Annotated in this window: 51 protein-coding genes and 1 tRNA gene (2 of these 52 only partly in view); 24 read left to right on the forward strand and 28 right to left on the reverse strand. The window is 63.2% G+C overall.

Features of this window, described 5'->3' with window-relative positions; genetic code table 11:
- From J2S32_RS07480 to J2S32_RS07495, 4 genes are all read left to right on the forward strand, one after another.
- Window positions 1-770, forward strand: partial view of a CsgG/HfaB family protein gene (locus J2S32_RS07480; RefSeq protein ID WP_253519732.1) — the 3' portion only. It extends 112 nt beyond the left edge of the window; 770 of the gene's 882 nt are visible here — the last part of the coding sequence; the start codon falls outside the window, past its left edge; it ends in the stop codon at window positions 768-770.
- A gap of 2 nt (window positions 771-772) precedes the next feature.
- Complete coding sequence (locus J2S32_RS07485) at window positions 773-1,801, forward strand: hypothetical protein (protein ID WP_253519735.1); 1,029 nt, start codon at window positions 773-775, stop codon at window positions 1,799-1,801.
- Between the two features lie 330 nt (window positions 1,802-2,131).
- Window positions 2,132-2,665, forward strand: coding sequence for a heme NO-binding domain-containing protein (locus J2S32_RS07490; RefSeq protein WP_253519738.1), 534 nt, complete (start codon window positions 2,132-2,134; stop codon window positions 2,663-2,665).
- Between the two features lie 2 nt (window positions 2,666-2,667).
- Window positions 2,668-4,083: a sigma-54-dependent transcriptional regulator gene (locus J2S32_RS07495; protein ID WP_253519741.1), complete on the forward strand. Its 1,416-nt coding sequence runs from the start codon at window positions 2,668-2,670 to the stop codon at window positions 4,081-4,083.
- A gap of 21 nt (window positions 4,084-4,104) precedes the next feature.
- On the opposite strand, the gene J2S32_RS07500 is transcribed toward J2S32_RS07495, so the two are convergent.
- A complete protein-coding gene (locus J2S32_RS07500; protein WP_253519744.1) occupies window positions 4,105-4,365 on the reverse strand; it encodes a hypothetical protein in 261 nt (86 codons plus the stop codon).
- A 91-nt stretch (window positions 4,366-4,456) separates the two neighbouring features.
- Between J2S32_RS07500 and J2S32_RS07505 the strand changes: the two genes are divergently transcribed.
- Entirely contained in the window at window positions 4,457-6,310 is a 1,854-nt protein-coding gene (locus J2S32_RS07505; protein WP_253519748.1) for an ABC-F family ATP-binding cassette domain-containing protein, read from the forward strand.
- A gap of 50 nt (window positions 6,311-6,360) precedes the next feature.
- Here J2S32_RS07505 and J2S32_RS07510 read toward each other — a convergent pair whose 3' ends face one another.
- The 3 genes from J2S32_RS07510 to J2S32_RS07520 all read right to left on the reverse strand — a co-directional run bounded on the left by J2S32_RS07510 (window position 6,361) and on the right by J2S32_RS07520 (window position 10,288).
- Window positions 6,361-7,686, reverse strand: coding sequence for an alkaline phosphatase PhoX (locus J2S32_RS07510; protein WP_367398974.1), 1,326 nt, complete (start codon window positions 7,684-7,686; stop codon window positions 6,361-6,363).
- Between the two features lie 154 nt (window positions 7,687-7,840).
- Complete coding sequence (locus tag J2S32_RS15820) at window positions 7,841-9,292, reverse strand: hypothetical protein (protein ID WP_253519751.1); 1,452 nt, start codon at window positions 9,290-9,292, stop codon at window positions 7,841-7,843.
- A 24-nt stretch (window positions 9,293-9,316) separates the two neighbouring features.
- Window positions 9,317-10,288 (reverse strand): YadA family autotransporter adhesin, encoded by a 972-nt coding sequence (locus J2S32_RS07520; protein ID WP_253519755.1) that lies wholly within the window; start codon window positions 10,286-10,288, stop codon window positions 9,317-9,319.
- 433 nt (window positions 10,289-10,721) lie between these two features.
- On the opposite strand from J2S32_RS07520, the gene J2S32_RS07525 reads away from it, so the two are divergent.
- Window positions 10,722-11,624: a GAF domain-containing protein gene (locus J2S32_RS07525; protein ID WP_253519773.1), complete on the forward strand. Its 903-nt coding sequence runs from the start codon at window positions 10,722-10,724 to the stop codon at window positions 11,622-11,624.
- A 39-nt stretch (window positions 11,625-11,663) separates the two neighbouring features.
- Here J2S32_RS07525 and J2S32_RS07530 read toward each other — a convergent pair whose 3' ends face one another.
- Window positions 11,664-13,052 (reverse strand): DcaP family trimeric outer membrane transporter, encoded by a 1,389-nt coding sequence (locus tag J2S32_RS07530; protein ID WP_253519776.1) that lies wholly within the window; start codon window positions 13,050-13,052, stop codon window positions 11,664-11,666.
- Window positions 13,053-13,196: 144 nt separating this feature from the next.
- On the opposite strand from J2S32_RS07530, the gene acs (J2S32_RS07535) reads away from it, so the two are divergent.
- Together acs (J2S32_RS07535) and J2S32_RS07540 are read left to right on the forward strand one after the other, a co-directional pair.
- Window positions 13,197-15,128 (forward strand): acetate--CoA ligase, encoded by a 1,932-nt coding sequence (acs, locus tag J2S32_RS07535; RefSeq protein ID WP_253519780.1) that lies wholly within the window; start codon window positions 13,197-13,199, stop codon window positions 15,126-15,128.
- A gap of 5 nt (window positions 15,129-15,133) precedes the next feature.
- Window positions 15,134-15,769: a response regulator transcription factor gene (locus J2S32_RS07540; protein WP_253519783.1), complete on the forward strand. Its 636-nt coding sequence runs from the start codon at window positions 15,134-15,136 to the stop codon at window positions 15,767-15,769.
- Here the strand turns inward: J2S32_RS07540 and J2S32_RS07545 are convergent.
- The 5 genes from J2S32_RS07545 to J2S32_RS07565 form a co-directional block, all read right to left on the reverse strand.
- Window positions 15,739-19,104: a PAS-domain containing protein gene (locus tag J2S32_RS07545; protein ID WP_253519788.1), complete on the reverse strand. Its 3,366-nt coding sequence runs from the start codon at window positions 19,102-19,104 to the stop codon at window positions 15,739-15,741. The genes J2S32_RS07540 and J2S32_RS07545 overlap by 31 nt on opposite strands.
- 101 nt (window positions 19,105-19,205) lie before the next feature.
- Window positions 19,206-20,981: a sodium:solute symporter family protein gene (locus J2S32_RS07550; RefSeq protein WP_253519792.1), complete on the reverse strand. Its 1,776-nt coding sequence runs from the start codon at window positions 20,979-20,981 to the stop codon at window positions 19,206-19,208.
- Between the two features lie 10 nt (window positions 20,982-20,991).
- Window positions 20,992-21,270 (reverse strand): DUF4212 domain-containing protein, encoded by a 279-nt coding sequence (locus tag J2S32_RS07555; protein WP_253519796.1) that lies wholly within the window; start codon window positions 21,268-21,270, stop codon window positions 20,992-20,994.
- 116 nt (window positions 21,271-21,386) lie between these two features.
- Window positions 21,387-22,061 (reverse strand): exonuclease domain-containing protein, encoded by a 675-nt coding sequence (locus J2S32_RS07560; RefSeq protein WP_253519800.1) that lies wholly within the window; start codon window positions 22,059-22,061, stop codon window positions 21,387-21,389.
- Window positions 22,054-23,916, reverse strand: coding sequence for a DUF294 nucleotidyltransferase-like domain-containing protein (locus J2S32_RS07565; RefSeq protein WP_253519803.1), 1,863 nt, complete (start codon window positions 23,914-23,916; stop codon window positions 22,054-22,056). Before J2S32_RS07565 ends, J2S32_RS07560 begins: the two co-directional genes overlap by 8 nt.
- 1,307 nt (window positions 23,917-25,223) lie before the next feature.
- Here J2S32_RS07565 and J2S32_RS07570 point away from each other — a divergent pair.
- The 4 genes from J2S32_RS07570 (at window position 25,224) to acs (J2S32_RS07585) (ending at window position 31,308) form a co-directional block, all read left to right on the forward strand.
- Window positions 25,224-26,270 carry a helix-turn-helix domain-containing protein gene (locus tag J2S32_RS07570; RefSeq protein WP_228135327.1) on the forward strand — a complete coding sequence of 349 codons (1,047 nt, stop codon included), beginning with the start codon at window positions 25,224-25,226 and terminating at the stop codon, window positions 26,268-26,270.
- 139 nt (window positions 26,271-26,409) lie between these two features.
- Complete coding sequence (gene adh / locus J2S32_RS07575) at window positions 26,410-27,930, forward strand: aldehyde dehydrogenase (RefSeq protein WP_050601788.1); 1,521 nt, start codon at window positions 26,410-26,412, stop codon at window positions 27,928-27,930.
- A gap of 70 nt (window positions 27,931-28,000) precedes the next feature.
- The gene (gene adhP / locus J2S32_RS07580) at window positions 28,001-29,032 is read left to right on the forward strand and encodes an alcohol dehydrogenase AdhP (RefSeq protein ID WP_050601789.1); all 1,032 of its coding nucleotides are present in this window, start codon (window positions 28,001-28,003) and stop codon (window positions 29,030-29,032) included.
- On the forward strand, window positions 29,029-31,308 hold the full coding sequence (gene acs, locus J2S32_RS07585; RefSeq protein ID WP_050601790.1) for an acetate--CoA ligase: 2,280 nt from the start codon (window positions 29,029-29,031) through the stop codon (window positions 31,306-31,308). Before adhP ends, acs (J2S32_RS07585) begins: the two co-directional genes overlap by 4 nt.
- Window positions 31,309-31,448: 140 nt before the next feature.
- Here the strand turns inward: acs (J2S32_RS07585) and arsH are convergent, their stop codons facing one another.
- The 7 genes from arsH to J2S32_RS07620 all read right to left on the reverse strand — a co-directional run bounded on the left by arsH (window position 31,449) and on the right by J2S32_RS07620 (window position 36,561).
- Window positions 31,449-32,195, reverse strand: coding sequence for an arsenical resistance protein ArsH (gene arsH, locus J2S32_RS07590; RefSeq protein WP_063512060.1), 747 nt, complete (start codon window positions 32,193-32,195; stop codon window positions 31,449-31,451).
- Between the two features lie 23 nt (window positions 32,196-32,218).
- Entirely contained in the window at window positions 32,219-32,542 is a 324-nt protein-coding gene (locus tag J2S32_RS07595; RefSeq protein WP_063512059.1) for a YnfA family protein, read from the reverse strand.
- Window positions 32,539-33,825: an arsenic transporter gene (locus J2S32_RS07600; protein WP_063512058.1), complete on the reverse strand. Its 1,287-nt coding sequence runs from the start codon at window positions 33,823-33,825 to the stop codon at window positions 32,539-32,541. The genes J2S32_RS07595 and J2S32_RS07600 overlap by 4 nt, the downstream gene beginning before the upstream one ends.
- A complete protein-coding gene (gene arsC, locus J2S32_RS07605; protein WP_063512057.1) occupies window positions 33,825-34,253 on the reverse strand; it encodes an arsenate reductase (glutaredoxin) in 429 nt (142 codons plus the stop codon). Before arsC ends, J2S32_RS07600 begins: the two co-directional genes overlap by 1 nt.
- A complete protein-coding gene (locus tag J2S32_RS07610; RefSeq protein WP_063512062.1) occupies window positions 34,254-34,772 on the reverse strand; it encodes an arsenate reductase ArsC in 519 nt (172 codons plus the stop codon).
- 11 nt (window positions 34,773-34,783) lie between these two features.
- A complete protein-coding gene (locus J2S32_RS07615; protein WP_063512056.1) occupies window positions 34,784-35,116 on the reverse strand; it encodes an ArsR/SmtB family transcription factor in 333 nt (110 codons plus the stop codon).
- A 287-nt stretch (window positions 35,117-35,403) separates the two neighbouring features.
- Window positions 35,404-36,561, reverse strand: coding sequence for an FAD-dependent monooxygenase (locus J2S32_RS07620; RefSeq protein ID WP_063512055.1), 1,158 nt, complete (start codon window positions 36,559-36,561; stop codon window positions 35,404-35,406).
- A gap of 129 nt (window positions 36,562-36,690) precedes the next feature.
- Here J2S32_RS07620 and J2S32_RS07625 point away from each other — a divergent pair, with 129 nt between their 5' ends.
- Both J2S32_RS07625 and J2S32_RS07630 read left to right on the forward strand, forming a co-directional pair.
- Window positions 36,691-37,305 (forward strand): TetR/AcrR family transcriptional regulator, encoded by a 615-nt coding sequence (locus tag J2S32_RS07625; RefSeq protein WP_063512054.1) that lies wholly within the window; start codon window positions 36,691-36,693, stop codon window positions 37,303-37,305.
- A 242-nt stretch (window positions 37,306-37,547) separates the two neighbouring features.
- The gene (locus tag J2S32_RS07630; protein ID WP_063512053.1) at window positions 37,548-39,110 is read left to right on the forward strand and encodes a mechanosensitive ion channel family protein; all 1,563 of its coding nucleotides are present in this window, start codon (window positions 37,548-37,550) and stop codon (window positions 39,108-39,110) included.
- A 26-nt stretch (window positions 39,111-39,136) separates the two neighbouring features.
- Here J2S32_RS07630 and J2S32_RS07635 read toward each other — a convergent pair whose 3' ends face one another.
- Window positions 39,137-39,754, reverse strand: coding sequence for a TetR/AcrR family transcriptional regulator (locus tag J2S32_RS07635; RefSeq protein WP_063512052.1), 618 nt, complete (start codon window positions 39,752-39,754; stop codon window positions 39,137-39,139).
- Window positions 39,751-40,032: a hypothetical protein gene (locus J2S32_RS07640; protein ID WP_234004007.1), complete on the reverse strand. Its 282-nt coding sequence runs from the start codon at window positions 40,030-40,032 to the stop codon at window positions 39,751-39,753. Before J2S32_RS07640 ends, J2S32_RS07635 begins: the two co-directional genes overlap by 4 nt.
- Window positions 40,033-40,062: 30 nt before the next feature.
- On the opposite strand from J2S32_RS07640, the gene J2S32_RS07645 reads away from it, so the two are divergent.
- The 5 genes from J2S32_RS07645 to J2S32_RS07665 all read left to right on the forward strand — a co-directional run bounded on the left by J2S32_RS07645 (window position 40,063) and on the right by J2S32_RS07665 (window position 44,729).
- Entirely contained in the window at window positions 40,063-40,977 is a 915-nt protein-coding gene (locus J2S32_RS07645; protein WP_253519808.1) for a catalase family protein, read from the forward strand.
- A 25-nt stretch (window positions 40,978-41,002) separates the two neighbouring features.
- Window positions 41,003-41,698, forward strand: coding sequence for a hypothetical protein (locus J2S32_RS07650; RefSeq protein WP_253519811.1), 696 nt, complete (start codon window positions 41,003-41,005; stop codon window positions 41,696-41,698).
- A 1-nt stretch (window position 41,699) separates the two neighbouring features.
- A complete protein-coding gene (locus tag J2S32_RS07655; protein ID WP_253519834.1) occupies window positions 41,700-43,088 on the forward strand; it encodes a Dyp-type peroxidase in 1,389 nt (462 codons plus the stop codon).
- Window positions 43,085-43,504, forward strand: coding sequence for an acyl-CoA thioesterase (locus J2S32_RS07660; RefSeq protein ID WP_063511171.1), 420 nt, complete (start codon window positions 43,085-43,087; stop codon window positions 43,502-43,504). The genes J2S32_RS07655 and J2S32_RS07660 overlap by 4 nt, the downstream gene beginning before the upstream one ends.
- Before the next feature lie 697 nt (window positions 43,505-44,201).
- A complete protein-coding gene (locus tag J2S32_RS07665; RefSeq protein WP_156493926.1) occupies window positions 44,202-44,729 on the forward strand; it encodes a hypothetical protein in 528 nt (175 codons plus the stop codon).
- Window positions 44,730-45,153: 424 nt separating this feature from the next.
- Here J2S32_RS07665 and J2S32_RS07670 read toward each other — a convergent pair whose 3' ends face one another.
- From J2S32_RS07670 to J2S32_RS07680, 3 genes are all read right to left on the reverse strand, one after another.
- Entirely contained in the window at window positions 45,154-45,321 is a 168-nt protein-coding gene (locus J2S32_RS07670; RefSeq protein WP_156493925.1) for a hypothetical protein, read from the reverse strand.
- The gene (locus tag J2S32_RS07675; RefSeq protein WP_063511172.1) at window positions 45,318-45,569 is read right to left on the reverse strand and encodes a helix-turn-helix domain-containing protein; all 252 of its coding nucleotides are present in this window, start codon (window positions 45,567-45,569) and stop codon (window positions 45,318-45,320) included. Before J2S32_RS07675 ends, J2S32_RS07670 begins: the two co-directional genes overlap by 4 nt.
- Window positions 45,570-45,848: 279 nt before the next feature.
- On the reverse strand, window positions 45,849-46,046 hold the full coding sequence (locus J2S32_RS07680; protein ID WP_156493924.1) for a hypothetical protein: 198 nt from the start codon (window positions 46,044-46,046) through the stop codon (window positions 45,849-45,851).
- 499 nt (window positions 46,047-46,545) lie between these two features.
- On the opposite strand from J2S32_RS07680, the gene J2S32_RS07685 reads away from it, so the two are divergent.
- Together J2S32_RS07685 and J2S32_RS07690 are read left to right on the forward strand one after the other, a co-directional pair.
- Window positions 46,546-47,859 carry a S1 family peptidase gene (locus tag J2S32_RS07685; RefSeq protein WP_156493923.1) on the forward strand — a complete coding sequence of 438 codons (1,314 nt, stop codon included), beginning with the start codon at window positions 46,546-46,548 and terminating at the stop codon, window positions 47,857-47,859.
- 101 nt (window positions 47,860-47,960) lie between these two features.
- Window positions 47,961-48,290, forward strand: coding sequence for a hypothetical protein (locus J2S32_RS07690; RefSeq protein WP_063511174.1), 330 nt, complete (start codon window positions 47,961-47,963; stop codon window positions 48,288-48,290).
- 234 nt (window positions 48,291-48,524) lie between these two features.
- Here the strand turns inward: J2S32_RS07690 and J2S32_RS07695 are convergent, their stop codons facing one another.
- The 3 genes from J2S32_RS07695 to J2S32_RS07705 form a co-directional block, all read right to left on the reverse strand.
- Window positions 48,525-49,463 (reverse strand): HEPN domain-containing protein, encoded by a 939-nt coding sequence (locus tag J2S32_RS07695; RefSeq protein ID WP_253519838.1) that lies wholly within the window; start codon window positions 49,461-49,463, stop codon window positions 48,525-48,527.
- Window positions 49,464-49,792: 329 nt separating this feature from the next.
- The gene (locus J2S32_RS07700) at window positions 49,793-50,986 is read right to left on the reverse strand and encodes a tyrosine-type recombinase/integrase (protein ID WP_367398975.1); all 1,194 of its coding nucleotides are present in this window, start codon (window positions 50,984-50,986) and stop codon (window positions 49,793-49,795) included.
- 100 nt (window positions 50,987-51,086) lie between these two features.
- Window positions 51,087-51,177, reverse strand: a tRNA-Ser gene (locus J2S32_RS07705).
- 310 nt (window positions 51,178-51,487) lie between these two features.
- Between J2S32_RS07705 and J2S32_RS07710 the strand changes: the two genes are divergently transcribed.
- Together J2S32_RS07710 and J2S32_RS07715 are read left to right on the forward strand one after the other, a co-directional pair.
- Complete coding sequence (locus tag J2S32_RS07710) at window positions 51,488-52,540, forward strand: peptidylprolyl isomerase (RefSeq protein WP_253519842.1); 1,053 nt, start codon at window positions 51,488-51,490, stop codon at window positions 52,538-52,540.
- Window positions 52,537-52,854: a DUF1905 domain-containing protein gene (locus J2S32_RS07715; RefSeq protein WP_253519846.1), complete on the forward strand. Its 318-nt coding sequence runs from the start codon at window positions 52,537-52,539 to the stop codon at window positions 52,852-52,854. Before J2S32_RS07710 ends, J2S32_RS07715 begins: the two co-directional genes overlap by 4 nt.
- On the opposite strand, the gene J2S32_RS07720 is transcribed toward J2S32_RS07715, so the two are convergent.
- Both J2S32_RS07720 and J2S32_RS07725 read right to left on the reverse strand, forming a co-directional pair.
- The gene (locus tag J2S32_RS07720) at window positions 52,851-53,216 is read right to left on the reverse strand and encodes a VOC family protein (RefSeq protein ID WP_253519852.1); all 366 of its coding nucleotides are present in this window, start codon (window positions 53,214-53,216) and stop codon (window positions 52,851-52,853) included. The genes J2S32_RS07715 and J2S32_RS07720 overlap by 4 nt on opposite strands.
- A complete protein-coding gene (locus tag J2S32_RS07725) occupies window positions 53,213-55,303 on the reverse strand; it encodes a RelA/SpoT family protein (protein ID WP_253523014.1) in 2,091 nt (696 codons plus the stop codon). Before J2S32_RS07725 ends, J2S32_RS07720 begins: the two co-directional genes overlap by 4 nt.
- A gap of 124 nt (window positions 55,304-55,427) precedes the next feature.
- On the opposite strand from J2S32_RS07725, the gene fumC reads away from it, so the two are divergent.
- Window positions 55,428-56,813: a class II fumarate hydratase gene (gene fumC / locus J2S32_RS07730; RefSeq protein ID WP_253519855.1), complete on the forward strand. Its 1,386-nt coding sequence runs from the start codon at window positions 55,428-55,430 to the stop codon at window positions 56,811-56,813.
- A gap of 1 nt (window position 56,814) precedes the next feature.
- Here fumC and J2S32_RS07735 read toward each other — a convergent pair whose 3' ends face one another.
- Window positions 56,815-57,671, reverse strand: the end of a protein-coding gene (locus J2S32_RS07735) for a M1 family metallopeptidase (protein WP_253519858.1). The gene runs 1,048 nt beyond the window's last position; only the last 857 of its 1,905 coding nucleotides appear in the window; the start codon falls outside the window, past its right edge; it ends in the stop codon at window positions 56,815-56,817.

The raw sequence follows: 57,671 nt of genomic DNA on the forward strand, positions 1-57,671 counted from the left end.
TCAGCGGCGCGCGCGTTACCGATGGTGACACCGCCTATTCGGGCATTCTGCGCTGCATGGCTTCGCACACGAGCGGTATCGCACAGCCGCGGATCGCAGTGGGGGAAGTTGCCGATTACACCGGTCGGCTTGACGGGCTGAACGGCTCGGTCGCTCCCCAGGGGGCAGCGCTCATGGTGATTTCCGCTCTGGCCAAGGCAGGCTTCCCGCTTGCCGAGAGACTGGACCTGCGGATTGCCTTGCAGGAACTCGATTATGCCAACAGCAAGCTGCTCGGCCCTGACGGCCAGCCGACCGATGACTATCGGCGGATCTATTCGGGGTCGATTGCGGAAGCCGATCTGATCGTCCTGGGCGGCATCACCGAACTGGATTTCAACATCCGCAGCGATGTGGCCGAGGCCTCGATCGGGCCGGTGGGCGGCGGAGCCCGTTCCTATGTCATGTCGGTCGGTGTGGACCTGCGCCTGATCGATGCGCGCAGTCTGCGTGTCGTCAACGTAGCCAGCCTGCAGAAACAGATCCGCGGCCGCGAAATCCGCGCCGGAATCTTCGAATTCATCGGCAACACCACCCTGGATCTCGGCGTCGGACGCCGCCGCCAGGAGCCGGTGCATGGAGCGATCAGGGCGATCATCGAAAAGGCGGTGATTGACCTGATGCGCGAACAAAGGGGCGCCGACGCGCCCCGCTGTCCAACCAACGTTCAATCGGTGAGCTACGCCGTAGAACAAGCGGCGAGCCCGCAAACTCAATTTGAAGGAGACTGAAAATGACGAAGTTTTACCTGATGACTACGGCGGGCCTGCTCGCCATGGCCGCAGCCCCTGCAACCGCACAGGTCGCGCTGCCGACCGAACCCGACCCGCTGGTTGCAGTCGATGTCGATCTTTCGACGGGCGCGCTCCTCGGTGACCAGTCGGTTCTCGATGCCGTCGTCGAAGTTGGCGGCGGCGAGCTGCTCGACGTCTATCTCGGCCTGCTCGAAGGCTCGACCGGCGGGACCAACTTCCAGCTGCTCGACGGATCCATCCTGACTGCCCTCGAGACGCTTGGCGGCCCGGAACTGGTCAGCGCGTTCGAAAGTCTCGTCGGCACCACGGCCCGGACCGCCGATTATGTCACGGACCAGTCCAATTCCGCCACTCAGGATTCAATCCTCAGCGCTACGGCAAACTCGGTTGCCAGCGTGAATGCAACCGCGGCGAGCATCGGCAACAGCTATGCGCTCGATGCGGCTGCGAATGTCGTGGCGGATCTGGCCCAGATCAATCAAGGCTACGGCACCAGTTCGGTTGCGACCGTCTATAACGCCGTCAGCGAAGTGACCGAAACCGCCGCTTCGATCGGGAACACCGGATCGTTCAACGCCGACGGCGCGCTCCTCGACCTGTCGATCGATCAGAACAATCTTGGCGGTCAGACTTCGAATCTGGTTACCATCCAGAACATGGTCGCCGAGGCCACGAGCACGGCAGCATCGATCGGCAATTCCCTGGCCGTGGAAATGCCCGGCGGCAGCAAGCTGACCGCAACCCAGAGCAATTCCGGTACGATGATCGCCGATCTGACGGGCATGATCGCATCTACCGTCGATTACACCGCGACCGCGGCGTCGATCGGCAACAGCTACGCCCTGACCAGCCTCGACAGCGGTATTGCCGGCAATGTTTCCAGCTCGCTGAACCAGTGGAACGGCGCCGGTCAGATCGCCAAGGTCACTGCCAACATTGCGGCCAGCACGAACGCCGCCGCGACCGCGGCCGCTATCGGCAACAGTGTCAGCATCAACGTCGAATAGCTTCCCCCCGGGTGGCCCGCACTGCAAGCGCAGTGCGGGCCACCAAACTTCATGGATTACCCAGTCAGCCAAGAGGCTGTCATGAACTCGGCACCCGCCACAGCGCAAAGCGCCGCGAGCATCAAGCGATGCGCTGCATTGCGAACCCTCCAAAACAGCCAGATCGCCAAAGCATCGTTGCAATATGCGAGAGTGACTTTTGCAAATTGCAAGGAAATGCTGCATATTACGGAAATCATGACGCCGTTATCGCCCGATACGCCTGTCCTCATTCCGGCACAGCCTTTGCATCGATGCACTCACATCGCAGCACAGCATTCGGAGATTACGGTGAAAGGCATTATCTTTTCGGAACTGGTCGGTTTTCTCGACCGCGCCGGCGGGCCCGAACTCGCCGAGAAAGTGTTGGCCGATGCCGACCTGCCGCATGGCGGCGCCTATACGCGTGTCGGCCAGTATCCATGGCAGGAAGCCGTGCGCGTCGTCGAAGCCGCCTCGCGCGCGACGGGGGCCGAATTCGCCGATCTGTGCCACCAGTTCGGCGCGTATCTCTTCGAGCGCTTCACCGTGCTCTATGGCGATATCGTCGGCCGCTATGCCAGCGCAGAGGAACTGCTGTCGCATGTCGGCGATCACATCCACGAAGAGGTCAGGATCCTCTATCCCGATGCGCAGCCGCCGCAGGTTACCGTCCATGACGAAGGCGACGTATTGCGCGTGGAATATGCCTCGCACCGCCCCTTTGCGCATATCGCCCATGGGCTGGTGGCCGGCGCGATGACCCATTTCGGCGACCACCGCGCGCTCAACTGGGTCGGCGCAAATGACGAAGGCTCGCGCGCCGAATTCGCACTTACGGGATAAATATGTCGAAACCCGCCATTCTGATCATCGAGGACAGCGCCTCGCTCGCCCTCGGCTTTGCCGCCCAATTGGAAGAGGCAGGGTACGAAGTGGCGCTTGCCGCCACGCTTGCCGAAGCGCGCGATGCGCTGGCGAACACGCGGTATTCGGCTGCGCTGCTCGACCTGCAGCTGCCCGACGGGGATGGTCTCTCGCTGCTCGAGCAACGCGACGAGACGTCACCCGCCTTTGTCGTCATCACTGCCGATGGTTCGCTGTCGCGCGCGATCGCCGCTATGCGGCTCGGGGCCTTCGATTTCCTCGTCAAGCCGGTTGCGGGGACCCGCCTGCTGGCGACGATCCGGGCCGCGGTCGAACAATCGAAAACCGCGCCGGCCAAGGCCGTCATCAAGCCGGTCGAGGACGGCACACGCTTCCATGGCTTTATCGGCCAGTCGCCCGTCATGCGCGCAGTGTTCCGCACGATCGAACAGGTCGCCGATTCGCGCGCGAGCGTCTTCGTCACCGGCGAGAGTGGGACGGGCAAGGAAGTGACTGCCGAGGCGCTGCACGCGGAATCGCGCCGCCGGAACAAGGCTTTCGTCGCGATCAATTGCGGTGCGATTCCGGAAAATCTGCTCGAGAGCGAACTGTTCGGCCATGTCAAAGGCGCCTTCACCGGAGCGATCGAGAACCGGATCGGCGCTGCCAAGGCCGCCGATGGCGGAACGCTGTTCCTCGACGAGATTTGCGAGATGGAGCTCAAGCTCCAGGTCAAATTGCTGCGGTTCATCCAGACCGGGATGATCCAGCGGGTCGGATCGGCCCAGGCCGAACCGGTCGATGTCCGCATCGTCTGCGCCACCAATCGCGATCCCTTGCGCGAAGTCGCCGAGGGGCGCTTTCGCGAAGACCTGCTCTATCGCCTCAATGTCATCCCGATCCACCTACCGCCGTTACGGGAGCGCGGCGACGACATCGTTCTGCTGGCGGACCGGCTGACCGAATCGATCGCCCAGGAAGAACGCCGCCCCGGACTCCAACTCAGCGCGGCGAGCCGGGCGAAAATTCGCGCCCACTCCTGGCCTGGCAATGTGCGCGAGCTGCAGAACGCCCTGCGGCGGTCGGTGGTGATCGGCGAAGGCGACGAGATCGACATCTCGGTGCCGACGGGTCATTCTGCAATCCCGGAGGCCTTGCCTCCTGCCTCGTTTGAGCCGGCCTCTTCCGAGTTTGCGAGCACGCCCGCGCAGCCATCGGTCTCCCCGTCGACCGAGCTGGCCTTCGATGGCATGACTTTGGCCCAGATCGAGCACCTCGCGATCGAGGCGGCACTGAAGCGACACGGCGGCAATGTAACCCGCGCCGCCAAGGAATTGGCGGTCAATCCCTCAACCATCTACCGGAAACTGGAAAAGCAGCGCACCCAAACCGGTTAGGCGCATCGCCTGATCCCCGCGTCAGGGCGGTGAGGCGCTGGCGATCATATCCATGATGTTGCGTGCCGCCTCGCGCTCGGCCGGGTCCTCGAACGCGACATCCAGATCGGGAGCGGCGTCGAGCATGTAGAGTAGCGTCCACAGCGCAAAGCGTCGCCCGCTGTCGCGCTCGAGCCCGAAATCGACGCGCATGCGATCGATCCCGGCGGGCAGTGCGACCGGATCGACTTGGGCCAGATCGGGTGTGCCGAAATAGCGCTGCAACAGATCCTGCATCTCCATTTCCCCGCGCTAGCGCACCGGGCGCGGGCTGCATACTCCCTGCCCCCTAATTCCTTTGGGCACAGCGCAATTGGCTGTTAAGGGGCCGCGCATGCTTACCATCGACGGTGTCACAGTGCGGCTTGGCGGCCGGACCATTCTCGAACGCGCCAGTGCGACGGTGCCGGTGGGCGCGCGCGTCGGGCTGATCGGCCGCAATGGCGCGGGCAAATCGACGCTGATGAAGGCGCTGATCGGCGAGATCGAACCCGATGACGGGGACATTACCAAGCCGTCGCGCGCGCGGATCGGCTATATCGCGCAGGAAGCGCCCAGCGGCACGATGACGCCCGAGGAGGTCGTGCTGGCGTCGGCCACCGAACGCGCCGAACTGCTGGCCGAGCTGGAAACCTGCACCGACATGGACCGGATGGGCGATGTGCATGACCGCCTGCTGGCAATCGATGCCTACAGCGCGCCTGCCCGTGCGGCCAAGATCCTCAACGGTCTGGGCTTCGACGAAGAGATGCAGCAGCGCCCGGTCGAAAGCTTTTCCGGCGGGTGGAAAATGCGCATCGCGCTGGGCGCGCTGCTGTTCTCCGAACCCGAGATCCTGCTGCTGGACGAACCGTCCAACCACCTCGATCTGGAAGCGACGCTGTGGCTCGAGAATTTCCTCCGCTCCTATCCCGCGACTTTGGTGGTCATCAGCCATGAGCGCGACCTGCTCAACAAGGTGGTCGATCACATCCTGCACCTGCAGGGCGGCCAGCTGACGCTGTACTCGGGCGGCTACGATGCATTCGAGAAGCAGCGCGCCGAACGCGCCGCGCAACTGGCGGCGGCAAAGGCCTCGCAGGATGCGCAGCGCGCGCGGCTGCAGGATTACGTCGCGCGCAACAGCGCGCGTGCCTCCACCGCCAAGCAGGCGCAATCGCGCGCCAAGATGCTGGCGCGGATGCAGCCGATTGCGGCGCTGATGGAAGACCCCACGCTGAGCTTCGACTTTCCCGATCCCGAAGAGCTGCGTTCACCGATGATCACGCTCGAGCAGGCGGCAGTGGGCTACGGCGAAGCGCCGCCCATCCTGCGGCGACTCAATTTCCGCATCGAGGCGGACGACCGCATCGCGCTGCTTGGCCGCAACGGCAATGGCAAGACCACGCTGGCGCGGCTCCTCGCATCGCAACTTGCGCCCGCAGAGGGCGAGGTCAACGCGCCCGGGCGGCTGAAAGTGGGCTATTTCACGCAGTATCAGGTCGAGGAACTGGCCGGCGAAGACACGCCGCTCGACCTCATGAACCGGGCGATGGAAGGCGCGGCGCAGGGCGCAGTACGCGCGCAGTTGGGCCGTTTCGGCTTTTCGGGTTCGCGCGCGCAGACGCGGGTGGACAAATTGTCCGGCGGGGAACGGGCGCGGCTGGCACTAGCGCTGATCACGCGCGATGCGCCGCACCTCCTGATCCTCGACGAACCGACCAACCATCTCGATGTCGATGCGCGCGAGGCGCTGATCCAGGCGCTCAACGACTATTCGGGCGCGGTCATCCTGATCAGCCATGACCGCCATATGGTCGAACTGACCGCCGACCGCCTGGTGCTGGTCGATGAAGGCACGGCGCGCGAATATGCCGGCAGCATGCAGGATTACATCGACTTCGTCTTGGGCCGCAAACCGAAGGAAAATCGCCGCGGCGGGGCAGGCAAGAAACGCGGGTCCAATGGCGCGGACACGGCGGCGCAGGCGCGCTCGGCGAAGGCGGAGCTGACCAAGGCGGAAGAGGCGATGGCGCGGCTCACCGCCGAGCTGGAAAAGCTCGACCGGCTGATCCTCGACCACACGCAGGATGGCGCGAAGATGCAGGACCTGCTCACCGCGCGCGCCGAGGCCGCAGACACGCTGGCCGCGACCGAGGAGAAATGGCTGGCCGCCGGTGCCGCGCTAGAGGCTGCGGAACACGGCTAGGTTGCCGTTTCCGGTGCCGAAAACAGTCTCTCAGCTCTCTTCGCTACCGTTCAAACGGCCCAGGGCCCCGTGATCGCCAGCGTGCGGGTGGGCGAATAGGCGTTGACGAAGAACCATTTGCCGTCGGGCGAGAAACACCCGCCAGCCAGTTCGGTCTGCATCCGCAGGCGGCCAAACGTATAGGCCCGGCCATCGGGCGTGATGCCGCGCAAATGGTTGTCCACGACATCGGTATACTGGTCTTCGCAGACGATCAGGTGGCCGTTGGGGCCGACGGTGAGGTTGTCGCCGTAATTGAGCTGGTCCTCGCGCTCGCTCTCGAAGAACAGTTCGATCGTGTCATTGCTTCCGCCCCGCCCCGGGACGAGCTTGAAGATCTGGCCGAGCTTGCGCTGTCCGCCATTGGTGGAGCAGATGAACAGTTCATCCATGCCCATGTGGATACCTTCGCCCCGGGCGATCAGCGCGGCGCCGCGCGCGGCCGAGCGGTGGCGCAAATCATCCGCGGGCGCTTCGACATCGTCGCAATCGATCCAGCGGACCGGATAGCTCGCGCCGACAGGCATATCGGGCGCCGACCAATTGCGCGTATCCGCAAGGCCATCGACGACCATGGCCTGCAGCTGGCCGCCGTCGTGCAGACGTCCGGGCGTCTTGGGAATAAACCGGTAAAGCACGCTGTCGCCGCGATCCTCGGTCAGGTAGACGACACCTGTCGCCGGATCGACGCAGGCGGCTTCGTGGTTGAACCGGCCCATCGCCTTCAGCGGCACCGCGTCGACCAGCCCCGTCGCCGTGGCGGGTACTTCGAACACCCAGCCATGGTCGAGCGCGAGCCCGTCGCCATAGCGCTGTCCCGGGCCGGTCGGCGCTTCTTCGCAGGTCAGCCAGCTGCCCCATGGGGTAATGCCCCCCGAACAATTGCGGATCGTGCCCGCCAGCGTGCGGAATTCGCGTTTCACTTCGAGCGTGCGCGCATCGAGCACCAGATTGGTCGTGCCGCCGGGGACGATCGATCCGTTGTGTGTGCCATAGCCATGGGCGAGCGGGCCGCCCGCACCATCGCCCGGGACGAGTTCATGATTGCGGATAAGGACGATCTCATCGCCGCCAAGCGACAGGCAGCCCATGCCATCCGCCTTGTCGGGTACCGCCCCGCCATCGGCCATGGCATCGCCCAGGCTCGACAGCAGCCGGTAGGTAAACCCGCGGGTCAGGTCGAGCATTCCCGCCGGATCGGATACCAGCGGCCCGTAATCCGCAAAAGCGGCGGGCGCCGTCATCGCCGAACCGGTCCGGCCCGCGCACCCGTTCAGCAGCAATCCGCTGAAGGCCGCGCCGGTCGCGCCCATGAATCCTCGACGATTGATCTGCACTTCGCTTCTCCTCGCAAGCCCCGGGCACCACGCTGCACTGGTGCCAAGCCCGTGCCCGGCCCCTATGCTGGATTAGCGACAGTTCGGTGGCAAGCGTCTTGAGACCGGCGCATCGCCAGCCCCAAGACGCCCGCCCCTCCCCGAGGTCAAACGATCAGAACTCGCCCGCCACGCCGACCCGCGCGGCGGTATTCTTGCCGCCGCTGTAGGAAACGCCCATCGTGACCGCGAGCGGCGTGTCCGAATTGACCCGCGCCGCCACCGATGCGCCCAGGCCCAGCTCTCCGCGATAGACCGAGGCGTTGGCCGCATAGCTGACCCGGCCCACTTCGGAGGGCATCGGCGCCGGGGTCAGCGCCACCGCTGCGGCGATCCCGCGGTTGGTCTCGCGCCGCTCGACGGCGGCCAGGTCGAACAGCGTATCGACCCGCCCTTCGAGCGAACCGATCCGCCCGGCCGTGCTTTGCAGCAAGCCGATATCGAGCGTGCTGACGCCCAAATTGCCCGCGGCATCGGTGGTCACCAGCGACACCGGCCCGGACTGGCGGGCAGCGCTTTCGGCCGAATTCAGCCCGGCGAAAGTATAGGTGCTGTCGCTGCCGCCCAAGGCCACCTGTCCGTCCATCGTCGCAACCGCGCCATTGCCGATCGCGACCGCGCCCGCGCCATTGGCGGAGGCTGCGTTGCCCAGCGCGATCGCGCCATTGCCCACCGCGCTGTTCAGATTGCCGATGGCAACCGCGCCGGTGCCGGTCGCGGTGTTGTCCGCGCCCAGCGCCACCGCGCCGGTCCCCGTCGCCACATTGGGATCACCGATGGCCACGGCGCCATTGCCCGACGCGATATTGCCCGCCCCGATCGAGACCGCCTGGCCGTCGATGGCCTGGGCATTCGACCCGATCGCCACCGACCGGTCGCCGCTGGCGAGGCTGCCGGGACCCATGGCAAGCGCATCGGTGCCGGTGGCGGACGCCGCCGGGCCGGTGCTGTTGCTGTCGAAGAACGCCAGCTCGGCACTGTTCGCCTCGGCGCGGGCCAGGGCGGTATTGGCATCGGATTGCGCCTGCTGCGCCTCGGTGCGCGCCAGATTGGCGGTTGCCTGCGCATCGACCGCATTCTCGAAGGCGGCATCGGCCCGCGCCTGGGCCGCTGTCGCACCCGAACCCGCTTCGTCGGCAGCCCGCTGGGCCGCGCGGGCTTCGGCGCGCGCCGTGTCGGCAATGCTCTGCGCGGTGGCCGCATTGTCGAAAGCGGCATCGGCGCGATCCTGCGCGGTTGCCGCTTCGGCGCGGGCGGTGTCGGCCGTGGTCTGCGCCGTCGCGGCATTGGCCAGGGCGGTGTTTGCAGTTCCCTGCGCGGCAGCGGCGTTGGTAAGCGCGGTATCGGCAGTCGCCTGCGCGGTCGCCGCATTGGCCAGCGCTGTATCCGCCGTCCCTTGCGCGGTAGCGGCATTGGTGAGCGCCGTATCGGCAGTCGTCTGCGCCGTCGCGGCACTCGTCACCGCGCTATCGGCAGTCGCCTGTGCCGTGTCAGCAGTCGTTTGGGCGGTCGCGGCATCGGCAAGTGCCGTATTCCCCGTGGCCTGGGCCGAAGCGGCAGCGGCCACCGCGCTGTCGGCGGTTGCTTGCGCCTAAGCAGCAGCGGTCACCGCGCTGTCGGCGGTCGCCTGCGCCGCTTCCGCCGCAGTCTGCGCGGTCGCGGCATCCGCGAGCGCGGCATCCCCGGTAGCCTGGGCAGCCGCCGCATTGGTCACTGCGGTATTCGCCGTCGTCTGTGCTGCGGCGGCCGCTGTCGCCACGCTGTCGAGCTGGCCCTTGTTGACCGCATCGGTCGCCTGCGTTCCGGCGGCAAGGTTGACGATCTGCCGCTCGCTGCCGGTGCTTCCGACAGAGACCGTATCGGCCCGGTTGGCGACCGAGCCCCTGCCCAGCGCAACCGCATTGGCCGCACTGGCCTGCGCGCGCGCGCCCACGGCAATGGCGCTGGTAAAATCGGCCAGCGCATCATTCCCGATTGCGATGGCATCATTGGCCGACGCCAACGCGCCAGCACGATCGCTGTCGGTACCATCGGTCCCGATCGCGATCGAGCGGTCACCGCTCGCTGTCGCAAAGTTGCCGGTGGCGGTGCTGTACTTGCCGCTCGCTGTCGCAAAGGCGCCGGTGGCGGTGCTGTACTCGCCGCTGGCCGAGCTGTCCCCCCCGGTCGCAGTGCTGTAGTAACCGCTGGCGCTGCTGTACGCTCCGGTGGCGGTGCTACTTGTATCACCTGCAGCGCTATAGGCACCTGTGGCGGTGGCGCCATCTCTACCATTGGCGGTAGCGAAAACGCCCGTAGCGGTGCTGTCCAAACCCGTAGCGGCACTCCGGTTTCCCGTGGCGGTGCTACCCGCTTCGGTCGCCGTCGCGTCAACGCCGCAGGCGAGAGAGGACAGGCCTTCGGACGATGCGTCGCCGTCATCGTCGGTGGCCGTATCGATGGTGCCATTGTCGTTCCTGTCGAGAAAACAGGTTTCGGCCATGGCCGGACTTGAGATGGCGATCGCGCCGACGCTGGTCGCGACGAACAGGCTGCGCCGAAGCGCCTTTGTTGAAATAGACATGAATTTCCCCCTCCCAAATAGTCAAGCAATCGGTCGGCAGCGGCTGGGGACCGCTTCCGGGCATGGACAAGCGCTTGGCAACGCACCTCGTCGCCGCGCCGGTTGGCCGGCGGTGACGGTGACATTGGTGCAGGCGGGGCTGCCTTGCCGGGGCCCGCAGTCCCGGCGCGTTACGCGACCGCCACCGGCTGGCACACGCGACGACGGCGGCGACCCACAGCGCGGTGCGCGGTTTCCGCCCCCTCGTTTACGTCATCTTCCCCAATCCCCGAAACCTTTGAAAACAGGGTCAAGCGGCTAAATAGTACGGTGCGAGTTCAGCAATTTCGGACCATTTCAGGCAAGAGGGATTCCGGTGAATGGCAAGCATGGCATCTGAATGGAGTGAAAACCTGATCGAGCTCGAAGGGGGCCGCGGCGATTCGGCAGCGAGGTGGACATCTGGCAGCTTGCCGAATTGCCCGAATATCTCGATCCGCCGTGTTGGGCGGTCATTGCCGCGCGGCTGCTGCTGTCGCTTCCGTTCGAGGAGGCGGTTCCGCAGGTCCTCGAATATATCGGCGAGGCCGCCAGGGCCGATCGGACGTGGGTGATGCGGTTCAATGACGATGTCACACTGCTGCGCAATTCGAACGAATGGTGCCGCGATGGCGTGTCGTCCCATGTGGCGGATCTGCAGAATGTGCCGGTCACCATGATGGGGGAGATCCTCGCCCCGCCGCGCGAGGGGCGCAGTGTCGCGATCAACGATGTCGCGATGCTGCCGCGCAGCCTGCGCAGCCTGCAGGTCGAATTCAGGCACCAGCAGATCCAGAGCACGCTGACCGTCCCGGTCCATAATGATGACGGGCGGCTGATTGCGTGTATCGGACTCGATGCCGCGCGCAGCCGGCGCCGCTGGACGATCGACGAGGTCCACGCGCTGATCCAGATCGCCGCATTGATGGGCGTGGCGAACACCGAAGGCGCCCCCAGACGCAAGCCGAAGGGCGAGGAATTCTCGGTTCCGATCTATCTCAAATCGGGCAGGTCGGCCCGCGGCGTTCCGGTTGCGTCGATCGCCTCCGTTCGCGCCGACCGGGACGGGTCGCTGGTCGGCCTGCGGGACGGTGCGCAGCTGGCCGACGACCGCCCGCTGCGCTGGTGGCAGTCGGTCCTGCCCGACCAGGATTTCCTGCGAATCCATCGTTCGGCGCTCGTGAATATCCGGCTGGTCGACCTCCTGCGCCGCCGCGCGGGTGGTCAGGATCTGGAATTGCTCGTCAAGGGCTGCCCCGCGCCGGTCCCGGTCTCCCGCACCTCGACCGCCGAACTGCGCCGCCGCCTGGGCGCGTGACCAGGAGCGGAAGCAGGAAGTCTGGCAGGCGGATACCCCTCAGAACGAATATTTGGTCGAGACCTGGACCTTCTGGAGATTGCCCGACTGGCCGTCTTCGGTGGTCCGCTCGGCATACATGTATTCGATCCCGATATCGATCGGACGCACGGGCGAGTAGATGAGGTTTGCCAATACGTTCCAGCTTTCGTCCGTGACCGCGCCCGAGGTCAGCAGGACCGGGTTGTCGGCCTTGAAATAGGACCCCGCGACACTCGAACGCAGCTGGTCCGACCATTGGTGGCGAAAGGCGCCGAAGCCCGAATAGGTGAAGATCGGGTCGAGATCGCCATTGGCATCGACCGCGGCATCGTTGACGATGTTGAGCCCGATGTAGCGGCCCAGGCCGTCGCCGGCCGTCCCCATGAACCGGAAATCGTCGCGCTCGCCCAGCTGGACCTTGCCCGAGACGCTCAGGCCATAGCCCAGCGCGCTGTCCGAACCGCTCCCGAAGTCATCGTCTGCGATACGCAGGTTCCTGAGGATGCCCGCTGCCGTGAGAGAGCCCCAGTCGCCGGTGAAATTGTAGCGCGCCACTATGTCGGGAATGGTATCGTCGCCGGGCAGCACGCGCGCGCCATTGCTCGCAGTCACGGTTGTTTCGGGCTGCTCCGCCGCCAACATGAAGCCGCCGGCGGTATAGCGGATCATCGGCTGGCGGACGAACACCGTGCCCGGCGTAGTCCCGATGAAGTCCAAGCTGTCCGGCAATGCGCCGACATTCTGGAAGGTCGACCATGCCTGGCCGAACAGCCAATTGTCATAAGTGATGAACGCTTGCCGCAGGCGCGGCTGGTAGCTGTTCGAAATCCGCTCATCGCCATCCGGGGTGACCATGAAGTCGAGCTCGATCTGCGAGCCGAGCGTATGCTCGCCCCCGACATCGGTCGCGGTCTTGAACACGAGGCGGCTCTGGCGGGCGTTAAAATCGGTGTCCCAGCCCGATGCCTCCCCGCCCACCGGAATGGCGCCGGGAATGAGGAAATCGCGCACGATACTGCTTGACCCGACCTGCCCGGCACTGGTGCGCTGGGTGATCGCATCGAGCTTCACATAGCCGGCGTAGGAAACGCGCGTGTTGCCGACCCGGAAACCCTTGCCGTCCTGCTTCTGCGATTCGTCGATCTGCGCCGCGAGTGCTTCCTGGCGCTCATGAAGATCACGGGTTTCGGCCAGCGCCTGCTGCGTCTGGATAACGGTTTCGGCTTGCCGGGCATCCAGTTCGCCGTCCTTGGCATCAAGCCGCTCGACCAGCTGTGTGACCAGCCGTTCGAGCCGGTCCAGCCGCGCCTCGACATCCTCGTCCTGTGCCGCCGCCGGTGCCGCCGCAAGGCAGGTCCCGGCAAGAAGTCCTGCGCGGATGAATTTTCCGAATGCGCTGCCACCCATGTTTGCCTCCCTCAGATATTATCAGGAGGATGATGCGCGCATCGGGCCGGACAGATAAATCGGCAGATGGTCGTAAGACCTTGGTCTGACAGCGCGTATGGTACCGGGGCTGCTATCCGGGTCGGCAGACAAGGGAGATAGTCCATGCTCGATGTTGTCCGCCGTCTTGGCAATGCCGAAGCAAGCCGGTGCACGCTCGAACAGTTCGACAGCCTGTACGAGCGGTCGATCGAGGACAGCGACGGCTTCTGGCTCGAACAGGCAAAGCGGCTGGACTGGTTCCAAGAGCCGTCCAGGGCGGGAGAATGGTCCTACGACCCGGTGGAGATCGCCTGGTTCGCCGATGGGAAACTGAACCTGTGCCACAATGCAGTGGACCGCCATCTGGATCGGCGCGGTGACGATACTGCGATCATCTTCGAACCCGACGACCCGCAAGGCGACAGTCGCACGCTGACCTATCGCCAGCTCCACGCCGAAGTCGTTGGCATGGCCAACGCGCTCAAGGCGATCGGAGTAACACGGGGCGACCGCGTTACCATCTACATGCCGATGATCGTCGAAGGGGTCCTTGCCCTGCTGGCCTGCGCACGCATTGGCGCGGTCCACTCGGTGGTCTTCGGCGGCTTTTCGCCCGAAGCGCTGGCCGGACGCATCGAAGGGTGTGGTAGCCGCTTCGTGGTCACTGCCGACGAAGGCCTGCGCGGTGGCAAGCGCGTACCGCTGAAGGCGAATGTCGACGCCGCGATCGCCGAGCCCGACCACGATGCGCCGATCGACGGCATGCTGGTGGTGCGTCATACGGGCGCGGACATTCCGATGACCGCAGGCCGCGATCACTGGTATCACGAGGTCGCCAACGGTACCGACTGCCCGTGCGAGCCGATGGACGCGGAAGACCCGCTGTTCATCCTCTATACCTCGGGTTCGACCGGCAAGCCCAAGGGCGTCGTGCACACGACCGGCGGCTATGGTGTGTGGACCGCGACGACCTTCGCCTATGTCTTCGATTACCAGCCCGGCGAAGTGTTCTGGTGCACCGCCGACATCGGCTGGATCACCGGCCACAGCTACATTGCCTACGGTCCGCTGTTGAACGGCGCCACGCAGGTCGTTTTCGAAGGCGTGCCGAGCTATCCGGACCACGGCCGCTTCTGGGAAGTGGTCGACAGGCACAAGGTCAATATTCTCTACACCGCGCCCACCGCCATTCGCGCGTTGATGCGCGAGGGCGACGGTTTCGTGACCTCGCACAACCGCTCCTCTTTACGCCTGCTCGGCACGGTGGGTGAGCCGATCAACCCGGAAGCCTGGCGATGGTACTTCGACGTCGTCGGCGAAAAACGCTGCCCCATCGTCGACACCTGGTGGCAGACCGAAACCGGCGGCGTGATGATCACCACCCTGCCATCGGCCCACGACATGAAGCCGGGCAGCGCGGGCAGGCCGTTCTTCGGTGTTCGGCCACAATTGGTCGACAATGAGGGCGCGGTGCTCGACGGCGCGGCCGAGGGCAATTTGTGCATCACGCATAGCTGGCCCGGTCAGGCGCGCACGGTCTATGGCGATCACGAACGCTTCGAGCTGACCTATTTCAGCACCTACCGCGGCAAATATTTCACCGGAGACGGCTGCCGCCGCGACGAGGACGGCTATTACTGGATCACGGGCCGCGTCGACGATGTGATCAATGTCTCGGGCCACCGCATGGGCACCGCCGAAGTCGAAAGCGCGCTGGTCAGCCATGCCAAGGTCGCAGAGGCCGCGGTGGTCGGATGCCCGCACGACATCAAGGGCCAAGGCATCTATTGCTACGTCACGCTCAACGCGGGCGAGGCGGGTTCGGACGACCTCCACACCGAGCTGCGCAGCCATGTCCGCACGGAGATCGGCCCGATCGCCTCGCCCGACCATATCCAGTTCTCCGACGGCCTGCCCAAGACGCGCAGCGGCAAGATCATGCGCCGCATCCTGCGCAAGATTGCGGAGAACGATTACGGCTCGCTCGGCGATACATCGACGCTGGCCGACCCAAGCCTGGTTGATCGCCTGATCGAAGGAAGGCAGAACCGCTGATCGAGATGGCAAGTCGCATCATCATCGCCGACGACCACCCCCTGTTCCGCACGGCGCTAAGCCACGCGGTAGCCAAGGTGTGGCCCGGGGCCGAGATCGTCGAAACGTCGAGCGCGACCGAGGCCCGGCGCGAGCTGGAACAGGGCGCCGAAGTCCTGCTGCTTGATCTCCACATGGAGGATTCGAACGGGCTCAGCGCCCTGATGGACTTCCGCCAGGACTTCCCCGCGCTTCCCGTCGCCATCATCTCGGCGAGCGAGGAACCACGTGTGTATGATGCGGCAAGCCAGCTGGGCGCGGCGGCCTTCATCCCCAAGTCGGCCAGCCTCGAACTCATGCGCGAGGCGCTGTCATGCGTGCGCGAAGGCGACGACTGGTTTCCCGAAAGCGACGGCACTACCGACGACGACCTCGCCCGGATTGCCAATCTCACCCCCGCCCAGCGCCGGATACTCGGCCAGTTGAGCGAGGGGCTTCTCAACAAGCAGATCGCCTATGAGCTCGACATCAGCGAGGCGACGGTAAAGGCGCACATCACTGCCATCTTCCGCAAGCTGGGCGTCGTCAACCGTACGCAGGCGGTCCTGCTGGCTGCCAAGCTGGACGTGGCTCAGGACGTAGCGGCCCCGACCTCGGCCTGATTTTCTGGCGTGCTGCGCGCCACGCAATCCGAAAAAAGCGCTCGCAGCGCGGCTGGCGATGAGGGTTTCAACAGCCGGTTCGCGCCCATGCGTGCCGCGGCGGCCTCGGTTTCCTCGCTCGCTTCGGCAGTCAGCAGGATCGCGGGCGGACGGGTGCCCCAAGCAGCGCACAGGACCTCGTAAACCCCGTCGCCGCGCGCGTCGTCATCGAGGCGAAAGTCCATGACAACCACGTCGGGCGCGGTCGGCGCGAGTGCGAGCGCTTCTGCCTCGCCCGAAGCACAGGTCACATCGAGCTGCCATCGGTCGAGCAGCGCGGCGGCCGCGCTGAGCGCAGCCGGATCGTTGTCGACCACGAGGATGCGCGCATCCGCGAGCGTCGACGCCTTGCGACGCCGACGCTCCGGTTCGGCGCGAGCGCCCCAGCGCAAGACCGGCAGGCGGACCGAAAAGCTGCTTCCGCGCCCGGGGACCGAGCGCGTCACGACTTCGATCGCGAGCAGCGCAGTGATGCGCCGCACGATGGCGAGGCCCAGGCCAAGGCCCTCGCGGTCGGGCGTCCGCCCCCGCTGGAACTCGCCGAAGAGCCGTTCGACATCCTCCCCGGCAATACCCGGCCCGGTGTCGAAGACGCATAGTTCGATATCGGCACCCGCCCGCCGCACCCCGAGGAGCACGCCCCCGCTCTCGGTGTAGCGGATCGCATTGCTCATCAGGTTGCGCACCACGCTTGCCAGCAGCGCGCGGTCGGTCTGGATCCACGCGCTTGTGGCGACCCGGCGGAAGGCGAGCCCCTTGTTCTCCGCCTGCACCGAAAACTCGCGCATGATCTCGTCGAAGATATCGTCGACCGCAACGGGCTCGTACTTCGGCTCGATCCCGCCGCCGTCGAGCTTGGAGATATCGAGCAACGTGCGGATCAGCCGGTCCGCCGAGGTGATCGACCCGTCAAGGTCCCTGACCAGTGCTTCGAGCTGTTCGCGTCCCCGCACTTCCTCGCCCAGCGCCGAGGCGAAGAGCCGCGCGGCGTTGAGCGGCTGGATGAGATCGTGGCTGGCCGCGGCGAGGAAGCGGGTCTTCGAACGCGTCGCCGCCTCCAGCTTGGCATTCGCCTCGCTCAGCTGCTGGGTCCGCTCCAGGACTTTCTGTTCAAGCGCCTGCTCGGCGCGGCGATCGGCAGTGACATCGCTATAGCTGGTGACATAGCCGCCGCCGGGTGCCGGATTGCCGATGATGCGCATGATCCGGCCATCATGCTGTTCGCGCTCGAGGCGATGCGTGCGACCGGCGCGCATATGCTCGAGCCTGCGGGCGACCTGCAGCTCGATCTCCTCCTCGGGCACGCCGCCCTGTTCGAGATTGTAGCGGATGAGGTCGGCGATAGGGGTGCCCACGCTGGCCATTTCGTCCGGCAGCGAGAACATGTCCTGGTAACGGCTGTTCCAGGCGACGAGGTTCATATCGAGATCGACGAGCGCCACGCCCTGGTCGATGTTCTCGATGGCAAGCTGCAGCAGGTCGCCGCTGAAGGAAAGCCGGCGGTTGGTCTCGTCGAACATGGCGACGACCTGCTCGAGCGGCACGGGATCCCCTTGCGCCCAGCTCGACATGAGCATGCGTGCCGAAGGGGTGCCGACCACGCCCGCAATCGTGCGCTCGGCCATGGCGAGGATCTGGGAGTCGGCCGGATCGCTGTCGCGATAACCTGCGCCGAGCGTCTCGCTCGCCCGCTTCTGGCCGACAAACTGGGCGAGCAGCAGGCGGACGTCGGCGATACGCTTGGCGGTGGTGAAGGCGGGCCGCGCTCCCGGCGCAGCCGTGCCGACGAAGGCCGCCGCCTGCGCGGCATCGACCAGCGTTTCGCGTCCCAGCGCCGAACCGGCCCAGAAGGCCGCTGTGTTGGCGCCGAGGCTCACCAACACGCCCGAGACCAGCGGATCGGGATGGATGAGGAAGATCGGCACCTGCCCCGTGGCGGGCGGGAGGATGAGCAGCACCAACCAGCAGACGAAGCCTGCCAGCAAGCCGCAGACCATACCCACCTTGTTGCCGTTCCGCGTGATCATGCCGAGCACGAGTCCCGGCGCGAATTGCGCCATGGCGGCAAAGGCCAGTGTCCCGAGACCGGCAAGGTTCGCCGTGTTGCCGAAGCCGAGATAGACGAGGTAGGCGAAAAACAGCAGCGCGGCGATGACGAGCCGGCGGATCATCAGCAGGCGGGTTGCGAGGCGGGTCCGGTCGCCCTGACCCTTGAGTTCGCGCCGGAACACCAGCGGAGAGACGAGATCGTTGGTGATCATCGTCGAGAGAGCCACGCTGGCGACCACGATCATGCCGGTCGAGGCGGCAAACCCGCCGATGAAGACGAACAGCGCGAGCACCGCATTCCCGCTTTTGAGCGGCAGCTCCATGACGATCAGGTCGGCGGGCGTGGAAGCGGGGAGCACGGCGATCCCCGCCAGCACGATCGGCACGATGACCAGCGAAGTGACCACCAGATAGGCCGGGAAGATCCACTGCATCCGCGGGCCGGCGCGGTCGGTCTGCGCCTCGACGAAACTCATGTGGAACTGGCGCGGAAGGCACAGCGCGGCGCAGGCCGCGATCAATGTGAGCACGGCAAACCGCGCATCGAACTGGCGAGCCGAAAACGGCGAAACCGAGGGCGCAATCACCTCCGGCCGGTCCGCGACGATGGTCAGCGCGAATGCCGCCACCGCCAGCAGCGCGAGGATCTTGACCGCCGATTCCACTGCGATGGTCAGCACCAATCCGGCATTATCACCTGCCCGGCCGACGCGGCGCGAGCCGAACAATATGGCGAACAGCGCCATGCTTCCCGCCACCAGCAGCACCAATTCATTGGCCGAAACCCTGGCCTTGAGTTCGGGATCGAGCGCGAGCAGCGAGGCGCCGACCGATTGCAATTGCAACGCCATGTAGGGAAGCGACCCGATCGTGGCGAAGATGGTCACCAACGCCGCAACGATGGCGCTCTTGCCATAACGCGCGGACAGGAAGTCGGCGATCGAGGTCGAGTGCTGCGCCTTGGCCTGCGCGAGAATGCGCCGCACCAGGCCGAAGCCGAGAGTGAAGACCAGCACCGGGCCGAGATAGATCGGCAAGTAGTGCCAGCCCGAACTTGCGGCCGACCCCACACCGCCGAAGAAGGTCCAGCTGGTGCAATAGACTGCAAGGCTGAGACCATAGGTCCAGTCGCGCCTGCGCGCGGATACGACCTGTCCCGCGTCGGCCAGTCGGTCCTGCCGCGCGGCGATCCAGAACAGCAGCGCCAGGTAGAGCGTCGCCGCGATGATCGCTGCACCGAACAGCATGGCCGTCTCCCTCCGCCTGCCAGACTATCGCAACTGGCGCTTCATGCAAGAAAGGGCGGCGCCGGCAGCACCGCCCTTCCCTGCGACCGGCCCGATGGCCGTCAGTGTGCGTGGGCGTCTCCGGCGCCGCGCGGCACGCGGATCGAATCGACCAGCTTGCGGATCTCGACCGGCGGGCTCGCCGTCATCCTCGAGACCGCGATCGCGACACCGAAGTTCAGCACCATGCCGACTACGCCGATCCCTTCAGGCGAAATTCCGAACAGCCAGTTATCCGCCACATTCGCCGCTGGATTGGCCAGCTTGAAGTAGAAGATGTAGCCGAAGGTGAAGGCCAGACCCGTAACCATGCCCGCAATCGCCCCTTCCTTGTTCATCCGTTTCGAGAAGATGCCCATGAAGATGGCGGGGAACAGGCTGGCTGCGGCAAGGCCGAAGGCGAATGCCACCACCTGTGCCACCCAGCCCGGCGGATAGATGCCGAGATAGCCTGCAACCACGATCGCCGCGGTCGCCGCGAGACGCGCCGCACGCAGTTCGCCTTTCTCCGATATGTCGGGCTTGAACGTGGACTTGAGCAGATCGTGGCTGACCGAGCTGGAGATCACCAGCAACAGGCCGGCTGCGGTCGAGAGCGCCGCAGCGAGCCCGCCGGCAGCGACCAGCGCGATGACCCAGCCCGGCAAATTGCCGATTTCCGGGTTGGCGAGGACCATGATGTCGCGGTCGACATAGACCTCGTTCGCACTGTCGGCGACGGGTGCGTTGGTGACCACGCGCTCGCCTGAAGGTCCGGTGCCTTCGCCAAAGGCGGGGGCTCCTTCGAAGGCATCGCCGCTGCGGTATTGCATCACGCCGTCGCCGTTCTTGTCCTGGAAGGCGATCAGGTCGTTGCGCTCCCAGTTCTTGAACCACCCGGGTGCTTCCGAATAGCTCGTCTCGTTCACCGTATCGATGAAGTTGAGGCGGGCGAAGGCACCGACCGCAGGCGCGGTGGTGTAGAGCAGGGCGATGAACACCAGCGCCCAGCCAGCCGACTTGCGGGCGTCGGACGCCTTGGGGACCGTGAAGAAGCGCACGATCACATGCGGCAGCCCCGCGGTCCCGACCATCAGCGCCAGGGTGATGCAGAACACATCCACCATGCTCTTCGACCCGTCGGTATATTCGCCGAAGCCGAGATCGGTGAGCACCAGATTGAGTTTCTGGAGCACGTATAGCCCCGACCCGTCGTTGATCTGGCTGCCCAGGCCGAATTGCGGGATCGGGTTGCCGGTGATCATGAAGCTGAGGAAGAAGGCCGGCACCATATAGGCGAAGATGAGCACGCAATATTGCGCGACCTGCGTATAGGTGATGCCCTTCATCCCGCCGAGCACGGCGTAAATGAAGACGATCCCCATACCGATGATCACGCCCATGGTGATGTCCACGTCGAGGAAGCGCGAGAACACGATCCCCACGCCGCGCATCTGGCCTGCGATGTAAGTGAAGCTGATGAAGATCAGGCAGATCACCGCGACGACGCGCGCCGCGTTGGAGTAATACCGGGTGCCGATGAAATCGGGCACGGTAAACTGGCCGAACTTGCGCAGATATGGTGCCAACAGCAGCGCCAGCATGACGTAACCGCCGGTCCAGCCCATCAGATAGACCGACCCGTCATAGCCGAGGAAAGCGATGAGACCGGCCATCGAGATGAAGCTTGCCGCGCTCATCCAGTCGGCTGCGGTCGCCATGCCATTGACGACCGGGTTGACCCCGCCGCCGGCGACATAGAATTCCTTCGTCGAACCCGCCCTGCTCCACAGGGCGATGCCGATGTACAGGGCGAAGCTGGCGCCGACGAAGAGATAGATCAGAGTTTGCGTGTCCATCGTCGCCTCCTCAATCGTCGAGATCGTATTTGCGCTCGAGCTTCCTCATCTTGACGACGTAGTAGAAGATCAGCGCGATGAAGATGTAGATCGAGCCCTGTTGGGCGAACCAGAAGCCGAGCGGATATCCGCCGACCGTGAACTGGTCGAGGAAGTCGCGGAACAGGATTCCGGCCCCGAATGAACAGGCGAACCAGATCGCCATCAACGTGACCAGCAGGCGGATATTGTCGCGCCAGTAGGCGCCCTCCGCTTCGCTGGTCTGATGGGTTTCGTTCTCGTCGGACATGGAATCCCCCTCCCTTTCGTATGTGCAAAGCGCCCAGAAATTGGGAAGCTTTGCGAAGGGAGGCTATGCCGCGCCGCCCCGCGCGGCGAGCGCGACAAAAGTCTAATGAGGGGGGTCTAGAGCGCCTCCAGGCGGCCGAGGCGGGTGTCCGTGGACATGCGCGAGAGCTGCGCCAGCAGCAGCTCGCCGGCCGCCAGCGCATCGGACAGCGCGTCGTGCTGGCTGTAGGCGGGCAGGCCATACCGCGCGCGGGTTGCCGCGAGACGATATGCCCCGCTGCCGACGAGGTTGGGATTGAGCCTGCGCTCGAGCGCCAGCGTGCAGATCGACCGGACCGGAAGCGAAAAGCCGAAGTGCGCCCGGGTCACGCGGGCGGTCACCCCGCGTTCGATCGACGCACCATGCGCGATCATGACGCGCCCCGCGAGCGCCCCGACCAGTTCGTCTACGACGCTGCCGAGACTATCCCCGGCCCGCGCCCGCTGTTCGCCGATCCCGTGGACCGCGACGGCATCGTCATCGAGCCTGCGAGCGCTTTTAACGTCGAAGGATCGTGCGGTGCCCAGATCGATCCCGCGCGCGTCGAAGGCCAGCCAGCCTGCCTGCAGCACATGCGCATTGCCTGCGAGACCATCGAGCTCGAAGTCGAGCGCGAGCAAGGATACGTCGCCGATGGGCGTGTCGGCATCGGGCCAGTCGGCCTGCGCATAATGCGCGAGCAGCGCATCGCCCCTGGCCGCGCAGGCTTTGAGGCCGCGCGCGAAGCGCCACGACCGCAGCGCCTCACGCAATGCCGCCCGCCAAATTGCGCCTGAGCGATTCCAGCCCGCCGCGAATTACCGCGAAGGCATCCTTGAGATAGTCCCGCTCGAGCGGAGAGAGCGAGGCGGGGTCGATGACATTGTCCGGCGCCTTGCCCCGGCGAAGCTGCGCCGCCTGATGCGCAATCCGCAGCTCGTTGACGAGCAGGAATGCATCCTTGAGACTTTCCGCATCGCCCTTCGCCATGCGCCCCGCCGCGGCCAGCGCGGCGAGCCTTTCGAGCGTGCCGACCGCGGAGATACCTTCGGACAAGGCGAAGGTGCGGGCGATGGCGATCAACGGCAGGATGGCCTGTGCCTTGGCATCGAAGCCCTTGGTCCCGTCGGCGGTTTTTTCCAGCACGAGATTGCGGAAGATGCCGAGCGGAATGCGGCTGCGCTGCGCATCGCGCGCGAGGTAGCTCAGGAACAGCCGGTTGCTCGCGACTTTCTCGAGGACATAGCCCCGCAAGTCGCGTTCCACCTCGAGCCTGCCATGGACCACGCGCATGTCGAAGAAGATCGTCGCGCGCAGGATCTTGTCCTCGTCGGGATTGTCGATCCAGTCGTCGTAACGCGATTGCCATTCACCCAAGGTCAGCCGCTGGTCGGCATTTCGCGCCATGATCCCGCCATTGCAGTAAACAAAGCCCGCCTGGTGCAGCGTATCGGAAATGCGCGTGCCCAGCGCTTCGAAATAGGCCCGGCCGGCCGCATCGACCCGGTCGTCGATCACCAGGCCATTGTCCTGGTCGGACCCGACCAATTGTTCACCCCTTGCCAGCGAACCGAAGACCATCAGCGCATAGGGGACGGGTGGCGGGCCAAGCTCCGCCTCGGCCAGCTCTGCTGCACGCCGATGCACTGCCTCGCCGAGCGCGGAGGTAAAGCGCATGGTGTGCTCGGCGTGAAAGCCGCCCGCATCCATCCGCGTGAAGCCTTCGGGAATACGTTCGGCTGCGGCGACCAGCGCCTCGGGCGTTGCCGCTTGTGCGACAAGCATGCCCGTGTCGATCGCGCTGTCGCCGAGGTGGGCCAGGATGTCGGTCGCGCTCAAGATGGCGAACAACTCCCCGTCCGGGCCAAGCAGGGGTATATGGCGAAACCCGCCGGCGGCCATCATCGCCATGGCCTCCGAGATATTCGCACTTTCGGGCAGCGTACATGGCGCCGGGGTCATGACGGCGCTGATAGGCGTATCGAAACTGCGCCCCGTCGCGACCACCCGGTTGCGCAGGTCCTTGTCGGTGAAGATCCCGACCAGCTTGTCGTTTGTGCAAATTGCCAGCGTGCTCACATCGTGATGGCTCATCAGCGTGGCGGCATCGGAAACAAGCGTATCCGGATTGCACGAGACCGGTCGGCGATGCGTGAGGAGTTCCCGGATACTACGCTGTCCGAGCAGGCTGGAGTGCCTGCTCTTCAGGTCGCGCACGGCATTGCGGATGCGCGCGCTCTCGTTTTCGGCAAAGAACTCGCGAAAAGCAGTCGATTTCTGGCGCAGCTCGCGAAAAAGGTCCCCCGGCAAGAGATAGGCGAGCGTATCCTCGAGCGCGACGGTCGTATTGCGCACCTCGCCCCCGCGCAGCAGCGAGGGAAAGGCAAAGCAGCTTCCCGCATCGAGATGCGCCGTCAGATCGTCTCCCGCGAGCCGCAGTTCGACCGATCCCGAACGCACGATGTAGAGATGCTCATTGTGCCCGCCGCTCGCCAGGATTTCCTCGCCGGAGCGGTAGTACCGAACCGTCACCCGGCGTACGGCAGGGACCAGCGTGTCGCGGTCGAGTGCGTCGAACGGGGCCGTATGCTCGAGAAAAGACCGGATATCGCTCAGCTCGCTGACCATTCAGCCACGATAGCACGACTGGCGCCATTTGGCGTGTCGACGTTAGTCTGACCACGCGGGAGCAGCAACATGACAGGACGATGGAGGCTTTCGCAGCAGATCAGAAAGGTCATCTACTGCCGAGGCCAACACCGGCTTTTCGCGATTGGGAGGTCTTGCAGCGTCATGTAGTGCTCAAACCGTCTGATACGGCGGTTTGGCGCTGTTCGGCCGGCGAAGAAAAGGTCGCGCGGGCCGTCTTGTCCGTCAACTCTGCCCACGCAAAAGCAAATGGCGGAGCAGGAGGGATTATTAGGTCGCAACCTAATGATTTGAAATCATTTTCCTACTAATTCGCCGCCAGTTGAATTCCCACAATTCTGACCACACGTCCAGATCGTCGCCGGTATTCGACATCAAAATTATGCCCCATCGCGGCGTTGGCTGTCCAGCATTTTCCCTCTCCGTCCGCTCTTGACCTGAGAGAAGAGTTTCCTTTGTCGTCTGATCCCGGCGCGCGCGACTACCGCCATGCCACGTGCGTTCTGACGATCAAAAGAGGATGGGGAAAAGCGGGTAGACTAACCGTCGCAAGCGCAGCCTTTGCCCTTCTTACAAGTCTTATCCCGAGCGATGCAGCTATCGCCGCAAGCCTTGCCCTTGCTGCATGTTTTACAGCACCCATCTGCATAAGCGGTACCGCAAACTGGTGTCGCTGCGCCACTCAGCGAAGCGACAGATAACGCCAACGAAGCCAGTAGAATTTTCATCGTGCGATTCTCCCGTCAGAGGGCGTATCGCGAAAAAGTAGGGGTCCAGTTAACAGCGATATCCGGGTTCGGTGAAAAGCATAGCCGTTGCCCAGCCATGGGGACATTACACCGGCTTCTACGCTACGCCCTGATCCGGTACCCTGGCCGCCTGTTGGTCAGGAGCATTATCGGTCCCCCTACGAGAGCTTATCTTTGCGGGCCTAGCGATCTTTTTATAGTTCTTACTCACTTAGCTCGTAGGCTGAGCTGCGGCAGGAATGGGGCCGCTAGCCGTCGGTCCGCTTTTGACTGGCTTACGTTTGAAAGCTGCCGAAAGCGTTATAGTGCAAATCGGCCCAACGTTTGCCGGTCTGGAAAACGCCCTAAAACCGGTCATTCGAGTGACTGAGATTTTCGCCTGAGAACTACTATTAGTTTACCGTAGACTCCATTGGTGCCTTACGATCTGATCGAGGCGGTTTGAAAGATCGCGCCGTGTTTTAACCGCTGTTGGCTTGGGTGCCGGTATTCATCATGGCGTAGCAAGGCGGCGACCGCGCTTGAGAAGAATGCGACGTGGCGCTCGACCTTGATCTTGTTTGCAGGTTGCAGCCTTGCCTGAGCGACACCCTCGAGAAATTAGCGATTTTCGATGAATTGCGGTATCGGGGCACGATGACGGAACGGCATGAAGCAATTGTCGAAGAGGTTTTGCAATCCTCATCCAGTGCCGCGCATTCTCTTGTCGCGGCGAGCTGGTGTCGTTCCGGCCTAAGGCATGGTCTCGATGCCGGGGCCAATCGCGCATCGGAACTCGTGTCCGGTAGCGACCTCACCCAACGACGGCAGCGCCATGAGTTGATGCTGGACGTCGCGCGGCCACTTCTCGACCAGTTGTTCCAGGCCGTTTCCGCTACCGGCTGTGCCGTGATGCTGTCCGATAATAACGGCGTCGTGCTGGAAGCGCGCAGCCTGGCTGGCGATCGCGAACTCTTTGAGCGAGTTGGTCTGACCCCCGGCGGGGTATGGAGCGAGAGCCGGGAAGGCACCAATGGTATCGGCACATGCCTGATCGAGGGTCGGCCCGTCACGATCCACCGCAACGAACATTTCGCCAGTCGCAACATTGGTATCAGCTGCATGGATGCGCCAGTGCGCGATGCGACCGGCCAGCTTGTCGGCGCGCTCGATATTTCGAATTGTCGCGACGATCACAGCGCCGCGATGGGGATATTGGTGCAGAAGATTGTTCAGGACGCAGCGCGCCGGATCGAAAGTGGCATCTTTCGCAAACACTTCGCCGCGCATCGGATCGTCGATGCCAATCTGGCGGGCGGAGATGCAGCCCTGCTGGCCGTGGATCAGGACGACCTGGTCATTGGTGCAACCTTTGCCGCCAGGCACCGCTTCGGGCTGACCGACGCTTGCCTGGAAGCGCGCCGCACGGCTTCCGATATTCTCGGTAGTGAAGCAGCCCCGTCCCTCCACGACTCGGAACGGGCCGTGTTACGAAGAGCATTGGCGCAGGCCGGTGGCAACGCCACGCAGGCAGCAAAAGATCTCGGAATAGGGCGTGCGACGCTTTATCGGCGGATGGAAAAGGTTGGCTTGCAGCGCAGCTGACACATACACCGACCTAAGTGTCTCGATAGTGAGACAGTCTGCCCATGCAATTGCCGGCGGGCTCTTTTCAGCACCGCTTTTTCGCGGAACCATCATCCTCACGACCGGGAGCACCCGGCAAATTCGAGAGGATCAACTGATGGACATACAAACAAACCCCGCCGCTTCGATGACGGCTCCGTTTGCGGAGCGCTACGACAACTTCATCGGCGGCAAATGGGTGGCGCCCAAGGACGGGCGCTGTTTCGACAATATCTCCCCGATCACCGGCAAGGTGGTCGGTCAGGTCGCGCGCAGCCAGGGGGCGGACATCGAGGCCGCGCTCGACGCGGCGCATGCCGCGAGGGATGCGTGGGGCCGCACCAGCGTTGGCGAGCGCGCGCTGATCCTCAACCGCATCGCCGACCGGATGGAGGAAAATCTCGAAAAGATCGCGATCGCGGAAACCTGGGACAACGGCAAACCGCTCCGCGAAACGATGGCCGCCGACATTCCGCTTGCGATCGACCATTTCCGCTATTTCGCGGGCTGTATTCGCGCGCAGGAAGGCGGCATTTCGGAAATCGACCACGATACGGTCGCCTACCATTTTCACGAGCCGCTGGGCGTGGTCGGCCAGATCATTCCGTGGAACTTCCCGATCCTGATGGCGGTGTGGAAGCTCGCCCCCGCGCTGGCGGCTGGCAACTGCGTGGTGCTCAAACCTGCCGAGCAGACCCCGGCCTCGATCATGGTGCTGATGGAGCTGATCGGCGACCTGCTGCCCGCCGGCGTGGTCAACGTGGTCAACGGCTTCGGCGTGGAAGCGGGCAAGCCGCTCGCCAGCAGCAGCCGGATCGCCAAGATCGCCTTTACCGGCGAGACGAGCACCGGCCGCCTGATCATGCAATATGCGACCGAAAACCTGATCCCGGTCACGCTGGAACTGGGCGGCAAGAGCCCGAACATCTTCTTCGAGGATGTGTGCCGCGAGGACGACGACTATCTCGACAAAGCAATCGAGGGCTTCGTGATGTTCGCGCTCAATCAGGGGGAGATCTGCACCTGTCCCAGCCGCGCGCTCGTGCATGAGAGCATCTACGACCGCTTTATGGAACGTGCGATGCAGCGCGTCGAAGCGATCAAGGCGGGCAATCCGCTCGACATGGAGACGATGATCGGCGCGCAGGCGAGCAGCGAACAGCGCGACAAGATCCTCTCCTACATCGACATCGGCAAGCAGGAAGGTGCTGAGCTGCTGACCGGCGGCGAGGCGACGCGGTTCGAGGGCGAGATCGCGGACGGCTACTACGTCAAGCCGACCGTGTTCAGGGGCAACAACCGGATGCGCATCTTCCAGGAGGAGATCTTCGGTCCGGTCCTCTCGGTCACGACCTTCAAGGATCAGGACGAGGCGCTGAGCATCGCCAATGATACGCTCTATGGCCTCGGCGCAGGCGTATGGAGCCGCGATGCCAACACCTGCTACCGCTTCGGCCGGGCGATCCAGGCCGGGCGCGTGTGGACCAACTGCTACCACGCCTATCCCGCCCATGCGGCGTTCGGCGGCTACAAGCAGTCGGGCATCGGACGCGAAAACCACCGCATGATGCTGGATCACTATCAGCAGACCAAGAACATGCTGGTCAGCTACAGCGCGAAGAAGCTCGGCTTCTTCTGAGGCGACAGGCCGGTGCGGTGAAAGTCCGCCGCACCGCCCCCGAACACAACAGAAATACAGGAGAATTGCTATGAGCAAGAGCATGAAAGCCGCCGTCGTCCGCGCCTTCGGCGAACCGCTGCGGATCGAGGAAGTGCCGGTTCCGGAAGTGCAGCCGGGTATGATCCAGGTGGCCATCCAGGCCTCGGGCGTGTGCCACACCGATCTGCATGCCGCCGAAGGCGACTGGCCGGTCAAGCCCGAACCGCCCTTCATTCCCGGCCATGAAGGCGTCGGCTTCGTTTCCGCCGTGGGCAAAGGTGTAACCCATGTGAAGGAAGGCGACCGGGTCGGCGTGCCGTGGCTCTACACCGCCTGCGGCCATTGCGTGCACTGTCTCGGCGGGTGGGAAACGCTGTGCGAAAGCCAGCTCAACACCGGCTATTCGGTCAATGGCGGGTTCGCCGACTATGTTCTGGCCGACCCCAACTATGTCGGCCACCTGCCCGACAATGTGGGCTTCAACGAGATCGCGCCGGTGCTGTGCGCGGGCGTGACGGTCTACAAGGGCCTGAAAATGACCGAGACCAAGCCGGGCGATGCGGTGGCGATCTCCGGCATCGGCGGGCTTGGCCACATGGCAGTGCAATATGCGGTCGCGATGGGGCTGAACGTGGTTGCGGTCGACGTCGACGACGCCAAGCTCGAACTGGCGCGCAAGCTCGGCGCGGTGGAGACCGTGAACGCGCGGACCGACAATGACCCTGCCGCGACGGTCAAGCGCCTGACCGGCGGCGTGCGCGGCGCGCTGGTGACCGCGGTGAGCGAGAAGGCCTTCGAACAGGCGGTCGGCATGGTCGGGCGCGGTGGTACGCTTGCGCTCAACGGCCTGCCGCCGGGCGATTTCCCGCTCAACATCTTCGGCATGGTGCTGAACGGCATCACCGTGCGCGGCTCGATCGTGGGCACGCGGCTGGACCTGCAGGAATCGCTCGATTTCGCAGGCGACGGCAAGGTGAAGGCGACGATCTCCACCGCCGGTCTGGACGACATCAATGCGGTGTTCGACCGCATGCGGCAGGGCCAGATCGAAGGGCGCGTCGTCCTGGACATGACCCAATGACGCAAAGTGCCGCGCCGGATGGCCGAGTGGTCCGTCGCGTGATCGCCACCGACGCGGCCACAGCCCTGCTGGGCCAGATCATCGAACGTCATGGCCCCGTGCTTATCCACCAGTCGGGCGGGTGCTGTGACGGCTCCAGCCCGATGGTCTATCCGCGCGGCGAGTTCCGCCTCGGCGGGTCGGACGTGCTGCTGGGCACGATCGGCACCACACCGGTCTATATCGGCGCGGCGCAGTTCGCGGTGTGGAAACACACGCAGCTGATCCTCGACGTGGTGGAAGGGCGAGGCGGCATGTTCAGCCTCGATAATGGAACGGGCCGGCGCTTCCTCGTGCGAAGCCGGACCTATGGGGAGAGAGAAATCGCCATGTTGCACAAGGCCGACAGGTTTCGCGCCATGCAGGCATCGATCGACAGCGATGCGGACGCCTTCTGGCTGGACGAAGCGCACCGGCTCGACTGGAGCGTCTTCCCGACGAAGGCGGACGAGAGCAGCTTCGACAAGGGCGATTTCGGCATTCGCTGGTTCGCCGATGGCGAGCTGAACGTCTCGGTCAATTGCCTCGACCGCCACCTCGAGACGCGCGGCGACCAGCCCGCGATCGTGTTCGAAGGCGACGAGCCGGACGAAGGGCGAACGCTCACCTATCGTGAGCTGCACTGGCAAGTCTGCCGCTTCGCCAACGTCCTGAAAGCCAACGGGATCGGTAAGGGCGACCGGGTGATCCTTTACATGCCGATGGTGCCCGAAGCGGCGATTGCAATGCTCGCCTGCGCCCGGATCGGGGCGGTCCATTCGGTCGTCTTCGGCGGCTTCTCGCCCGACAGCCTGGCCGACCGGATCGCCGATTGCGACGCTACGCTGGTCGTCACCGCCGATGAAGGCACGCGCGGCGGCAAGCGCATTCCCCTCAAGGCCAATGTCGACAGCGCGCTGGAGCGCGCGAGCGGGGTCGACACGGTCATCGTCATGCAGCGGACGGGTGGCCAAGTATCGATGCGCAAGGGGCGCGACATCTTGTGGGAGGAGGCCTGCGCGGATGCCCCCGCCGATTGCCCGCCCGAAGCGATGAACGCGGAAGATCCGCTGTTCATCCTCTATACCTCCGGATCGACCGGCAAGCCCAAGGGCGTGCTGCACACCACCGGCGGGTATCTGCTTTGGTCGACGCTGACCTTCGATCTGCTGTTCGGCCCCGAGGAGGGGAAGGATGTCGCCGACGATCTGTTCTGGTGCACCGCCGATGTCGGCTGGATCACCGGGCACACCTATGTCGTCTACGGCCCGCTCTCCAACGGCGCGCGCACGGTCATGTTCGACGGGGTGCCCAACTATCCCGATCCGGGGCGCCTCTGGGAGACCAGCCAGCGCCTCGGCGTCACGATCTTCTACACCGCGCCGACCGCGATCCGCGCGCTGATGCGGCAGGGCGACCGATGGGTGACGCGCCACGACCTGTCCGCGATCCGCCTGCTGGGCACGGTGGGCGAGCCGATCAACCATGAGGCCTGGGAATGGTATCATGACATGGTCGGGCGCGGCGAATGCCCGATCGTCGACACCTGGTGGCAGACCGAAACGGGCGGCGCACTGATTGCTCCCGTCCCCGGCGCTACCGAGACTAAGCCCGGCAGCGCGACCCTGCCACTCCCCGGCGTCGACCCCGAACTGGTCGATGGCGAAGGGCATCTTCTCACCGGCGCAACGGAGGGCAATCTGGTTCTCACCCGCAGCTGGCCGGGCATGATGCGCACCATCTTCGGCGACCACGACCGGTTCTTCCAAACCTATTTCAGCACCTTCCCCGGCACCTATTTCACCGGCGACGGCGCGCGGCGCGACGAGGATGGCTATTACTGGATCACCGGCCGGGTCGACGACGTTATCAACGTGTCTGGGCACCGCATGGGCACTGCCGAAGTCGAAAATGCGCTGGACGAGCATGTGCTGGTGGCCGAGGCCGCCGTCGTAGGCATGCCACATGATATCAAGGGCCAAGGCATCCATGCGTTCGTGACGCTGAAAGCCGGCGAAGAAGGCAGCGATGCCTTGCGGCAGGAACTGCGTGACCTGGTGCGCAGCGAGATCGGACCATTCGCCACGCCCGACGTCATCCAATTCGCGCCCGACCTGCCCAAGACCCGGTCGGGCAAGATCATGCGCCGGGTTCTGCGCAAAATCGCCGAGGGGCAGCCTGACGAAATTGGTGACATCTCGACGCTGGCGGAGCCTGCGGTGGTCGAGGATCTGGTGGCCAAGCGCATGAGGCCGTGAACCTCGATTATTTGCTGTGGCCGCTAAGCCCGCTTTCTAGCTAAAACCAGACTGACCGCTGTCGGCCCCTTCGAGCCAGTCAGCTTTGCGCCCCAATTCCGGACGTTCGGCCTCTTCCAAAGAACCCCTCAAAGCGGCCATCACGATGAGGACAGAGCAATCGTCGATATGTCCTCCTCCGGATTGATGACCTTACCGGCTTCCTTCCTCTCAGAGTAGCGGTCGACCAACTGTTCCGAGTGCGGGCGCAGGAGGACCGTAAAGCGGACTAGTTCCTCCATGACGTCCACGATCCGGTCGTAGAGCGAGGACCGTTTCATGCGGCCGGCCTCGTCGAACTCCTCGTATGCCTTCGGCACGCTGGACTGGTTGGGGATGGTGAACATCCGCATCCAGCGCCCAAGCAACCGCAGTGTGTTGACGGTGTTGAACGACTGTGAGCCTGCTGACACCTGCATGACTGCCAGCGTCCGCCCCTGAGTAGGGCGCATGCCTCCGATGCTTAGCGGCAGGTGATCGATCTGGGTCTTCATGATGCCGGTAATCTGACCGTGCCGCTCCGGGCTGCACCAGACCATACCTTCGGACCAGAACGCATGCTCGCGCAATTCCTGGACGGCTGGGTGGTCATCCCCCCCGATCTGATCGGGTAGCGGCAGGTCTGACGGATCAAAAACGCGCGTCTCCGCGCCGAACAGCTGCAGCAATCGAGCAGCTTCCTCAATCGCGAGGCGCGAATACGAGCGTTCCCGCAGGGAGCCGTAGAGCAGCAGGATACGCGGCGGTGGCTGGTCGGAACCGAGGTTCTCGGCAGGACGGGCATGGACGAAGGACGGATCAAGCGCCGGGAAGGTGTCGGGATCGGGCAAGGGACGCAGACGGGACAAAGAAATTCTCCGAATTCGGGTCGTCAGCCACGCGGGCCGAACAGGATGATGGCAGCGCCGGCGAGCACGACCGCGCCGCCGATGAAGTCCCACCGATCGGGCGTAGTGCCTTCGATGATCCACAACCACAGGAGCGACGCGGCAACATAGACCCCGCCATAGGCTGCGAAGGCGCGGCCTGCGGCGTCGGTCGGAACGAGAGTCAGCAGCCAGGCGAACAGGGCCAGCGACACCATCCCAGGCAGTAGCCACAAGGGGCTCTTCTCCAGCCGCCAGCAGGCCCAGAATGCGAAGCAGCCGGCGATTTCGAACAGCGCCGCGAGCGGATAGACGAGGAACAGCTTCATGCGAGGCTCAATCGCAGTGCGAGGGCCGCCAGGGTCACCAGCAGGATTGGCGTGGTCAGCGTGATGCCGACGCGGAAGTAATAGCCCCAGCCGATCTTCACGCCCTTCTGGCCCAGCACATGCAGCCATAGCAGGGTGGCGAGCGAACCGATCGGGGTGATCTTCGGCCCGAGGTCGCAGCCGATCACGTTGGCGTAGATCATCGCGTCGCGAACGGGGCCGGTGGCGCCCGTAGCGTCGATCGACAGCGCGCCGACGAGGACGGTTGGCATGTTGTTCATCCCTGAGGAAAGCACGGCCGCCAGGATGCCTGTCCCGAAGGTAGCGCCCCACACACCGCCCTCTGCCGAGCGTTCGAGCAGTTCCGCTATAGCGGCGGCGAGCCCGGCGTTGCTCATGCCGTAAACGACCAGATACATGCCGAGTGAGAAGATCACGACCTGCCAGGGGGCCTCGCGGATCACCCGGCCAGTCGGAATGACCCGTCCGCGCGCGGCGATCGCGATCAGCGCCAGCGCGCCGACGGCGGCGACCGCGCTGATCGGAACGCCGAGCGGATCGAGGACGAAGAAGCCGACCAGCAGCAATGCCAGCACCACCCACCCGGCGCGGAAGGTCGCCCGGTCGCGGATCGCCTCTGCAGGAAGGCGAAGCTGGGCGACATGGTAGCTGGCGGGAATGTCCTTCCGGAAGAACAGCATCAAAGCCACCAGCGTGGCCGCGATGGCGGCAAGATCGACCGGCACCATGACCAGCGCATACTCGCCGAACCCGATGTCGAAGAAGTCGGCCGACACGATATTGACGAGGTTCGAGACGACCAACGGTAGGCTGGCAGTATCGGAGATGAATCCCGCTGCCATGACGAAGGCCAATGTCGCCTTGGCATTGTAGCCCAGCGCCCGGAGCATCGCGATCACGATGGGGGTTAGGATCAGCGCGGCCCCATCGTTGGCGAAGATGGACGCAACGCCTGCACCGAGCAGCACCACGAGCACGAACAGCATGCGCCCGTTTCCGCGGCCCCATCGTGCGACATGGAGCGCGGCCCACTCGAAGAATCCCGCCCGGTCGAGGATGAGGCTGATGAGGATGATCGCAACGAAGGCGCCGGTCGCATTCCAGATGATGTTCCACACCACTGGAATGTCGGCGAGTGAGATGACGCCGGTGGCAAGCGCCAGCAGTGCTCCGCCGATCGCGCTCCACCCGATGCCGAGCCCACGCGGCTGCCAGATCACCAGCGTGATGGTGGCAATGAAGATCGTGATCGCAAGCAGCATCAGGCGATACGCTTGCCCGCTACATCCGCGACCTGCTCGCCGTCCTCCTTGGTGAAGGCGCCCTGCTGTGGGCTTGGCAAAATGTCGAGCACCGCCTCGGACGGACGGCACAGGCGGACGCCGAGCGGGGAGACGACGAGTGGTCTGTTGATGAGGATCGGGTGTTCCATCATCGCGTCCACGAGCGCTGTATCGCTCAGGCTCTCATCGCCGAGCCCCAGTTCGGCAAAAGGCGTGCCCTTTTCGCGCAGCACCTCCCTCGGACTTAGCCCGGCGCGCTCGATCAGGCTTTCCAGCATCGCGCGCGATGGCGGTGTCTTCAGATACTCGACCACATGCGGCTCGATTCCGGCATTGCGGATCATCGCCAGCGTGTTGCGCGAGGTGCCGCACTCGGGATTATGATAGACGACGATGTCGGTGGTCATTCAGGATTCCTTGGCCTTGGCGCTCGCGCCTTCTTCGCGGCCGATGGCGGCCAATTTGCTGCGCACAGACATTTCGTCGATGCTCTGGAGCGGCAGCATCAGGAACAGCTCGATCCGGCGTTTGAGATAGCTGAGCGCATCGACGAACGCCTGCCGCTGGCCATCGCCCTCGACCGCGGCGGGATCCTCGACGCCCCAATGCGCGGTGAGCGGCTTGCCTAGCCATACCGGACAGCTCTCGCCCGCGGCGTTGTCGCAGACAGTGAAGATGAAATCGAACTCAGGTGCGCCGGGGTTGGTGAACTCGCTCCAGTTCTTCGAGTGCAGGCCATCGATCGGATAACCGAAGCTATCGAGCACCTCGAGCGACATCGGATGCACGTCGCCCTTGGGCTGGCTGCCTGCGCTGTATGCATGGAAGCGACCTCCGCCCATCTTGTTCATCAGCGCTTCGCCCAAAATCGAGCGGGCCGAATTGCCCGTGCATAGGAACAGAACATTGTAAGGTTGGTCAGGCACTGTCTGCTCCTTCAGCAGCAATGGGAGAGTTCGGCCACGAGCGGCTCGCAAAGCTCTGCGCGGCCCTCACAACAATCCTTGGCGATAAAGAGCATCAGGTCGCGCAGGACCTCGATGTTCGCGCGCTGGATCATCTGCCGCCCCCTCTTCTCAGGTATGACGAGACCAGCGCCCACGAGGATCGCGAGATGACTCGAGAAGGTGCTCTGGGTGAGGCCCGAGGCTTCGACGAGCTGGCCTGTCGAGAGCCCGTCGGGTTCGCTGCGCACGAGACGGCGAAACGCATCAAGCCTCGTTGAGTGCGCGAGAGCGGAGAGTGCTTCGAGTGCCGATGTCGACTTCATCCATCGACAATTATCGATGGATGTTAGGGCCGTCAATTCCTATCGACATTGGCCGATGAATTGAGCTGGATTCGATGGGACTTCCTATTGGCCCTCCGTGGTTCGACGGCCGGATCCGACTTTCTAAATCCTAAAACCAGACTGTCTGCTGGCGGCCCAATTCCAGTCATACGATTTAAGAAAGTCTCAATGGGCAGCTTCTGGGCCGCTAGCGGTCTGTCCGGTTTTGAACATGATTTGAGTTGAAGCGGACATCCATCCGTGCAGATTTAAGACCGATTACTTGTCTACCGGCGACTGATGCACTGCTGAAAGCTTCGCGAGATAACGCCCGCCGAAGCGCAAGACCAGTCGGCGCAGGACGAAGAAAAACCCGTTCGATGGCACGAACATCTGCGATTTGAGCCACACGGTCTTGCGCTGTTTTTCAATGTAGGGGCGCAAGCCCCTTCCCAACTTTTCAGCGCGGCGGGCACATTGCCGTTCTGAGCGGCAAGGGCTTCACCCAGTTGCTGCCCGCCCATCAACCCGGCTGTCGCGCCCATGCCGGAAAACAGCGTGAGGCACCATGCGCTGTCCCCCACCAGCACCACGCGGCCCTTGTGCCAGCGGTCCATCTCCACCGTGTGGACCGAATCGAACAGATAGTCGGGCGCGTTGGACAGATCCTCCAGCGCTTCCTCCACGATGGAGTGGGGCTCCATATCGGCAAAGACATCGCGCAGCGTTTCCACCGCAGGCCGTTCGAACTGCGCATCTACATCCTTGGTGCGATAGGCAAAGAACGCCGTCGGCGTATGATCCTGCAGCGGGAAGACCCAGAGCGAGCGTTTATCCTGATTGAGGATTACTCCGTCGCGCTGGCGGAATGTCTCCATCTGTTCTTCTAGCTGATAAGCGCAGATCACCGCATCCAGCGAATGCATGAACTTCTCTTGCGGGCCGAACACCAGCTTGCGCACGGTGAAGCGCAGGCCATCGGCACCGATCACCAGGTCGAAGCGCTCGATCGTTGAACTGCCGTCTTTCGTATCCAGCGTCACATCGACGCCGTCCGCGCGCTCAACAATGGCCACGGGGCTTGTGCCGAACCGGATTTCGACCTGCCCGTCGACGCCGTTCCACAACCCTTCTTCGATATCACCGCGCAGCAGCGTGGCAGGCCGGGTCGGCTGGTCGGCGAACCCGGCTACGCGCACACGTCCGCCGTCTTTCGTCATGTGCCAATTCGGCGAGGCTTCGGGCGTGCGGATATGGATGCCGGGCAGCACGCCCAGCCTTTCCGCCGCATGTTTGCCCGCATCCTGAAGGCCGATGAAATAGCCGCCTGTCCGTCGCTCAGGCGCGCGTTCGACGATGACGGGTTCCCACCCGGCCTTCTTAAGCGACATGGCGCTGGCCATTCCGGCGATGCCGAGGCCGACGATAAGAGCGCGTTGAGTCATGATTGCTGTATCCTTCCTGTCGGGGGTGAGGGGCGAAAGCCCCTGCGCCCGAACCGATATGAACACTGTATAGATACCTCGCGCGCTTTTTGTCTAGACACTGTTTAGATTGCGTGCCAGATTGCCCTCATGACCAAGACGAAACGCGACAGCTATCATCATGGCGACCTGCGCAGCGCGCTGATTTCCGCCGCGGAAGAGATCATCGCCGCAGAAGGCGTGGAAGGCTTCACGCTGCGCAAGGCAGCGCGCAAGGCGGGCGTATCCCCCGGCGCGCCAACGCATCATTTCGGCAGCATGGCGGGCTTGCTGACGCAGGTGGCGCGGCGCAGTTACGAGGCACTGGGCAAGCAACTGGCAGGCGCGGCAGAGGGGCTGGAAGGCAACGCGGCGCTGCGCGCGCTGACCGCCGTCTATGTTAGGTTCGCGCGCGACAACACGGGCCGTTTCCGCCTGATGGGCCGCACCGACTTGATCGAATTGGAGGACGATGACCTGCGGGCTGCGGTCTATCGGGCGATGCGCCCGCTCGCCGCCGCCGCTGCCGGAACACGCGGCCTCGGCGTGCCGACCCCCGAGTTCGAGCGACTGGATCCGCGCCTGATCGCCGCCATCGTCCCCGCGCACGGACTGGCGCATCTGGCCACCGAAGGACGGCTGGCCGCGACAATGCGGTCGGGAGAGGTGGACGCGCAGGCGCAAGACGCGTTGGTGGACGAGGTTTTGCGCGCGCTGTGGCCTTGAAGCAAACCGCCCAAACCGATAGCCGCTACGCAATACTGATCACGCTGAACGCGAACGAGCCATATGCTACGACTTCGGTTTCTTGCTGTGCCTCGATATCTGACGCTGGAGGCGCGCGCGTGTCCTACCCGCCTGCTCGGGCAAACAGGACAGCTCTCCAGCGCAGGAAGTTACCTGTACTACAATGGTGAGCACGTCTGCTGTTGAAAAACCGCCACTCGCGCGCCAAACATTCCCCCAAAATGCGTAAGATCCTCGCCTTTTTCCACGCTTTGCTGGCAACCGTACTGCTCACTTGCGGCGTCGCAGCTTTCGCCGCGACGTCGATTCTTCCGTCGTCCGGGGACGCCGCCGAGGCGCAGGTGGCGATGGATCCCTTCGGGCGGGAAACGCCGCGATCGACCGTGACCAATCTGCTGGGCGTGCTGGCGAGCGAAGATCCTGGTGCCCTCGATCCCTATCTCGACCTGCCTGCCGGTATGGATCGCGCAGAGGTCGTGCCGCGCCTGCGCGCTGCGCTCGATGCGGGCGGGACGCTCGCCACCTATCAGGAACTGGCCAACGAGCCCAACGGGCGGCTCGACGATGGCCTCGGCCCGACACGCGAACAGGTCGGGACACTCGCCGGGGGCGAGATACCCATCCTGCTGACACAGAGCAGCGGCACGGACGGGCCTGCCATCTGGCGGCTGTCGGCGGAAACGCTACAGGCGCTCCCGGATATCGAACCGCAGGCGATCCCGGAAGAAGAGGCTATCGTCGCCGGTGCCCCTGCGCTGGATTGGGTCAAGCTGCTGGGACTATTGATCGCCGTCTTCATCGCGACCCGGTTGCTGGCCGCGCTGGTCCTGCTCGGTCTGCGGCAGGTCCTCTCGCGCGATGGGGCGGTGTACCGGGTCCTCGATGCCGCCCTGCCGCCGCTGGCGCTGGTTGTCACCATCGTCGGTTTCCGGCTGTGGTCGGACGCTGCGCCGATCTCGATCGTCGCGCGTCAGGTCGTGCTGCGCTATCTCGGCATTGCAGCGTGGATCGTGTTCCTGTGGTTCCTGTTCCGCCTGGTCGATGCGCTCGCCCGGTGGCTGTCGCTGCGCATGACGCGGCGCGCGCGGTACCAGAGCGCGTCTGTCATCGTCTTTGCCCGCCGGGTTATCAAGGCCGGACTGTTGGTCCTGGGGGCGCTCGGCATCCTCGACACGCTCGGCTTCGATGTCACCGCTGGTGTGGCGGCGCTCGGCATCGGCGGTCTGGTCTTGGCGCTGGGTGCACAGAAGACGGTCGAGAACCTGGTCGGCACCGTATCCGTGCTGGCCGACCGGCCGGTGCAGGTCGGGGATGTGTGCAAGGTCGGCGATGTGCTCGGCACGATCGAGGATATCGGGATGCGGTCGACCCGGATCAGGACGCTGGAACGAACCGTCGTCACGATCCCCAATGGCGATTTTTCCTCACGCCAGATCGAAAACTATACCAAGCGCGAACGTTTCCTCTTCAACGAGACGATCGGCCTCGAATACGCCTTGGATGCGGCCAAGCTGCGTGAAGGGATTGGCCTGATAGCAGAGGCGCTCGCACAGAACGAGCACATCGCCCCGGAGCCGCGCCGGGCGACATTACGTTATTTTGCAACGGACTCGCTGGCGATCGAAACCTTTGCCTACATCATGACCGCCGATTTCGACGAAAGCCTGAGAATCCGCAACGATCTCATGCTCGACATCTACGAGCGATTGGAACAGGCAGGCATCGGGTTCGCCTTCCCGACACAGACCCTTTACCTGCGCAAGGACGAAACCGGGCAAGGGTGACGCGGTATGGTGGCGGTCACGCAACGCTATCCGGCTGACGGTTCGCCGAACATGATCTGCCTGAAGACCTTCACGTAACTTTCTTCCGGCTGGGTGCCGTCGCCCGATCGCAAGACCGCGGTATGCCAGAGTATGAGCAAGGTTTCGGTGATGACATCGGCGGGCAAGCGGAGTGGCTGCCCAAACTGGGCGGCCAGGCCTTCGATCAGAACCCGGAACTGGGCCGTTACACGCGCCTCCGCAGCCTTGTACTGCGCGCGGAATTCCGGGTTGCGAAAGGCATAGAGCTGCAATTCCAGCGCCAGCGCCGCCCAGGCCTGGCGATCGGGGATGTCGGCTAGCCACGCAGCAAGCGTTTGCATGGCCTGGTCGATATCGGCTTCCGGGATCGAGGCGGCGAGGTCTTCCAGTCGGTCCCGCTGTTCGGCCAAGTGACCTTCCATGACTTCGAGCAGCAGCAACTCCTTGCTCTCGAAGTTCGAATAAAAGGCGCCTTGCGTAAATCCGGCGTCGGCGCAGAGCTGGCGCACGGAAAGTGCCGGGATGGAATGGGCGATCATCAGCCGCTCGGCCGATTTGATCAGCTTGGCGCGTGTTTCCGCCTGGCTTTGCCGACGCGATTTGGTGGTGGTTTCGCCGCTCATGGTGCTCGATCCGTCTCAAAAATCCTGATTTTCGGAACCAAATTTTCAGATATCACTTGATATTTCAAATGCCCGGCCAGAGGATCGGTTTCCCGTCGATCCTTTTCAGCAGGCAAAACAGGCAGGAGTTGTTGCCCATGCAGCCCATACGGTTCACCCCCAATGTCGAGCAAGTCGATCCCGACGAACAGCGGCTGACGCGCGAGATCGTCGAACAGATGAATGCGACGGCGCGCAACGCGTTCGAACGGCATCGGCACGCCCATCGCGATGCCCATGCGAAATCGCACGCGATCCTTAAGGGTAGCATGACCGTGCACGACGGTCTGTCGGCTGAGCTTGCGCAGGGCATCTTCGCTTCTCCGAAGACCTACGAGGTCGTCGCGCGGCTTTCGTCCGCGCCGGGCGATATCCATTCGGACGAGGTTCCGGCCCCGCGCGGTTTCGCGATCAAGGTGATCGGCGTTCCGGGTGACCGGCTTTCGCCCGACATCGGTGGCGAGAACCAGGATTTCCTGATGGTGAATTTCCCGGTGCTCGCCTTCGGCACGATCCCGAAATACAAGCAGATGCTGGGTCTGCTCGAAAAGAACGCGCATGCGCCCGATTTCTTCCAACGCCTCGTTGCCGGCGTGGCGCGCGGCGCGAAGGATGCGGTGGAAGCGGTGGGCAAGGTGCCGAGCGCGACGCTCGAGGGGTTGGCGCGCGACAACAATCATCCTCTCGGCGAAACCTATCATACGCAGGCCGCTGTCCGGTTCGGCGACCATGTCGCCAAACTGTCGCTCGCCCCGAAATCCCGATCCGTGCGCGATTTGACCGGTCGGGATCTCGGAGACGTTCAATATTCGACTATGCGCGACGTGATCGGCAATTTTTTCCGCGCGAACGGCGCCGAATATGAATTGCGCGCGCAGCTCTGCACCGATCTCGAAACGATGCCGGTGGAAGATGCGGCGGTGTTGTGGGAAGAGGAAAAGTCTCCTCATCGTGCCGTCGCCACGCTGCGCTTCGACAGCCAAGGCCCCTACAGCCCGCCACGCCAGGTGTTCGGCGACGATGTATTGTCGTTCAATCCATGGAACGGCGTCGAGGCGCATCGTCCGCTGGGCGGCATCATGCGCATTCGCCGCGCGGCCTACGAACGGTCCAGCGCCTATCGTCACACCCAGAACGATCGCCCGCGCATAGAGCCGCAGGCCCTGTCCGACATTCCCGATTGACCACCAAGCGCAAAAGGAGCGCGCCATGACCAAAAGCATCGATCCGCGTCTTGCCGATGAGAGCAAGCCCGAAGAAATCCGCCGCCGTGCGCGCGAGCTGGCAGAAGACTTGCCGCAGCTGGCGAAAATTGCGCTGGAAGCGATGATCCGTGACCACAATCCCGATTACAAGGGCACTGCCAACAAGGCGGGGCGCGCAGGCATGCAGTCGGGCAATGTGTCCGAACTGACTGCTATCGCCAAGGTGAAGCCGGGCGGGGCGGATCGCCTGCGCCGGATCTTCGATCTGACCAACGGCAATATGGACGGCGCGCAGCGCGTGTCGACCTTGCACGATATGCGCTTCGTTTTCTTCGACGACGATACGCGGATCCTGTTCGCCACAACCTATGATGGCGACTGGGACACCTATATTAACGATTTCGCCACCAAGATTCCCGGCTTGATGGACTTGCTCTTCGCCAACATCGAAGGATGGCCGGGCATCGACAGTCCCAAGGTGAAAGACTTCATCGCCGATCACCAGATCGATGCATCGGGCTGGTTCGTCGCAAATCCGCAGGTGACCGTTGTGGATACTCGCCGGTACCAGCGGATGGAGCACGCGCTGGATGACTTCCTCGAAAAATCCCGGGCGAATGCGGATATGGATCCCGCCACGAGCAAGGCTCTCGACGAGCTGAGCACGGCCATCGCGCAACCCGAAGGCGTGGATTATTGACATGGGCATTCTGCAAGAACTTTCCGCCCGCTTCCGTCCCGACAAGGTCAAGCTCCAACTCGACGATATCCAAGCGCTGATCCTGCGATCCCGGCCCGAACCCTATGTCGGCATCCATTCGATGATCCATGTCGACGAGGCCGCGGGTGGTCGGGATCTTTTACGACGCTTGGCCGACCATATCCCTGCTGCATCGGGGTGGACGGATGAACTAGATTCGTGGACCGGCGTCGCCATCAGCTACGATGGCTTGAAGGCACTCGGGCTGCCGGAAACCTCGCTGGGGAGTTTTCCGCTGGCCTTCCAGCAGGGCATGGCCGCTCGTGCCGAGCAACTACGCGATTTAGGCGAAAACGCGCCCGAAACATGGGAGGATCCCTATCGCCCCGGCACCTGCCATATCGCATTGACCATTTATGCGCGCGACGACGATGCGCTCGACGGCGTGCTGGCAAAGGCCGAGGCCGAACTGGAAAAATCCACCGGCATCACGCTGATCGGTACGCACCGTTTCGGTGCCGACGAGGACGCAAAGAACCCCTTCGGCTTTCGCGACAGCATTTCGCAGCCGTTGGTCGACGGGAGCGGGGTCGACCCCTTGCCCGGTCAGGAGCGCGCTATCGCGCCTGGAGAATTCATCTTGGGCGAGGACAGTGAGACCGGCAGCCCGCTCGCCATGCCGCAACCCGAACCGCTTGGGCGCAACGGGTCATACATCGTGCTGCGCAAATACCAGAGCCGGGTCGGCGCCTTCAACGACTTCCTGCGCGGACAATCCGCCGACGAAGCCGAGCAGGATTATATCGCCGCGAAAATGTTCGGCCGGTGGCAGAGCGGTGCGCCATTGCCGCTTGCGCCGGAACGGGATGATCCGGAGCTCGGTGCCGATCCGCAGCGCAACAACGACTTCTCTTACGAAGACGATCATCGCGGCCTTGTCTGTCCGCACGCCGCGCACATGCGCCGCCTCAATCCGCGCGACAGCCAGCTTACGATCCTCAGCGACGTGAACATCCACCGCATTATCAGGCGCTCGTCTACCTATGGACCGAAATGGAGCCGCGACGTGACATCCGAAGTCGATGCGCAGGAAGATCGCGGGCTGTTCTTCATCTTCATCAGCGCCAGGGCCTTCGATACGATCGAATTTCTCCAGCAGGAATGGATCAACCGTGGCAACTTCGTCGATCTGGGCGAAGAACGGGATCCGGTCGTCGGCCTGCACCAGACGCCCGGGACCTTTACCATTCCCGAAACGCCGGTGCGCCGAAAAATCGATGGCGTGACCACCTTCAACCGGCTGCGCGGCGGAGAATACATGTTCATGCCCTCGCTCACGGCCCTGCGCTGGATTGGCGACGGCGCATGGGACGAAGGCGCGAGCCCATGAACCCACAGAGGGGGCAGGAGGGCGGTTCGGCTTTCGTCTATCCCATCACGGTCGGCCCTGATGCGATCGACGAGCTCGATCACGTCAACAATGCGGTCTATCTGACCTGGGTGCAGCAGGCGATCACCGCCTATTGGGTCGCACATGCGCCGGCGGAGGAGGTCGCAAAGATCGCATGGATCGCCCTGCGCCACGACATCAGATATCGCAGCGAGGCGTTTCTCGGCGACCAGCTCGAGGCGAAAGTCCTCCTCAGGGGCTTTCGTGGGTCCCGCTCGCAATTCGAAATACAGTTCAGCCGCGGCAGCGTGTCTGTCGCCGAAGTGGACACGACCCTGTGCTGCATCGACCGAGAAACACGGCAGCTGCACCGCATCACGCACGAGTTGGCGAGGCATTTCGCCATTGTAGCTTAATGCACACGGCTTCTTGCCCTTTTTCTCCGAGCCATTTGACAATCCCAACGCGAAGGCGCGAAAACTGTATAAGTTCTATTAATCGCAGCCTCACAACTATCCCCGTTCTAGCGAGGATACCGACCCGTTATCGTTGCATTTGTTATGCAATGCCTCGGCGCTGCCGACCAAGGCGGTCGCAATAGGAGCGCACATTTGCAGCGATCCCTTGTGCTGAACCGACGCCCACTCTCGGGGGGGTCAGCACGCCGATCGCAAGGAGTGGTTGCTAAGGTGCGAAGCTGCCATCTGGGCTGATGCTGACGACAGGCAGCTTTCGGAAAAGATTCAAGCGAGCTCAAATGGCCGACATTAAGGCGCAATGCAGACTGACTGCTATGGGCCGATTGGAGAAAGTCCGGTCTTGGCGGGAAACGAAACTAGAGCAGACTTCCAACACGCGTTTGGAGAATACTATTCTCGAAATCCTCAAGCGGCCGAGAGTACGTCGTAAGGCTGGGCGAACTCTTCCGACTTCAGTTCCCTGCCCACGTCATCGAAGGCATAGACATGCTCGATACGATTGCTCTGTTGTGGACAGGCAACGCCAAGCATTACGTCCTTGTGCCTTGAAATAGAAGGTCTCGGTCTTCATGGACCTCGATGGGCATGCACGGCGCCTCGACTGCCTTGCAAGACAAGGCTTTGAACCACGATCATGGATGAAATCGTAGTCGACGGCGTTTTACGTGATTTACGGCATCTTCGCAGCTTCGCTGTCACCGTACCGAATAAAGGCAAGGATGGCGCAGATTTGATTGTCCGGGTTTCCCTCGGTCTGCATACTGTGTCGCGAGGATGCGAGCGAGGCGCGCATCATTTGGAAGATGAGAACGGCAAGCCACGACAGTTTTGCGAGGACCGCTATGCATTCTCGCTTGGCTTACCTGAACTGTCAAAGCGGATGGTTGAGCAAAATTACTTCTGCTGGGATTCCATCGATCGTAACCGGGCGATGAATTATGCGGTGATAGACGTTGCGCCTGGTCGCATTCGCGAGCTGATTGATGGCGAGCATCAAGTGGTATTTTTTTACCTGTATCCCTGCAGTCAGCCTGAAGCCGATGTAAATTTGGTGATTACGAGTTGCTACGCTCGACACGTAATTTTCAGCCGTATTAGGCGGCGTTACAATCTGCACACGCTGTTACGCACCTGTCTGTATAAAGAACGAAGGATCCCCTAACGACAAAGGGCTTCCGCTTTAGGCGGAAGCCCTTTGAAAAATGCGGGTGTGCCTTACCGTGGTGTACCGGCCATTGAGGCGCACATGCTGCGGCGACCGAGTTATCGGAAGCCCCGCTGTCCGTAGCTGATCATTCAATGCCACAGGATCGTAAAGGTTTCAATAAAAAGTTGAGTCGCAGAAAGAGTGTGAGCCCTCCGCAATCGGCCAACATGCATTCTGATCGGCGTTACGGAAAGCCTTAATCGAGCTAACTCAAATCTGAAAACCACCGTTGCTCACAATCGCTACATTAAGGCGCTTACCTGTTGTCGAACAAATTGTCCCCATAATGCTCGACTTACGAGTGGCGAGTTTCAGGCTCGACCAACCGCTCAGCAAACGACCGAAATTGGGGCGCAAAGCTGCCGTAGGCGCAGCACCCCTACGAGCGTTGCGAAAGCGCAATCACCAGCTTGGCGGCGAGCGCTTCTTCGGCTTTCTCCCGTCGTTCGCGGATCTTTGATACTAGCTGGCGCTTTGAATGATCCGGCATACTAATGATTGCGGCAAGCACCACGGCCTTCAGAAGATCGGGGTGAGTGGTCGTCATGCGATCCCTCCTGACCCTTCGCCCGAATTTCGCAGCCGCTCTACAAGCGCGCGCAGACTGGACGTAAGAACGAGAGTGGCGCTCCCCATCTTGATGATCTCGACCTGGCCTTTAGCGATGAGCACGTAGAGCGTGCTGCGGCCGATCCCGAGATAGCGACAGGCTTCGGGTACGCGCATGGCGATCGGCTCGATTGCCTGGCGCCCATGTTGCTCGCGAAGATGCTCGGTCGTGCTTGCAGATGGCATAGCGTTCGGTCCTTTCGTCTGTGGGGTGATGACGGACCGACCTGGCGGAGCATGGAGGGAGCAGGTCAGGCCCGCCATCGGTACAGAGTATCGGTCAATACGGTTCAGCTGCGCTACAAGACGTTTCTACGCTGGAGCTGCCGTATGCGCGCCGGAGCGCCGGCACCCTGCTGACGGGATCCCGGACGGATCTGCTGGTACCGTTACGGACCGGTATAGATCAGTGAGCGGGAGGAATATTTCGGTCCATGACAGCTGCAAAATCCGAGCGCCGTCGCATCAGGGTTTGAAAACAAAGAACAATCTGCAAAACCGCCGTCTTGAATAGGACCAAGCCGGCGCTTTTTCCTCAACAAAACCAACCACATGCAGCCCGACCGACGGCGCTGCTTTTATCTTGCCATGCAGCTTCTTCTCCCAAACCAGACGCTCACGGACGATAATCCGCTCGCGACATACACCGGGAATTCTCTGCATGGCTCGTGTGTTCGGGGTGCATTGGTGCTGCTCACCAGGGCATCATGACTATGCAAAAGCGCGGTCAAGCGACCGCATTTCGACCTGCCAATCCGACCGTTAGCCTGCAGAGCTGCCTCGCGCCAAGCGTGGGCGAGCGTCGCTTGCCGCGCACACAACTTGCATTTGGACGTGTACCAAACTTGCAGGGAGCAACCTTGTCGAACGCAATTGCGACACAGTTACTCTGGCGGACTAGACGCTGACGATCGGAGCTTAGTGCCCAAAGCGGATCCGACGGACTGCTGGCCGAGTGTTCGTGCGACTGCTTTTAGGGGAATCATGAAGATGCTCGAATGTCCGATATTGGGGTGGAAAGCGGACTGACGGGTTGTGGTAGTTAGATGCATTAAGCGGACGTTCGCCCGATGACGCAGTTTGGGCCGATACCTGATCCGGCCGACATACCTGGACGGAACGAAAAATCTTCGTCTTCATCAGAGTTTGAAGGGAATAGCTTATGAAGACAGGCGTAATCTCGGCTGCGATAGTGGCGCTGTCGCCATCGTTCGCCCTGGCACAAGCCGGAGGACCTCCACCAACGCCGCCCGAGCTAAATGACGAGGCAATCGCAAAAGGTAGGTCGTCCGACACTTCGCGCGCTTACGCCGAAGCTTTCGGGGTCAACGCGACCGAAGCCAAAGACCGACTGGCCGCGCAAGATAGAGCCGTGGTGTATGCCGAAGGTCTATTGAGTTCTGAACCGTCGGGTTTTGTCGATCTTGAAATTCAGCACGAGCCGAATTTCAAGATCGTCGTCTATTACAACAAATCGATCGACCGGCAAAAGCTGACCAGCGCAGCGCCGGTGGAATTGCGGCGCTATCTGGTATTTAATCCGATCAACAAAGCCCGGGACGAAATTCGGGCCGACCGCCAAGCTGTTTCGCAGGCGCTGACTGCCGCCGGGCTGCAATACGGTCTCGAATTTTCCTTACGGAAGGGCGAATTCATCCTGGGGATACCGGCCAACGCCGATGAAGCGCGGTACCGCGCCGTGTTACCGACCCTGACACGAGCTAATATCAGCGTCGTGCGAGGGGCAACCAGCGTCGATGCCGCCGGACTTTATGGCGGGTACTGGTTCGAAGCCGAGTTTTACTGCACGGCCGGGTGGCCCGTTCGTAACTCTGCCGGCACCGAAGGCCTTCTGACGGCCGGACATTGTGGCCCTCCTTACGAAATGAATTTTTCTTGGAGCAGCGAGCGTCCCGTCTTGGCGCCGGCATGGGCACGAAAGGACGAGTTGCGCGGCTACCAGACCCTCGACCATGCAATGTATCCCTTGGGGCAGCACACTACGACGCGGGTCATCAATATCGAGAACAATCGCGTCTATCGCGGTGAGACGAATACGGTGCCGGGCATTGTTACGGCATTCTACGAGATCGCCAGTCCGCGCCAACCGGTTCGTGGCCAATATCTCTGCAAGATGGGTTCGACGACGGGCTTAACCTGCGGGATTGTGGCCGACATCAACTTTAATGGCGACGGGCAATGGAATGTCGTAAAGGTGAGCCAATCCGCACAAAGGCATATTGCCGAAGGCGGGGATAGCGGCGGCCCCGTCTTTTCGTGGAGTTCCGACGGCTCGATGGTGCATCCGATCGGCATCATGAAGCGCACCGCACGCGTGAATGACCAAGTATGTCGGAATAGCAGCACCACAGCATCGAACAACACGACCTGCTACTTCACGTTCATCCCGCTTACGACGATACGCGCTTACGATCCCTTTCAGGTCAATACGGTAGACGGGTTTCGTTCGCCATGAGGCCCTTGGTCCCTGCTTCGGTTGTATCGCTTGCTCTCGCGGTATCCCCTGCTGCCTGTACCCAGCCGGGCACCGGAGCTGCACAAACTCCGGTGCCGGTGATGGCCGATTACGATCAATCTTTCGACGCCATCGCCTTCTTGGGGAAACTGCAACGTGACGAAGAGTGTATTGTTCTGATCGGCTCGGACGGAACGCGGTATGTGCCGGTCTTTCGTAAATCGGCAGATGCAACCGAACTGGCCCGCAAATTCGATCTGGTCAGCGGCGAGACGGTGACGGTCAACGGAATGAACCGCTTCCCGAGCGATGGGCCCGCTGCCGAAAATTTTCGCCCTTGGGCAAAGTGTGGGACTTACTTTTTTACGTATGGCGGTATCGATAGCGGATGGAGAAAGCCTCCCCGCCCGGCCAACGTGCCGGAAGGGTAGGCGAGAGAATGCACGTGCCTGAGAAAGGCGGCTGACTATAAAGATTTGTATGACAGGACAATAAGTTGCCATGCAGACCTCCATAACTTTTGCGCGTAAAGCCCTCTGAGCCCGGTCCAATGGCCGCTTTTAGGTAGGGCGTAGGTCACGGTGATTGACCGCGTTCGGGTCGTAAGCGGAATGGCTGCTTTCGGCACGTGTCTCGCAAAAGCGGCCGAGCGTTCGTTGCGTCGATTATCGTTTGTCTGGCCTCGCGTTAGCTTCGGACTTTAGTTTTCTGAGGCGCTCGGAGCACACCTCATGCACCACTCGGCCAAGCTCTTCGACCTGCTCACCGAGCCACTCGAGCTCTTCCTTGGTAATTCGGTAATGCTTAGAGTAGCGCGCTTTCACGTATGCTTCCTTGAGCTTCTCGAACCGCGAGCGATCCTTACGGTTGTCGCGCGGCCAGACGTAAGTGAGACGATGATCAATCCGCTCGGCCTGAGTGCGCAAGAAACCCAAGTTGTGGACATGGGGAGTGTAGAAAGTGCAGACCAGCAGTACACAATGATACAAGCTTTCCGCAGCTTGATGCATTAAGAACGCTGCTCTCTTATACCGTCCCTTATCCAAAAGATGATTAGCGCTGTCGACGAAATCGGTCGCTCCGGGCAGCCACTCGTCAAAATACTCCTGCGCCATGGCTAGCGCCTGCGTGGGTGTCTTGGGTTTCGGCGTATGGAGTTCGCTGTCGTCGGACTGGTAGAGCGCGACCCCGTCCTGCTTCACATCCATGAAGAAATAGCGGCCATGGGCTAACCCGTCGTTCACTTCCTGAAGCGTGTGGACGATGAAGTTCACCGGCGTGTGCAGCGTGCCGGTCACGCCGTATTCGCGCATTAACCGGTCATCGAGCTTCGACCAGTACTTGACCCGGTCGGTCAGCCGCTTGTCGTTGACAATGATGAGCAGGTCGTAGTCCGACTGGTAACCCTTGGCCGTGTGCGGTTCGTCGACCCACGTCCCGCGTGCATAGCTGCCGTACAGGATGACCTTGAGGATCCGGCCGGCCTTCTTCCAATCGTGCTTGGCCAAAGCAAAAGCGTCGTCGAACTCTTCAAAGATCAGCTGCACCACGCGTTCGATCTCGCGCTGCTTTTGCGGGGGAAGATGATCGAAGTCGGTCTTCATCGCTCAAACCTTAGCAAGCTGTTCGAGGGGTTGCACCTGCCGTGTGCGGGAGCGCGTGGCGACGGCGCCACCTAGGTCGCTGAGAAGCCGTGCACAGACGGCTTCGCGTTAGTAACAATCCGATAAGGATTGTTGTTAGCTTAGTTAAGGGGCGCTGGAGCCCAGCATTTCTGCGGGTTTGAGGCCGGTTTCGGTTACCGATAGACCGAACTTCCGGTTCCCGATAGACCGAGCTCCCGGGTTCCCGATAGACCGAATATTGCACAGCCTTATCCACAGGGCCGCCGTCCCGTCTCCGGGGATACGCCATGGTCTACGCTCCATCGCCTTTATCCTCCTTTGCAGCAATTCGCTGCCCAGTCTTCCATCAGCAGCCTGCGCTTTTCCAGCAGATTGCCGCGCCGGTAGGCTGCCTCGGTCTTGTCCTTCACCACATGGGCCAGCGCTGCTTCTGCGACATCGCTCGGGTGGTTGGTCTCCTCGCTCGCCCAATCGCGGAAGGCCGAGCGGAACCCGTGAACCGTGCAACTCTCCTTCATCTCGCGCAGCAGCTTGGTAAGCGTCATGTCGGACATCGCCTTCCTCCCCCGCATCCCGGGAAAGGCGAGGTCACAGTTCCTGATCCGCAGTTCCATGCAGCGCTCGATAATCCGTATCGCCCGATCGCAGAGCGGCACGACATGCTCGCGATTGGCTTTCATCCGCTCTTTGGGGATGGTCCATAGTTTCTCATTGAGATCGAACTCGTCAAAGACCGCATGGCGCACTTCGCCCGAGCGGGCAGCGGTGAGGATCGCAAACTCCAGCGCCAGCCTGCTGTAGCTCTCGCGCTCGCGCAGGCGCGGGATGAAGTCAGGCAGCTTCGCATAGGCCATAGCCGCGAAGTGCCCTTCCTGCCTGGGCTGACGTGGCAGGCCCTTGCTGATCGCGCGCATGGGCGCCTCGCTGTCGCGGTATCCGGAGGCATAGGCCCAGTCGAGCACTGTTCCGATCCGCTGGCGCACCCGGCGCGCGGTTTCTGGCTTTGCCAGCCAGATCTCGGCCAGCACGTTGCGGATCATGGGGCCCGTGATGTCATTAACCTGCACGTTGCCCAGATGCGGGAAGGCGTAAGCCTCCAGCGTCCTGATCCATTGCTTCTCGTGCTTCTCGTTGCGCCAGGTCGATCTATGCTGTGCGAGTACCTTCGCGGTCGCCTCGCGAAACGTGGGAATGCCTTGTGCCTTCCTGCGTTCAAACAAAGGATCGAGTCCGAGTTCGACCCAGGTCCGGATCTCCCGCGCCCGCTCTCGCGCAATTGCGAGCGATATCTTCGATGCACTGCCCAGACCAAAATCGCGGCGATTGCCGCTTTTCTGAACCCGGACCATCCAGCTCTTCGTGCCCGACGGCTTCACCACCAGATAAAGCCCATCTCCGTCGCCTATCCTGCCGGGTCTCGTCGCGGCCTTAACCGCTGTTGCCGAAAGCTTTCCCATGACTCGAATTCTCCCACATTTATTCCCACAAATCCAATCGGACACCGATGGATGAGCAAGGACAGTGTGGGACCCGAATCACCTGATAAGCCGCGCAAATTCTTGGCTTTCTCGGGTCGCCGGTGGAAAATAGGGGAAAGGGTGGTGGCGGAGCAGGAGGGATTCGAACCCTCGATACGGGGTTACCGTATACACACTTTCCAGGCGTGCGCCTTCGACCACTCGGCCACTGCTCCGCGTTCCTGCCCGGCCCACCGCGCTTCGCGTTCATCGAGACCGCGATCCGGAGAACCCGACCCCAGCGCTCACACCATGAAGCGATAGGGCTGACAAGAAGGCGCGCGTCTAGCGGCGCTGCGGGGGAATCGCAAGCCGCTGCGGAACCGGGATGGTCGGGCAGGCGTTTTTCGTAGTACAAGCCGGTTCAACGACGGTGCTGCGCGGATCAGGCATCCCCTGCGAACACCGTCTCGAAGCCCCCTCCCGCCCCTTCAATGTGCGAGAGGGGGCTTTTGTTTTGCCCGGGCGGGTGGCACCCCTTCTTCCATGACTAGATCGCTTCTCCCCCTCGCCGCGCTGCTTGCGCTGGGTTCACCCGTAATGGCGCAAGAGGAGACAGCCGCGCCCTCTCCCAATCAAATCGTGGAGGAGGCCGCGCACGAAGAATGGGTGGCGATTGCGCCCGAAGACCTGCTGGTGATGACGCTAGCACCGGCAGCGGACGGCAGCACGCGCAGGGTGGTGATCCAGCTGATGCCCGCGCCCTTCAGCCAAGGCTGGGTCGAAAACATTCGCACGCTCGCGCGCGCCGGGTGGTACGACGGCATCACCGTCAACCGGGTGCAGGACAATTACGTCGTCCAGTGGGGCGATCCCAATTACGACAATCCCGAGGCGGAGGGTAAGGCGAAGCCGTTGCCCGAAGGGCTCGAGGTGATGGGAGAAGCTGAGTATACGACCCCCTCTTTTGTCCCCCCCGCATCATCGATAAAGCACGAATTGCAGGGCGCGGCGACGATGTCCGGCCTGATCGCAGCTGGGGTCAATGTTGATGCATTGATGGCGGAGCCCGAACCCACACAGACCTCTGAGGCGAGACGAGCCCTAGCAGATCGTTACTCCCGGTTTGCCGCATTCACACAGGGTTGGCCAATTGGGGGGCGTGACGAAGAATTCTGGCCCGTCCACTGCTACGGCATGGTCGGTGTAGGCCGCGGGATGTCGCCCGACACGGGATCGGGCGCGGAACTCTATACGGTAATAGGCCATGCGCCGCGCCATCTCGATCGCAATATCGCGTTGGTCGGGCGCATCGTGGACGGGATGGAGCATCTATCCTCGCTCCCACGTGGCTCGGGCGCGCTGGGCTTCTACACCACCGAGGAATCGGACAAGCGCACACCGATCCTTTCGGTGCGCTTGGCCAGCGATCTGCCCGAGGCCGAGAGGCCCGCCTTCGAATATCTCTCGACCGAGAGCGAGACATTCGCGCGCTATGCCGATGCTCGCGCCAACCGCCGCGATCCGTTCTTTATCCAACCCGCAGGCGGGGCAGATATCTGCAACATACCCGTCCCCGTGCGCCGGGTGGCCGATTGAGCGAAAGCGTCTTCGTAGTCGCGCCCTTGTGGCGCTGGACCGCGAAGAACGGCGTCAGCTGGTTTTTCGTGACCATCGACGGTGAGGAAGGCGAGGAGCTCTCGGCGACCGAAGCGATGCGGCGGCTCGAACTGGGCGGCCAGCGCGGTTTCCGCTCGCTCAAGGTCGAGGCACGGATTGGCGCAACCGTATGGCAGACATCGTGTTTCCCGCGCGACGAGGGCGGCTGGCTGCTGCCGGTCAAGGCAGCGGTGCGCAAGGCGGAAGCGACCACCGAGGGTGACCCGGTCGCAGTAACGCTGCGCCCGCTCTAGACCCGCTGCATCAATTCGATGCGATTGCCGAAGGGGTCGGCGATATCCCCGCGCACATAGCCTTCGAGCGGCTTGCCCGGCTTGAATCGGATACCCGCTTCGCCCAGCCGCGCGACCAGCGCGGCGAGGTCGCCGACGATCAGCGCGGGGTGCGCGCGGCGCGCGGGCAGGAAGGCATCCTCGACCCCACAATGGATCGCCACCTGGCCGCGTTCGAACCAGCAACCGCCATTGACCGCGAGCTGGGCGGGCTTGGCGACCTCTTCCAGCCCCATGAGATCGATCCAGAAGCGCCGCGCATGCGGTTCCCCGCCATGCGGCATCGCCAGCTGGACATGGTCGATGCCCAGCACGCCGGTCATACGCGTTCGGCCTGCGCGATCGAATCGCTGGCCCGCAGCGCGCTGAGAATGCGGGTAAGATGCGGCACGTCCTGCACTTCGAGGTCGATTTCGTAAGTGGTGAAGGGATGGTCGAGCTGGGTCTGCTCGAGGCTGGTCACATTGACGTGGTTCTGCGCGAAGATGCCTGCCATTTCGGCCAGCGTTCCGGGCCGGTCGTACAGCGTGACACGCAGCCGCCCGACCGCGCCGCGCGAGCGTTTGCCCCACGACAGGTCGAGCCAGTCGCTGTCGATCCCGCTGGCGAGGTGGTTGCAGTCGATCGTATGGACCTCGACGCCTTCGCCGGGCTTGCGCAGGCCCACGATCCGGTCGCCAGGAACCGGGTGGCAGCATTCGGCGAGCTGGAAGCCGACCCCCGGGGTCAGCCCGCGGATCGACAGCGCCTTGCCGCTCTTGGCCCAGTCGGGCTCGTTTTCGAGCTCGGCGGTGCAGCCGGGGACCAGCGCTTCCATAACCGCGCGATCCTCGATCTTGGCCGCACCGATGGCGTAAAAGAGGTCCTCTTCCTCTTCCATCTCCAACCGTTTCAAGGCTTCGCGCAGTGCCTTCTTGCCGACCTTGGCGGGCACACGCAGCGCGATCTCGTCGAACAGTTTCTGCCCGATCTCCGCCACTTCGGCGCGTTCCTTGAGCCGGACTGCGCGGCGAATGGAGGCGCGCGCCTTGCCGGTCACGACGAAGCCCAGCCAGCTCAGCTGCGGATCGGCATTGTCGCTTTTGATGATCTCGACCACGTCGCCATTGTTGAGCTGCGTGCGCAGCGGCATGTGCCGCCCGTTGATCTTCGCGCCCACCGTCTGCGCGCCGAGGTCGGTATGCACGGCAAAGGCGAAATCGACCGGAGTCGCCCCCTTGGGCAGCTGGAACAGCGCGCCCTTGGGCGTGAAGGCAAAGATGCGATCCTGGTAGATCGCCAGGCGCGTGTGTTCGAGCAGCTCTTCGGGATCGTGGCTCGCGTCGACGATCTCAATCAGGTCGCGCAGCCAGCCGACCTGCCCGTCGGGCCGTTCATCCTGCTTGTAGGCCCAGTGCGCGGCGAAGCCGAATTCGTTCACCCGGTGCATCTCGCGCGTGCGGATCTGCACTTCGACGCGCATCGACTTGCCGTAGATCAGCGAGGTGTGGAGCGACCGATAGCCGTTGTTCTTCGGCGTCGAGATGTAGTCCTTGAACTTGCCCGGGAGGAACTGCCATGTCGTATGCAGCACCCCCAGCGCGCGGTAGCAGTCGGCCACATCTTCGCAGATGATGCGAAAGGCCATGATATCGGTGACCTGTTCGAACGAGACATGGCGTTCGGCCATCTTGCGCCAGATAGAATAGGGGTGCTTTTCGCGCCCCGAAACCTCGCTGGTGATCCCCGCCTCGAGCAGCGCGTGCTTCATGTCGAGCGCGATGGCATCGACTTGGCCGCCATCCTCGCTGTGGATCTGATTGAGCCGCTGCGTGATCGTCTCGTATGCCTCGGGCTCGATCTGCTCGAAGGCGAGCATCTGCATCTCGCGCATATATTCATACAGACCGATGCGCTCGGCCAACGGGGCGTAGATATCCATCGTCTCGCGCGCGATGCGCTGGCGCTTCTCGGGTTTCTTGATGAAGTGCAGCGTGCGCATATTGTGCAGCCGGTCACCCAGCTTGACCAGCAGCACGCGGATGTCCTCACTCATCGCCAGCAGGAACTTGCGCAGGTTTTCCGCCGCGCGCTCGTTCTCGGGCATCTGCTCGATCTTCGACAGCTTGGTCACCCCGTCGACCAGCCGCGCGACATCCTTGCCGAAGTGCTTTTCGATATCGTCGATCGTCGCCAGCGTGTCTTCCACCGTATCGTGGAGCAGCGCGGTCGCGATGGTTTCCTGGTCGAGCTTGAGATCGGTCATCAGGCCGGCAACTTCGACCGGGTGGCTGAAATAGGGATCGCCGCTGGCGCGGGTCTGCGTGCCGTGCTTCTGCACGGTATAGACATAGGCGCGGTTGAGCATCGCCTCGTCGGCGTCGGGATCGTATTCCTTGACCCGCTCAACGAGTTCGTACTGGCGCAGCATATCTTCGAGATAGGTGCGCTTCACCCGCCTGAACAGATGGAATCTTCACGCAGGGCCGCTGCGGGTGGCATGCGCCGTGCAGCGATCCTACCTGTGCATCACATCATCCGGAGAGAGACAGGCCATGACCCAGACGCGCACCGAAACCGATTCCATCGGCCCCATCGAAGTCCCTGCCGACGCCTATTGGGGCGCGCAGACGCAGCGCAGCCTGACCAACTTCCCCTTCCCCGCGCACCAGCGCATGCCGATCCAGATCGTCCACGCGCAGGCGGCGGTCAAACAGGCAGCATCGCGGATCAACCGCCAGCACGGACTGGAGGCACCGCTCGCCGAGGCGATCGAGAGCGCCGCCACCGCGATCCGGGCAGGCGAATATGACGATCAGTTCCCGCTGACCATCTTCCAGACGGGCAGCGGCACGCAGACCAATATGAACGTCAACGAAGTGATCGCCGGGATCGCCAATGAAGCGCTGGCGGGCACGCGCGGCGGCAAGGAGCCGGTCCATCCCAACGACCATGTAAACCGCTCGCAAAGCTCGAACGACAGCTTCCCCACCGCGCTGCATGTCGCCGCCGCGCTGGCGTCGCGCGATGCGCTGCTGCCCGCACTCGACCGGCTGGTCGCAGCGCTCGATGCCAAGGCGCGGGCCTTTGCCGATATCGTCAAGATCGGCCGCACGCATACGCAGGACGCCACCCCGCTGACGCTGGGGCAGGAATTTTCCGGCTATGTCGCGCAGCTGACAAGCTGCCGGGTGCGGATCGAAAGCGCATTGGAGAACGACATCCGCAAGCTCGCGATCGGCGGCACCGCGGTCGGCACCGGGCTCAATGCGCCCGATGGCTGGGCCGCGGATATGGCCCGCGCGATCAGCGACATCACCGACTTCGCCTTCGAGCCTGCGCCCAACACCTTCGAACAGCTCGCTGCGAAGGACGGGCTGGTGTCCTTCTCGGGCGCGCTCAACACGCTCGCGGTGGCGCTCAACAAGATCGCCAACGATATCCGCTTCCTCGCATCGGGTCCGCGCTCGGGCCTTGGCGAACTGTCGCTACCCGCGAACGAACCGGGCAGCTCGATCATGCCGGGCAAGGTCAACCCGACCCAGTGCGAGATGCTGACGATGGTCGCGGGCCAGGTGATCGGCAATCACCAGGCAGTGACGGTGGGCGGGATGCAGGGCCATTTCGAGCTCAACGTGTTCATGCCGCTGATCGGGTCGAACGTGATCCGCTCGGTCGAATTGCTCGCAATCGGGATGGAAGGTTTTGCCACCCGCTGCGTCGAGGGGATCGAGGCGAACGAGGAACAAATCGCCGCGCTGGTCGAACGCTCCTTGATGCTGGTGACGGCATTGGCGCCCGAGATCGGCTACGACAATGCCGCCAAGATCGCCAAGCATGCACACCAGACCGGCCAGACGCTCAAGCAGGCGGGCCTCGAGCTGGGGCTGGTGGACGAGCCGACCTTCGACCGCCTCGTCCGCCCCGCCGATATGGTGTGACCTAGCCCTCGGTCCCGAGAATGCGGTCGACCCCGCCGCGCGTTACCGCGTGGTAGCTGCCGCGGGTCTCGGCATAGATGCGCTGCGCGATCGGCCGGCCCCATTCGCCCTGGTCCCACAGCACCTGGAACAGCGGGCGCACGAATTTCGCGCGGCCGACCTCGGCGAGGAATTCCTCCGCCTGCGGCACCGCGGGTTCGTAGCGGTTGGCGAGCGCCAGTTCGAGCCACAGGAACAGCTCCTCGTTATTGCCCGTGCCCGACAGGCCCAGCGCGCCCTCGAGCGCGGCGAGTTGCCCGGCAGTACGCTGCTTGGGGATATTGTCGAGGAAACGCTGGCGCTCGGCGCTGCTCCACTGCGCATAGCCCGCCGGGATCGTGCCCTCGGCGGCATAGGCCGACACCGCGGCATCGACCGCAGCGAATGCCGCCGGGTCGGGCTTGGCCACATTCGCGGGCAGGCCCGGCTCGAAGATCCATTCGCGGAGTTGCAGCCGGTCGGCCTCGGCGTCGCCCCGCACCAGGTTTTCCATCATATCCGCGAGGAACAGCTCGCTGGTGGCGGGCTGGAAGGCATGGTTGTCGAACCACTGGCGCAGCCAGGCGTCGAAACGCTCGCGGCCGACCACGCTTTCGACCGTGCGCAGGAAGAACGCGCCCTTGTCATAGGCAATCGCGCTGCCGAGCTGGTAGCCACCATCGGTGCTCAGCGCGGTACCGGGGGCATCCTCGCCGACCTCGGCCAGCGTTTCCTCGATATTGGCGAACATCAGCGCGGCTTCCTGCTCGGCGCGCTGCTTGCCATAGACCGCCTCGACGATGCGGTTCTCGAAATAGGTGGTCACGCCCTCGTTGAGCC

The sequence above is a fragment of the Qipengyuania citrea genome, assembly GCF_024171405.1.
In the GTDB taxonomy this organism is placed as follows: Bacteria; Pseudomonadota; Alphaproteobacteria; order Sphingomonadales; family Sphingomonadaceae; genus Qipengyuania; species Qipengyuania profunda.

Coding starts and splice junctions, on each gene's coding strand:
- J2S32_RS07485 (WP_253519735.1), top strand. CDS start 773: ATGACGAAGTTTTACCTGATGACTACGGCGGGCCTGCTCGCCATGGCC.
- J2S32_RS07495 (WP_253519741.1), top strand. CDS start 2,668: ATGTCGAAACCCGCCATTCTGATCATCGAGGACAGCGCCTCGCTCGCC.
- J2S32_RS07500 (WP_253519744.1), bottom strand. CDS start 4,365: ATGGAGATGCAGGATCTGTTGCAGCGCTATTTCGGCACACCCGATCTG.
- J2S32_RS07505 (WP_253519748.1), top strand. CDS start 4,457: ATGCTTACCATCGACGGTGTCACAGTGCGGCTTGGCGGCCGGACCATT.
- J2S32_RS07520 (WP_253519755.1), bottom strand. CDS start 10,288: ATGTCTATTTCAACAAAGGCGCTTCGGCGCAGCCTGTTCGTCGCGACC.
- J2S32_RS07530 (WP_253519776.1), bottom strand. CDS start 13,052: ATGGGTGGCAGCGCATTCGGAAAATTCATCCGCGCAGGACTTCTTGCC.
- acs (WP_253519780.1), top strand. CDS start 13,197: ATGCTCGATGTTGTCCGCCGTCTTGGCAATGCCGAAGCAAGCCGGTGC.
- J2S32_RS07540 (WP_253519783.1), top strand. CDS start 15,134: ATGGCAAGTCGCATCATCATCGCCGACGACCACCCCCTGTTCCGCACG.
- J2S32_RS07545 (WP_253519788.1), bottom strand. CDS start 19,104: ATGCTGTTCGGTGCAGCGATCATCGCGGCGACGCTCTACCTGGCGCTG.
- J2S32_RS07550 (WP_253519792.1), bottom strand. CDS start 20,981: ATGGACACGCAAACTCTGATCTATCTCTTCGTCGGCGCCAGCTTCGCC.
- J2S32_RS07555 (WP_253519796.1), bottom strand. CDS start 21,270: ATGTCCGACGAGAACGAAACCCATCAGACCAGCGAAGCGGAGGGCGCC.
- J2S32_RS07565 (WP_253519803.1), bottom strand. CDS start 23,916: ATGGTCAGCGAGCTGAGCGATATCCGGTCTTTTCTCGAGCATACGGCC.
- adh (WP_050601788.1), top strand. CDS start 26,410: ATGGACATACAAACAAACCCCGCCGCTTCGATGACGGCTCCGTTTGCG.
- adhP (WP_050601789.1), top strand. CDS start 28,001: ATGAGCAAGAGCATGAAAGCCGCCGTCGTCCGCGCCTTCGGCGAACCG.
- acs (WP_050601790.1), top strand. CDS start 29,029: ATGACGCAAAGTGCCGCGCCGGATGGCCGAGTGGTCCGTCGCGTGATC.
- J2S32_RS07595 (WP_063512059.1), bottom strand. CDS start 32,542: ATGAAGCTGTTCCTCGTCTATCCGCTCGCGGCGCTGTTCGAAATCGCC.
- J2S32_RS07600 (WP_063512058.1), bottom strand. CDS start 33,825: ATGCTGCTTGCGATCACGATCTTCATTGCCACCATCACGCTGGTGATC.
- arsC (WP_063512057.1), bottom strand. CDS start 34,253: ATGACCACCGACATCGTCGTCTATCATAATCCCGAGTGCGGCACCTCG.
- J2S32_RS07615 (WP_063512056.1), bottom strand. CDS start 35,116: ATGAAGTCGACATCGGCACTCGAAGCACTCTCCGCTCTCGCGCACTCA.
- J2S32_RS07620 (WP_063512055.1), bottom strand. CDS start 36,561: ATGACTCAACGCGCTCTTATCGTCGGCCTCGGCATCGCCGGAATGGCC.
- J2S32_RS07625 (WP_063512054.1), top strand. CDS start 36,691: ATGACCAAGACGAAACGCGACAGCTATCATCATGGCGACCTGCGCAGC.
- J2S32_RS07630 (WP_063512053.1), top strand. CDS start 37,548: ATGCGTAAGATCCTCGCCTTTTTCCACGCTTTGCTGGCAACCGTACTG.
- J2S32_RS07635 (WP_063512052.1), bottom strand. CDS start 39,754: ATGAGCGGCGAAACCACCACCAAATCGCGTCGGCAAAGCCAGGCGGAA.
- J2S32_RS07640 (WP_234004007.1), bottom strand. CDS start 40,032: ATGGGCATCGCGATGGGCGTGCCGATGCCGTTCGAACGCGTTGCGCGC.
- J2S32_RS07645 (WP_253519808.1), top strand. CDS start 40,063: ATGACCGTGCACGACGGTCTGTCGGCTGAGCTTGCGCAGGGCATCTTC.
- J2S32_RS07650 (WP_253519811.1), top strand. CDS start 41,003: ATGACCAAAAGCATCGATCCGCGTCTTGCCGATGAGAGCAAGCCCGAA.
- J2S32_RS07655 (WP_253519834.1), top strand. CDS start 41,700: ATGGGCATTCTGCAAGAACTTTCCGCCCGCTTCCGTCCCGACAAGGTC.
- J2S32_RS07660 (WP_063511171.1), top strand. CDS start 43,085: ATGAACCCACAGAGGGGGCAGGAGGGCGGTTCGGCTTTCGTCTATCCC.
- J2S32_RS07665 (WP_156493926.1), top strand. CDS start 44,202: ATGGATGAAATCGTAGTCGACGGCGTTTTACGTGATTTACGGCATCTT.
- J2S32_RS07670 (WP_156493925.1), bottom strand. CDS start 45,321: ATGACGACCACTCACCCCGATCTTCTGAAGGCCGTGGTGCTTGCCGCA.
- J2S32_RS07675 (WP_063511172.1), bottom strand. CDS start 45,569: ATGCCATCTGCAAGCACGACCGAGCATCTTCGCGAGCAACATGGGCGC.
- J2S32_RS07680 (WP_156493924.1), bottom strand. CDS start 46,046: ATGCAGAGAATTCCCGGTGTATGTCGCGAGCGGATTATCGTCCGTGAG.
- J2S32_RS07685 (WP_156493923.1), top strand. CDS start 46,546: ATGAAGACAGGCGTAATCTCGGCTGCGATAGTGGCGCTGTCGCCATCG.
- J2S32_RS07690 (WP_063511174.1), top strand. CDS start 47,961: ATGGCCGATTACGATCAATCTTTCGACGCCATCGCCTTCTTGGGGAAA.
- J2S32_RS07695 (WP_253519838.1), bottom strand. CDS start 49,463: ATGAAGACCGACTTCGATCATCTTCCCCCGCAAAAGCAGCGCGAGATC.
- J2S32_RS07710 (WP_253519842.1), top strand. CDS start 51,488: ATGACTAGATCGCTTCTCCCCCTCGCCGCGCTGCTTGCGCTGGGTTCA.
- J2S32_RS07720 (WP_253519852.1), bottom strand. CDS start 53,216: ATGACCGGCGTGCTGGGCATCGACCATGTCCAGCTGGCGATGCCGCAT.
- J2S32_RS07725 (WP_253523014.1), bottom strand. CDS start 55,303: ATGCTGCGCCAGTACGAACTCGTTGAGCGGGTCAAGGAATACGATCCC.
- fumC (WP_253519855.1), top strand. CDS start 55,428: ATGACCCAGACGCGCACCGAAACCGATTCCATCGGCCCCATCGAAGTC.